The organism is uncultured Dysosmobacter sp. (genome assembly GCF_947631165.1).
Taxonomy (GTDB): domain Bacteria; phylum Bacillota; class Clostridia; order Oscillospirales; family Oscillospiraceae; genus Oscillibacter.
The window spans coordinates 1-49,374 of record NZ_CANRKH010000021.1 but is presented as its reverse complement, the minus strand read 5'-3'; the positions used below and the strand labels follow the sequence as shown (position 1 = coordinate 49,374).

Annotated in this window: 49 protein-coding genes; 27 read left to right on the top strand and 22 right to left on the bottom strand. The window is 59.6% G+C overall.

Annotated elements, in window-relative coordinates; all coding sequences use genetic code 11:
* Nucleotides 1-1,138, top strand: a 1,138-nt coding sequence (gdhA, locus tag Q0Z69_RS11060) for an NADP-specific glutamate dehydrogenase (RefSeq protein ID WP_298033357.1), incomplete at its 5' end; no start/stop codon positions are given.
* Between the two features lie 375 nt (nt 1,139-1,513).
* On the opposite strand, the gene Q0Z69_RS11055 is transcribed toward gdhA, so the two are convergent.
* From Q0Z69_RS11055 to Q0Z69_RS11015, 9 genes are all read right to left on the bottom strand, one after another.
* The gene (locus tag Q0Z69_RS11055; RefSeq protein ID WP_298033355.1) at nt 1,514-2,305 is read right to left on the bottom strand and encodes a metallophosphoesterase; all 792 of its coding nucleotides are present in this window, start codon (nt 2,303-2,305) and stop codon (nt 1,514-1,516) included.
* 344 nt (nt 2,306-2,649) lie between these two features.
* Complete coding sequence (locus Q0Z69_RS11050; RefSeq protein ID WP_298033353.1) at nt 2,650-3,930, bottom strand: TRAP transporter large permease; 1,281 nt, start codon at nt 3,928-3,930, stop codon at nt 2,650-2,652.
* Entirely contained in the window at nt 3,930-4,424 is a 495-nt protein-coding gene (locus Q0Z69_RS11045) for a TRAP transporter small permease (RefSeq protein WP_298033351.1), read from the bottom strand. Before Q0Z69_RS11045 ends, Q0Z69_RS11050 begins: the two co-directional genes overlap by 1 nt.
* Before the next feature lie 82 nt (nt 4,425-4,506).
* Nucleotides 4,507-5,568, bottom strand: a complete 1,062-nt coding sequence (locus Q0Z69_RS11040; protein WP_298033348.1) for a TRAP transporter substrate-binding protein — start codon at nt 5,566-5,568, stop codon at nt 4,507-4,509.
* Between the two features lie 256 nt (nt 5,569-5,824).
* The gene (locus tag Q0Z69_RS11035; protein WP_298033346.1) at nt 5,825-6,712 is read right to left on the bottom strand and encodes a helix-turn-helix domain-containing protein; all 888 of its coding nucleotides are present in this window, start codon (nt 6,710-6,712) and stop codon (nt 5,825-5,827) included.
* Between the two features lie 8 nt (nt 6,713-6,720).
* Nucleotides 6,721-7,929, bottom strand: coding sequence for a M20 family metallopeptidase (locus Q0Z69_RS11030; RefSeq protein ID WP_298033344.1), 1,209 nt, complete (start codon nt 7,927-7,929; stop codon nt 6,721-6,723).
* A gap of 624 nt (nt 7,930-8,553) precedes the next feature.
* Nucleotides 8,554-9,078 carry a hypothetical protein gene (locus tag Q0Z69_RS11025; RefSeq protein ID WP_298033342.1) on the bottom strand — a complete coding sequence of 175 codons (525 nt, stop codon included), beginning with the start codon at nt 9,076-9,078 and terminating at the stop codon, nt 8,554-8,556.
* Nucleotides 9,079-9,089: 11 nt separating this feature from the next.
* A complete protein-coding gene (locus Q0Z69_RS11020) occupies nt 9,090-9,653 on the bottom strand; it encodes a chromate transporter (RefSeq protein ID WP_298033341.1) in 564 nt (187 codons plus the stop codon).
* Nucleotides 9,650-10,222, bottom strand: a complete 573-nt coding sequence (locus Q0Z69_RS11015; protein WP_367272304.1) for a chromate transporter — start codon at nt 10,220-10,222, stop codon at nt 9,650-9,652. The genes Q0Z69_RS11020 and Q0Z69_RS11015 overlap by 4 nt, the downstream gene beginning before the upstream one ends.
* A 190-nt stretch (nt 10,223-10,412) precedes the next feature.
* On the opposite strand from Q0Z69_RS11015, the gene Q0Z69_RS11010 reads away from it, so the two are divergent.
* The 5 genes from Q0Z69_RS11010 (at nt 10,413) to rd (ending at nt 16,003) form a co-directional block, all read left to right on the top strand.
* Complete coding sequence (locus tag Q0Z69_RS11010) at nt 10,413-11,327, top strand: LysR family transcriptional regulator (RefSeq protein ID WP_298033337.1); 915 nt, start codon at nt 10,413-10,415, stop codon at nt 11,325-11,327.
* Nucleotides 11,328-11,544: 217 nt separating this feature from the next.
* On the top strand, nt 11,545-12,534 hold the full coding sequence (locus Q0Z69_RS11005) for an XdhC family protein (protein ID WP_298033335.1): 990 nt from the start codon (nt 11,545-11,547) through the stop codon (nt 12,532-12,534).
* 214 nt (nt 12,535-12,748) lie between these two features.
* On the top strand, nt 12,749-13,255 hold the full coding sequence (locus tag Q0Z69_RS11000) for a deaminase (protein ID WP_298033332.1): 507 nt from the start codon (nt 12,749-12,751) through the stop codon (nt 13,253-13,255).
* A gap of 181 nt (nt 13,256-13,436) precedes the next feature.
* Complete coding sequence (locus tag Q0Z69_RS10995; protein WP_298033331.1) at nt 13,437-15,764, top strand: polysaccharide pyruvyl transferase family protein; 2,328 nt, start codon at nt 13,437-13,439, stop codon at nt 15,762-15,764.
* An 80-nt stretch (nt 15,765-15,844) separates the two neighbouring features.
* Nucleotides 15,845-16,003 carry a rubredoxin gene (rd, locus tag Q0Z69_RS10990; RefSeq protein WP_298033329.1) on the top strand — a complete coding sequence of 53 codons (159 nt, stop codon included), beginning with the start codon at nt 15,845-15,847 and terminating at the stop codon, nt 16,001-16,003.
* 106 nt (nt 16,004-16,109) lie between these two features.
* On the opposite strand, the gene Q0Z69_RS10985 is transcribed toward rd, so the two are convergent.
* A complete protein-coding gene (locus tag Q0Z69_RS10985; RefSeq protein ID WP_298033328.1) occupies nt 16,110-16,619 on the bottom strand; it encodes a QueT transporter family protein in 510 nt (169 codons plus the stop codon).
* Between the two features lie 155 nt (nt 16,620-16,774).
* Here Q0Z69_RS10985 and Q0Z69_RS10980 point away from each other — a divergent pair, with 155 nt between their 5' ends.
* The 6 genes from Q0Z69_RS10980 to Q0Z69_RS10955 all read left to right on the top strand — a co-directional run bounded on the left by Q0Z69_RS10980 (nt 16,775) and on the right by Q0Z69_RS10955 (nt 19,540).
* Nucleotides 16,775-17,074, top strand: coding sequence for a hypothetical protein (locus tag Q0Z69_RS10980; RefSeq protein ID WP_298033326.1), 300 nt, complete (start codon nt 16,775-16,777; stop codon nt 17,072-17,074).
* 70 nt (nt 17,075-17,144) lie between these two features.
* Nucleotides 17,145-17,660, top strand: coding sequence for an RNA polymerase sigma factor (locus tag Q0Z69_RS10975; RefSeq protein WP_298033362.1), 516 nt, complete (start codon nt 17,145-17,147; stop codon nt 17,658-17,660).
* Nucleotides 17,644-18,108 carry a hypothetical protein gene (locus tag Q0Z69_RS10970; protein WP_298033323.1) on the top strand — a complete coding sequence of 155 codons (465 nt, stop codon included), beginning with the start codon at nt 17,644-17,646 and terminating at the stop codon, nt 18,106-18,108. Before Q0Z69_RS10975 ends, Q0Z69_RS10970 begins: the two co-directional genes overlap by 17 nt.
* Complete coding sequence (locus Q0Z69_RS10965) at nt 18,105-18,734, top strand: hypothetical protein (RefSeq protein WP_298033321.1); 630 nt, start codon at nt 18,105-18,107, stop codon at nt 18,732-18,734. Before Q0Z69_RS10970 ends, Q0Z69_RS10965 begins: the two co-directional genes overlap by 4 nt.
* Nucleotides 18,721-19,386, top strand: coding sequence for a hypothetical protein (locus Q0Z69_RS10960; RefSeq protein ID WP_298033318.1), 666 nt, complete (start codon nt 18,721-18,723; stop codon nt 19,384-19,386). Before Q0Z69_RS10965 ends, Q0Z69_RS10960 begins: the two co-directional genes overlap by 14 nt.
* Entirely contained in the window at nt 19,367-19,540 is a 174-nt protein-coding gene (locus tag Q0Z69_RS10955; RefSeq protein WP_298033314.1) for a hypothetical protein, read from the top strand. The genes Q0Z69_RS10960 and Q0Z69_RS10955 overlap by 20 nt, the downstream gene beginning before the upstream one ends.
* A 139-nt stretch (nt 19,541-19,679) precedes the next feature.
* Here the strand turns inward: Q0Z69_RS10955 and Q0Z69_RS10950 are convergent, their stop codons facing one another.
* The 3 genes from Q0Z69_RS10950 to Q0Z69_RS10940 form a co-directional block, all read right to left on the bottom strand.
* Nucleotides 19,680-19,952 carry a hypothetical protein gene (locus Q0Z69_RS10950; RefSeq protein ID WP_298033311.1) on the bottom strand — a complete coding sequence of 91 codons (273 nt, stop codon included), beginning with the start codon at nt 19,950-19,952 and terminating at the stop codon, nt 19,680-19,682.
* Nucleotides 19,953-20,016: 64 nt separating this feature from the next.
* Nucleotides 20,017-22,050 carry a SpoIIE family protein phosphatase gene (locus Q0Z69_RS10945; protein ID WP_298033308.1) on the bottom strand — a complete coding sequence of 678 codons (2,034 nt, stop codon included), beginning with the start codon at nt 22,048-22,050 and terminating at the stop codon, nt 20,017-20,019.
* A gap of 236 nt (nt 22,051-22,286) precedes the next feature.
* Complete coding sequence (locus Q0Z69_RS10940; RefSeq protein ID WP_298033306.1) at nt 22,287-22,550, bottom strand: TfoX/Sxy family DNA transformation protein; 264 nt, start codon at nt 22,548-22,550, stop codon at nt 22,287-22,289.
* Nucleotides 22,551-22,732: 182 nt separating this feature from the next.
* On the opposite strand from Q0Z69_RS10940, the gene dusB reads away from it, so the two are divergent.
* From dusB to Q0Z69_RS10925, 3 genes are read left to right on the top strand one after another with little or no spacing between them, the layout of a single operon-like run.
* Nucleotides 22,733-23,704, top strand: coding sequence for a tRNA dihydrouridine synthase DusB (gene dusB, locus Q0Z69_RS10935; RefSeq protein WP_298033303.1), 972 nt, complete (start codon nt 22,733-22,735; stop codon nt 23,702-23,704).
* Entirely contained in the window at nt 23,701-24,312 is a 612-nt protein-coding gene (locus Q0Z69_RS10930; protein WP_298033300.1) for an RNA polymerase sigma factor, read from the top strand. Before dusB ends, Q0Z69_RS10930 begins: the two co-directional genes overlap by 4 nt.
* Nucleotides 24,309-25,232, top strand: a complete 924-nt coding sequence (locus Q0Z69_RS10925) for an anti-sigma factor (protein WP_298033298.1) — start codon at nt 24,309-24,311, stop codon at nt 25,230-25,232. The genes Q0Z69_RS10930 and Q0Z69_RS10925 overlap by 4 nt, the downstream gene beginning before the upstream one ends.
* 65 nt (nt 25,233-25,297) lie before the next feature.
* On the opposite strand, the gene Q0Z69_RS10920 is transcribed toward Q0Z69_RS10925, so the two are convergent.
* The 3 genes from Q0Z69_RS10920 to Q0Z69_RS10910 form a co-directional block, all read right to left on the bottom strand.
* Entirely contained in the window at nt 25,298-27,457 is a 2,160-nt protein-coding gene (locus Q0Z69_RS10920; RefSeq protein WP_298033295.1) for a Tex family protein, read from the bottom strand.
* Between the two features lie 344 nt (nt 27,458-27,801).
* Nucleotides 27,802-28,827: a type I glyceraldehyde-3-phosphate dehydrogenase gene (gene gap / locus Q0Z69_RS10915; protein WP_298033291.1), complete on the bottom strand. Its 1,026-nt coding sequence runs from the start codon at nt 28,825-28,827 to the stop codon at nt 27,802-27,804.
* Between the two features lie 197 nt (nt 28,828-29,024).
* Nucleotides 29,025-30,509 carry a DUF1846 domain-containing protein gene (locus Q0Z69_RS10910; RefSeq protein WP_298033288.1) on the bottom strand — a complete coding sequence of 495 codons (1,485 nt, stop codon included), beginning with the start codon at nt 30,507-30,509 and terminating at the stop codon, nt 29,025-29,027.
* Between the two features lie 422 nt (nt 30,510-30,931).
* Between Q0Z69_RS10910 and Q0Z69_RS10905 the strand changes: the two genes are divergently transcribed.
* Together Q0Z69_RS10905 and purB are read left to right on the top strand one after the other, a co-directional pair.
* On the top strand, nt 30,932-32,206 hold the full coding sequence (locus tag Q0Z69_RS10905) for an adenylosuccinate synthase (protein WP_298033285.1): 1,275 nt from the start codon (nt 30,932-30,934) through the stop codon (nt 32,204-32,206).
* 123 nt (nt 32,207-32,329) lie between these two features.
* Entirely contained in the window at nt 32,330-33,748 is a 1,419-nt protein-coding gene (gene purB / locus Q0Z69_RS10900; protein ID WP_298033283.1) for an adenylosuccinate lyase, read from the top strand.
* A gap of 82 nt (nt 33,749-33,830) precedes the next feature.
* Here purB and Q0Z69_RS10895 read toward each other — a convergent pair whose 3' ends face one another.
* Complete coding sequence (locus Q0Z69_RS10895) at nt 33,831-34,841, bottom strand: C45 family autoproteolytic acyltransferase/hydolase (protein WP_298033280.1); 1,011 nt, start codon at nt 34,839-34,841, stop codon at nt 33,831-33,833.
* A gap of 166 nt (nt 34,842-35,007) precedes the next feature.
* Here Q0Z69_RS10895 and Q0Z69_RS10890 point away from each other — a divergent pair, with 166 nt between their 5' ends.
* The 4 genes from Q0Z69_RS10890 (at nt 35,008) to Q0Z69_RS10875 (ending at nt 39,538) form a co-directional block, all read left to right on the top strand.
* Nucleotides 35,008-36,351: a sodium:alanine symporter family protein gene (locus Q0Z69_RS10890; RefSeq protein WP_298033276.1), complete on the top strand. Its 1,344-nt coding sequence runs from the start codon at nt 35,008-35,010 to the stop codon at nt 36,349-36,351.
* Nucleotides 36,352-36,493: 142 nt separating this feature from the next.
* On the top strand, nt 36,494-37,291 hold the full coding sequence (locus tag Q0Z69_RS10885; protein ID WP_367272305.1) for a glycerophosphodiester phosphodiesterase: 798 nt from the start codon (nt 36,494-36,496) through the stop codon (nt 37,289-37,291).
* A gap of 119 nt (nt 37,292-37,410) precedes the next feature.
* Nucleotides 37,411-38,580 (top strand): CobW family GTP-binding protein, encoded by a 1,170-nt coding sequence (locus Q0Z69_RS10880; RefSeq protein WP_298033270.1) that lies wholly within the window; start codon nt 37,411-37,413, stop codon nt 38,578-38,580.
* Nucleotides 38,581-38,605: 25 nt separating this feature from the next.
* A complete protein-coding gene (locus tag Q0Z69_RS10875; protein WP_298033267.1) occupies nt 38,606-39,538 on the top strand; it encodes a GTP-binding protein in 933 nt (310 codons plus the stop codon).
* Between the two features lie 125 nt (nt 39,539-39,663).
* On the opposite strand, the gene Q0Z69_RS10870 is transcribed toward Q0Z69_RS10875, so the two are convergent.
* Nucleotides 39,664-40,533, bottom strand: coding sequence for a helix-turn-helix domain-containing protein (locus Q0Z69_RS10870; RefSeq protein ID WP_298033360.1), 870 nt, complete (start codon nt 40,531-40,533; stop codon nt 39,664-39,666).
* 326 nt (nt 40,534-40,859) lie between these two features.
* Here Q0Z69_RS10870 and Q0Z69_RS10865 point away from each other — a divergent pair, with 326 nt between their 5' ends.
* Complete coding sequence (locus tag Q0Z69_RS10865) at nt 40,860-42,821, top strand: LTA synthase family protein (RefSeq protein ID WP_298033265.1); 1,962 nt, start codon at nt 40,860-40,862, stop codon at nt 42,819-42,821.
* The gene (locus Q0Z69_RS10860; protein ID WP_298033263.1) at nt 42,821-43,336 is read left to right on the top strand and encodes a hypothetical protein; all 516 of its coding nucleotides are present in this window, start codon (nt 42,821-42,823) and stop codon (nt 43,334-43,336) included. The genes Q0Z69_RS10865 and Q0Z69_RS10860 overlap by 1 nt, the downstream gene beginning before the upstream one ends.
* Before the next feature lie 271 nt (nt 43,337-43,607).
* Here the strand turns inward: Q0Z69_RS10860 and Q0Z69_RS10855 are convergent, their stop codons facing one another.
* Both Q0Z69_RS10855 and Q0Z69_RS10850 read right to left on the bottom strand, forming a co-directional pair.
* Nucleotides 43,608-43,754 carry a hypothetical protein gene (locus Q0Z69_RS10855; RefSeq protein ID WP_298033260.1) on the bottom strand — a complete coding sequence of 49 codons (147 nt, stop codon included), beginning with the start codon at nt 43,752-43,754 and terminating at the stop codon, nt 43,608-43,610.
* A 1-nt stretch (nt 43,755) separates the two neighbouring features.
* A complete protein-coding gene (locus tag Q0Z69_RS10850; RefSeq protein ID WP_298033257.1) occupies nt 43,756-43,911 on the bottom strand; it encodes a hypothetical protein in 156 nt (51 codons plus the stop codon).
* Nucleotides 43,912-44,096: 185 nt separating this feature from the next.
* Here Q0Z69_RS10850 and Q0Z69_RS10845 point away from each other — a divergent pair, with 185 nt between their 5' ends.
* Nucleotides 44,097-44,648, top strand: a complete 552-nt coding sequence (locus Q0Z69_RS10845; RefSeq protein WP_298033254.1) for a TetR/AcrR family transcriptional regulator — start codon at nt 44,097-44,099, stop codon at nt 44,646-44,648.
* A gap of 329 nt (nt 44,649-44,977) precedes the next feature.
* On the opposite strand, the gene uvrC is transcribed toward Q0Z69_RS10845, so the two are convergent.
* Nucleotides 44,978-46,807 (bottom strand): excinuclease ABC subunit UvrC, encoded by a 1,830-nt coding sequence (uvrC, locus tag Q0Z69_RS10840; protein ID WP_298033251.1) that lies wholly within the window; start codon nt 46,805-46,807, stop codon nt 44,978-44,980.
* 146 nt (nt 46,808-46,953) lie between these two features.
* Nucleotides 46,954-47,217 (bottom strand): HPr family phosphocarrier protein, encoded by a 264-nt coding sequence (locus tag Q0Z69_RS10835; RefSeq protein ID WP_298033247.1) that lies wholly within the window; start codon nt 47,215-47,217, stop codon nt 46,954-46,956.
* Between the two features lie 324 nt (nt 47,218-47,541).
* On the opposite strand from Q0Z69_RS10835, the gene Q0Z69_RS10830 reads away from it, so the two are divergent.
* The 3 genes from Q0Z69_RS10830 (at nt 47,542) to Q0Z69_RS10820 (ending at nt 49,256) form a co-directional block, all read left to right on the top strand.
* Nucleotides 47,542-47,901 (top strand): hypothetical protein, encoded by a 360-nt coding sequence (locus Q0Z69_RS10830; protein ID WP_298033244.1) that lies wholly within the window; start codon nt 47,542-47,544, stop codon nt 47,899-47,901.
* A gap of 122 nt (nt 47,902-48,023) precedes the next feature.
* The gene (gene tsaA / locus Q0Z69_RS10825) at nt 48,024-48,719 is read left to right on the top strand and encodes a tRNA (N6-threonylcarbamoyladenosine(37)-N6)-methyltransferase TrmO (RefSeq protein WP_298033241.1); all 696 of its coding nucleotides are present in this window, start codon (nt 48,024-48,026) and stop codon (nt 48,717-48,719) included.
* 279 nt (nt 48,720-48,998) lie between these two features.
* Nucleotides 48,999-49,256 carry a helix-turn-helix domain-containing protein gene (locus Q0Z69_RS10820; RefSeq protein WP_367272302.1) on the top strand — a complete coding sequence of 86 codons (258 nt, stop codon included), beginning with the start codon at nt 48,999-49,001 and terminating at the stop codon, nt 49,254-49,256.
* Nucleotides 49,257-49,374: the final 118 nt, after the last annotated feature.

Genomic DNA, 49,374 nt, shown 5'->3' with positions numbered 1-49,374 from the left:
CTGGCACACCAACACCGGCTGGCGCTGCCAGTTCAACGGTGCCATCGGCCCCTATAAGGGCGGCCTGCGCTTCCAGCCCAACGTCTACGAGGGCATCATCAAGTTTTTGGGCTTTGAGCAGATCTTCAAAAACAGCCTCACCGGCCTGCCCATCGGCGGCGGCAAGGGCGGCAGCGACTTTGATCCCGCCGGCAAGTCTGATTCCGAGATCATGCGCTTCTGCCAGAGTTTCATGCAGGCGCTGTACCGCTACATCGGGCCGGATGTAGACGTGCCTGCCGGCGACATGGGCGTGGGTGCCCGGGAGATCGGCTATCTGTACGGCGAGTACCGCCGCCTGAAGGGCGCGTTTGAAAACGGCGTTCTCACCGGCAAGGGCTTCTCCTACGGCGGCTCCCTGATCCGTCCCGAGGCCACCGGCTTTGGTGCGGTGTATTATCTGGAGAACGTGCTGAAGCACGAGGGCGAGAGCATCGAGGGCAAGACCATCGGCTGCGCCGGCTTCGGCAATGTGACCTGGGGCATCTGCAAGAAGGCTGCCCAGCTGGGCGCCAAGGTGGTCACCCTGTCCGGCCCCGACGGCTACATCTACGATCCCGACGGCGTTACCACCGACGAGAAGATCGACTATCTGGTGGAGATGCGGGCCTCCGGCCGGAACAAGGTGAAGGATTACGCGGACAAGTTCGGCGTGGAGTTCCATCCTGGCGAGAAGCCCTGGGGTGTGAAGGTAGACGTGGTGATGCCCTCCGCCATGCAGAACGACGTACATATGGAGCAGGCCAAGCAGATCGCCGCCAACGGCGTGAAGTATTACATCGAGGTGGCCAACATGCCCACCACCAACGATGCGCTGAAGTTCCTGATGGACCAGCCCGGCATGATCGTGGCGCCCAGCAAGGCGGTCAACGCCGGCGGCGTAGCCACCTCCGCTCTGGAGATGGCCCAGAACAGCGAGCGGCTGGTGTGGACCGAGGAAGAGGTGGATAAGCAGCTCCACCAGATCATGAACACCATTTACACCATGAGCGTGGAGGCCGCTGAAAAGTACGGTCTTGGCTACAATCTGGTGGCGGGCGCCAATATCGCCGGCTTCCAGCGGGTCGCCGACGCCATGATGGCCCAGGGCATCTTCTGATCCACAAATCCCGCATATAGGGCCGCAGGCGTATCATCCCCTTTTGCATATTTCATACCTCATATCTCGTGCCTCGGCTGAAGATATCAGGACGCCTCCTGCAAGAGGAAGCGTCCTGATATCTTTTTGTTCATCACTTTTAAAATTTGCCTGCAATGACCGTACCTGATCTCCTGGTGCATAAAAATATCTCTGGCTCAGCATATACTGCTGAGCCAGAGACGGCTGCTTTGACGGTATCCTGCATTTCTGGTTTGCATCAGAGCTGTTCAGTCCAAGCCTTGTCTGCTTGACTCAGGGCGGGAGCGCCTCTGCGCACCGACGTCTGTCCAAGAAATATACTTTTCCTTCCAAACAGTTCCCAGGCAGTCCCAGTTAAATGGAAAATGTGTACGGTCCTTTGCGGATCTCTCCCGTAGGAACAGTGGCAAAATGGGTTATGACCTGCGCGCCTTCCACAACATGCAGCATGAACTGTGGTTCAGATGTATAGAACATGTCCCCGCCCTGCGGCGTCAAATCAAATTCCATCGCCATGCAGATCGGGGGACAGGTATTCACACTGATCTGCTGCATCTTTGTAACAATGGGGGCGTGGATATGGCCGCAGCACATGTACAGATTTTGCCGCCCGGAAAGAAGCTTCATTAGTTTTTCTACCTGTTCGAACGGTTCATCCATTGCCGTATACCCTGTGCGAAAAGGCACATGGTGCATAAACAGGAACGTAGGCCTGCCATCATCCTCGGAAAGGGCGCTTTTCAAAAGCTCCAGCGTTTCGTCGCTTACACCGCCGCGAGATTGTCCTCTCCGCACAGAATCCAGCAAAATAATCACAGCTTCAGGAAATTCTATCCTGCGGCAGGCTGCCTGACGCCAGTCCTCCGGAAGCAGCTGCATTTTTTGCATGGCGGCGGGGTTGTCATGATTTCCGGGTATATAGTATACCGGCCAAGGCAATCGGGCCAACTCCTTTTTTGCAGTCTGATAGGCTCCGATGCTGCCATCAGTGGAAACATCACCGCTGACAACGACAACATCTGCCTGAATCGAAGAATGCAGAAAATAATCAACCGTTCTGTGCAGGGCGAGAGCTGAATCTGCCCGCAGAAATGCATACTTGTTGTTCTCACACAGATGAAGGTCTGATATTTGAATAATATTCATTTCATTAGAATGTTCCCTTCCATAGGCAAATAGTCCACGGGGCTTTCTGCAATATAGTCAATGAACTTGAAAAATAGCAAAGCTATTTTTCAGGCGGGCGATGCCCGCCGTGCGCAAAGCGCACAGCCATTGGCTATGAAATCCAAATCAAGGCCGCGACAGCGGCCTGTCACAGCGCATGTGCGCTGCGACACTTGGAAAGTGGTTTTATCACTTTCCAAGTTATTTGATTATAGAAAACAGAAGAGTTGCCATACGCAAAAGGGAAAGCTCTCACATATAGCAACTCTTCAGCTATAGGTCAAGTGACTCCATAAGTCAAATGCTTTGACTCTTTCATCGCCTCAGCTGCCAAAAATCAGGCTTGGCAGGAAAGTGGCAAATGGTTCCCAGAATAAGGTAAGCAGCATAAACACTACATCCACCGCCACCATTAAGTACATCCATGGGATGATCTTCGTGACCCGTTCCTTGACGACCGACGCTGAGACGAACAGATAGCAGCCGACAGGAGGCGTCAGCCCGCCGATAATCGTGCACATACAGAACATCACGCCAAACTGCACCATATTGCATCCCATGCTTTGAAGCAGGGGATATACGATAGGCAGGATGATCGGCATAACGCCTGTGCATTCCATAAAGCAGCCGATGACCAGCATCAACGCAGCAACAATTAGCATAATAACAGTATAGTTGCTGGAAATTCCGCTCAGAAAATCCCGCAGTCTGCCGCTGACATTCTCCATGGCAAAGATATAGCCATACAGGCTGGAGGCAGCGATCAGCGTCATGATCTGGCCGTTGACAATGACTGCCTGCTTGAATACTCTGAACAGTCCCTGTACCGTCAGTTCTTTGTACACAAACTTGCCGACGATCAAGCCATATACGCAGGCGACCGCGCCGGCCTCAGTAGCCGTACAAAAGCCGATGGAAACACCGCCGATGATCATGACAGGCATGGCCAATGCCCAAATGGCCTGTATAAAAGTTTTCCACACGCGGGAAAACTCAAATTTTCCGCCATAGTCGATATCGTGCTTTTTCGCATACAGCATGCATATGATCATCAGAACGATACCGATGCTGATGCCGGGAACCAGTCCGCCAATGAAGATCTTTGCAACGGAGAGACCGGTGATGGATGCAAATACGATCATATCGCAGCTTGGCGGGATGATCGGAGCCGTGGATCCAGCACCGGCGATCAAAGCTCCAGTAAAGCCCTTATCATAGCCGGTTTTGATCATCGCAGGCGCGGTAATGCTGCCGATGGCGCTGACGGCCGCGGTTCCAGAACCGGAAATGCCGCCAAAGACCATGTTGGAGGCCACGCAGATACAGCCCAGGCCGCCGCGCACCCAGGAAAACAGAGACGCGCAAAAGTCCACGATCCTCCGGGAGATGCCGCTCTCGTTCATGATCGCGCCGCCAGCGATAAACAGGGGGATGGCCATCAGGGAAAAGGAGTTGATGCCGGCAATGAAGCGTTCAATAATGACATACTCGGAAAATCCACCAGTGACCAGCACTGCCAAAAGGCCGGAGCCCAGCAATGCAAAGGTAATGGGAACACCGAGAAGCAATAATGCGAACAGTGTGATCGCAGCAATTTGTAGCACTATTCCTTCTCTCCTCTCAAAATCATTCTTGTGTACTCAGGAACAGTCCGGATATAAGCGATGATCATGCAGACACTGCCCAGCGGAAACGACAGATACAAGACCCACATGGGCAATCTGGTGCTGGATGCGATGGAGCGCCCCAGCGTCTGCATTGCCGCGATACCGGCGGGAAACAGTCCTATGAGGATCAGCACGACGATCGCCCGCGTTAAAACAAAGAGGGCGACCTTAGCCTTACGATTTTTGATCAGGCCCTGCAGAATATCCAGTGCCGTGTGCCCATCCACCCGGACCGTTGCCGCAGCACCGACAATGGCCAGCCACACAGACATATAGCGGGTCAGCTCTTCGGACCAAATAATAGGGCTATTAAACAAATAACGCATAAAAGTATTGGCAAAGCACAAAATGATAATTGCAGCCAGCAGCGCGATGCAAAAATACTCTACAGCTTTTTCAATAACCATATCAATTTTTTTTAGCAACTGCATCGTATTATCTCCTAACCCATATTTAGAAGGAAAAGGTTCAGTATTCACCACCGAACCTTTTCGCTTTCACTGGTATAGACGCTCAATCCTCGACAGCAATCATCTCGGCAATCAGGTCGCCCAAATCATACTCCTCGGCAAACTCATCCAGCAAAGGCTGAGCGTTGGCGCGCAGCTTGTCCAGTTCTTCATCGGGGAAATCGATGATCTCGATGCCGCTCTTCTGCATTTCTTCCAGATAGGCGGCATTTTCAGCGGCGCAGTCATCGAACTGCTTGGAGCAGCCCTCAATAATGGTGTCGCGCAGAATCGTCTGATATTCTTCCGGCAGAGATTCGAACACAGAGCGATTCACGCAGATGATGTTGAAGGAAGCCAGATGGTTCGTAGGGGTGTAGTACTTCAGAACTTCCTGCATATTCATGGACATAATGGTGCCGGGGTCATTCTCAATGCCATCCACAACGCCCTGCGTCAGAGAAGTATACGCCTCAGACAGCGGGATCGGAGTAGGCGTGCAGCCCAGCGCTTCTACGGCAGAGAGGTACAGAGCGGCGGGAGCAGTGCGGATCTTCTGACCCACCAGGTCCTCTGCGACGCGGACGGGTTTGGAAGCAGTGAATACGCCGCGGATGCCCTGGGAGATCGGCGCAAAGGCAATGATGTCGGTGCAATCCGCATCTTCCAGCATCTGATTGAAGCTGTCGGGCAGAATGTTCATGCCGATGTCCTTCATGCCTTCATAAGTAGTGCACAGATAGGGCAGGCCATATACGCCCAGCTGCTGCGCTCCGAAAGCGTCGGCCCACGCAGAGCCCTCGTGCATTCCCATAGAGAATTCGCCGCTGATGATCTTGGGAATAACTTCGGGTTCATCGCCCAGCTGACTGTCAGCATAAGTACGGATAATCAGGCCGCCGTCGGTGCGCTCCTTCACGGTGTCCGCGATCCAGTTGGCCCACTTAGCCTGGTTGCTGGTGGAACTGAACACATGCGGGAAGGTCAGCTCGATGGGAGCAGAACTCTCTGCCGGATCAGTCTCCGCAGGACTGTTGGACTCGGTCTTTTTGCCGCCGCATGCGGTCAGTGCGGCCGCCAAGATTAGTGCCAATCCAAGAGATAACCATTTCTTTACTTTTTTCATCTTCGTCACCCTTTCTTTTGATTTGTCTGAACGTATCTTCCTCCTCTTTCCATTTCCTGTTCTGAGCGCCCGGGAGTCTATAGCCTCTCAGGAAAAAAGAACGGAAACTAAAACGAGAAAAAAGCCGGATCATAGGGTCTCGGTGAAGCCAGCTCGCTTCCTAAATCCTGCGCCCTAAAAAAATTTTATTACAATTATTTTTGAAATCACAGTGCAATTATCGTATTTTTTGTTGCATTTTTCTTGTTTTCCTTCTTTAATTTTCTGATTTTTGCATATTATCACGAAAGGAAGATGGTGACACCCCAATATACTTAATAAAATTCCGATAAAATGTGGATGTGTCGTGGTAGCCGCACATGAGGGCGATTTTATGGAACGGCAGCGTTTGGTCGGCGCACAGGGCCACTGCGGAACTGATCCGCTTGCGGTTCAGATATTGCTTGAAGGGAATGCCTGCTACTTTTGGGAACATGACGCTGAAGGTGGACGGGGACACGGCGAAATGCTTGGACATATGAGAAATGGTCAGGGGCTTCATATAGTTTTCGTCGATATAGCGTACACAGTCCAGCATGATAGAACTGTACTCATTGATGCGGTCCAGCTTCTGTTCCATAGCGGGGTTGTCAAAATAGTTTCGGGCGATTATGCTGATTATGGCGGCGATCAGGATGGCGGCATTGCTCTCCTGCTCTGAAATAGACTCCTGTTCATAGATCAGGCAGTCAAACAGCTTTTGCAGGCTTTCTCGTTCCATTTGCGGCAGGCTGAGCTTCATCTTGATATCTTCAGCACGGTTATCGGCCTCCATGTCAATGGTGCCAAACAGCCTGTACAGGTTTTTGTGCTGATAGCCTGGAAAAATCAGTGATTCCTGAAAAGACAGCCAAAAGCATACTGTGTTGTCATGCAGTTCTTTTATGCTGTGGAGGAAGCCGGGAGGCACAATAAAGCAGTCCCCCTCCTCCAGGGTCACGCAATCATGGCAGTTTTGGTGGCATAGCTGCCCTTTCAGGACAAAGCATACCTCATGGTAGTCGATTTGATGCTGGATCTGATCAGCCGGATCCAATTTCCCGCAAAAGACGTGATAGTAATTTGAGCAATTTTCAAAATAAACTGTGGATGCCAGCTTTTCCATACTTTATATCATTCCTTCGAATCATCGCTGGTAGGAAATCGCTCCATATTGTCCAGAACGAAGTTGAATAGTATCTCGATCCCATCCAGCAGCGCATCCTCATCTACATCGAACCTGCTGCTGTATTCCATAGCAGTGATCCCCTTGTCCGTATTTCTGGTTCCGATCAGGAAAAAAGTCCCGGGCTTTTGTTCCAAAAAATAAGAGAAATCCTCTCCGCTCATTTTTTGAGGCAGATCAAACACCGCTTCTTGTCCCACCACCTTCACCGCAGCGGCCCGCATGCGCTCGTTGACCGCATGGTTGCAGATCATCGGGAGGGCCTTCAGCTGTCCGTCTATCTCCACACTGCCTCCTGAGAGGTCTGCATTTTTGTGGGCGATCTCACAAACGCGCTTGAAAATATAAGCATCCGTATCCAGATTGAATGCACGGATCGACAATTTCATCTCCGCATAAGCGGAAATGATATTGTTCGTACATCCGGAATTCAAAGCGTTGACTGAGCAGTAAAAGCGATCCATGGGATCCAATTCTCTGGCAAGCATCATCTGGATATCGTTATAGGTGTTGACAGCCATAGCAAGGGCGTCGATCCCCTCCCGAGGAGAACCGTCAAAAGCCTCCCGTCCAAAAAAGCGGATCAGCGTTGGGCGGCTGGCCGCCAAAGACAGGCCCTCATAAAATCCCACGCTTCCGGAATCCAGGGCGCTCTCCACATGCGCGGCCACGATGACATCGATCTCATCCATGATGCCGTCCTGCACCATGTATCTGGCGCCGCTGTCGAAGCTCTCCTCATTTGGCTGAAACAGGAGCAGCACCCGGCATTTCAAAACATCCTGGATGCTGTTCAATCCTCTTGCCACAGCAAGCAGCATAGCGGTATGGGCGTCGTGCCCACAGGCATGGGACTGCCCCGGGATCTGGGAATGATACGAAACATTTTTTCTGTCTTGGATGGGCAGGGCGTCCATATCCGCCCGGATACCGATGGTGAAATCAGCGTCCGGATTCCCCAGCATGGCTACCACGCTGCTCTTTCCATATTTTTCTGAATAGGGAATCCCAATACGATCCAGCTCAGCTTTTACCAAAGATATGGTGAACGGCAGATTAAAACCTATTTCCGGGTGCATATGCAGCTGACGTCTCTGAAGGATCATTCTGGAAAAATCAGCATTTTCAAGTGCTTTCGCTACATATTCTTCTACCATGTCAGTGTCCCTCCCAGTGTTGCGGAGAAATAAAGTCTCCTGCATTTTTTTAATGTGAATGTGTCAAAATTTAATTAAAATATATCAGATGGATCACACATTTCACATTGCATTTCCTTTAATTCTATTGTGCAAAATATGCAAAACAATTTCTTTGCTCTCAGTGAACAAAGTACAGGAACATTCAAGAATACTTTGCGGCAAAAGCGCATAACTATAGATCTTCTAAATTGCAGAGAAGATTCTGCCGAAAACACTTTCCGGCATAGCAGATGCTTTTTTGACAGGAAAAACACAAAACAGATGGCTGCGGAATCCTCTGAATAGGAATTCCGCAGCCATCTGTCTGTATTAGTGTTAACTGACAAAATATAGAAGTTTTATGGGGCAAGCGCTTTATTGATCGTGTAAAATTGCCATATTTTCTTATCTCTTATGGTGTATAGTTCCAAATCCAATCCTATGTAAATCTAGAACAGCAGACAATTTCTTTTCTTCCCGGCTGCCGTGCCGTTCCACATGCAAACGGCGCGGCAGTCATTTTTGTCGGCACGCAGGAGCCGCGGAGCCGTTTTGCTGAAAATCTCCCGCCGAGCTGCTTCGTGCGGCCCGTGCGATCCTCTTTCACACCACCAGAAACTCGTTTTCCTGTTCGATATATCTGCAAAGCACGAAAATGCCGCAGATGATCGCTGGCCTGAGATCATCATCCGCCTCAACGTCCCAGCCGCCCGCCAGTCCCCGGTGAAGCAGCTTCATGACCGCCTCCCCAAATCGCTTTTCCAGCAGATAATTCTGGCTGTTTTTCATGGTCAGGCAATATTCGCTTCCGCTCATAGATACCTGCGCATGGTCCACCCTGGGCATCCGGCAGACGGGCCACCCAAAAACCGAAGGGTCTTCATCCTCGGCATACTCCGGTCTCGCGCAGGCGACCTCCTCCCCCTCCGCATCCAGCAGCAGGTATTGGCGGAAGCGAACGTCGCCCGTCTTTTCCTGCGGCGCGTCCGATGTGCGGATGGCCGTCTGTAAAAGCAGCTGTCCATCCGGAGAATAAATGTGTCTCTCCGGGCCGGTAAAAACACCTTTTATCTGCATGACCATCTTTTCGTGCAGATAGAGCGCTCCGCCCCTCGCTGTGTATTTCATAAGCAGCCTCCTCACATCACGGAATACAAAAGAACACCCAACACACCGGCGCCCGCCATGACATATATGGGATCGACTTTCCACTTCCGCAGGATCAGCAGACCGGCGCAGAATATCCATACAGAAATGCCATTGATACCGCTCAGATCATCCGGGAGGGAGCGCTGCCCCCAAAAAGACAGGATGACAAGGGAAAGTCCCGCCGACGCGATCATGGCGGCCACCGCCGGGCGGAGGCCCGCCAGGATCCCCTGCACCATTGACAATCCCCGGAACCGATAGTAAATATACGCCAGCAGCATGACGATCACGCAGGACGGCAGGACACATCCAGCCGTAGCGACTACCGCGCCGGGCAGGCCTGCAACCCGGATCCCCACAAAGGTGGCGGAATTGATAGCGATGGGACCGGGCGTCATTTCCGCGATGGTCATGATATCTGCAAATTGCGTCATCGTCAGCCATGGGTGCATATCAACGACCTGGTGCTGGATCAGCGGCATGGCGGCATATCCGCCGCCGATGCTGAACAGGCCGATCTGAAAGAAGCTCCACAACAATTCCAGATAGATCATGCCGTCTCCCTTCCAGCCCGTCTGCGGCAAAAGGTGTCCGCCGCTCCGATGGCTCCGCAGGCGAAGATGATCAAAATAATATTGACGCCCAGATATCGGACAGCCGCAAAAGCGGAAAACAGTATCAAAACAGGCAGCAGCCGCTTCTGTCTGAAAATGCCCGCTGCCATGGTGATCACAACGTCACAGATCACAGCCGCCACGCCTGCCAGCATCCCCGTCATCGCCATGTCGATGACGGCGTTGTCACGAAACGCGGTGTAAAAAAATGATACGGCCGAAATGATGATGAGCGGCGGCAGGACCGTTCCCAGCACGGTGGTCAGCGCTCCCAGCACGCCCGCCACATGATATCCCACCAGAATGGACGCGTTTACCGCAATGGCCCCCGGCGAGGACTGGGCAATGGCTGTCAGGTCCATCATTTCCTGCTCGTCGATCCAGTGCAGGTCCTCCACAAACTTTTTCCGCATCAGCGGAACGATGACGAAGCCGCCGCCGAATGTACACGCGCTGAGTTGAAATGTCGATAAAAACAGCTTCCCGCATTTTCGCCTTTTTTCGTCCAAATCCATATCCCCCCTGTCTGTGCCCTCAGTGGACAAAGGGCAGCACGCCTGCCGCTCAAAATGCCCCGAAAACCGCTCTGTCTTTTGTTTACTGAGGGTATATCTGAAATATAGCACTTGAAATATAATATGAAAAATAATATAATTTAATTGTTTCTATACGTATTTTAATATGAATAAGGAGGGTGCCATGACCATCCGGCATCTCAAACTTTTTTTGGCGGTCTGTGACCACGATTTCAACACCACCAAGGCCTCCGAGGAGATCCATACGACACAGCCGGCGGTCAGCCTTGCCATCCGGGAATTGGAGCAATACTACGGCGTGATCCTGTTTGACCGGATCGGCAGGCGGCTGCGGATCACGGAGGCGGGGCGAAAATTTCAGGAGTACGCCCGCCATATCATCGCTCTGTTTGACGAGATGGAAAAGGGAATGCGGAACTGGGACGCTTTCGGCATCCTGCGGGTCGGGGCCAGCGTCACCATCGGCTCCCAATTTCTGCCCAACTATGTAAAAGCGTTCTACAACCGCTATCCAGGCACAGAGGTCAGGGCTGTCATTGGGCCGTCGGAGCAGCTTGAGCAGAAGCTCTTGGACAACGAGCTGGACTTTGCGCTGATCGAAGGCGTTTCCCATGTTCCGTCTTTCACGTCGGAAGAGTATATGGAGGATCATCTGTCCGTCATCTGTCCGGCGGAGGGCTGCTTCAGCCAGGGCCAGGAGATCTCCATAGATGAATTCCGCCGGCAGCGCTTCCTTCTGCGGGAGAAGGGCAGCGGGACCCGTGAGACCTTCGAGCATGTCATTGAGCAGGCGGGCTTCTCGGTCTCCCCGATCTGGGAGGCCATGAGCACCACCGCTCTGGTGAACGCCGTGATCAACGGCCTGGGCATCACTGTGCTTCCGCAGCGCATGGTAGTGGGGCCTTTGGCCCACGGTCTGGTGGTGGCCGTCCGTGTAAAGGGCTTGGATTTCAGCAGAATGTTCCACATCGTGTATCACAGAGAAAAGTTTCTCACCTCCTCCGCAAAGGCTTTCATCGACCTGTGCCGCAATTATGAGATGGACTATCCGCTGCCCCATTATCAGGGCCTGTATTAGACCGCACAAAACCGAACAGCAAAGCGCCGCCAGCGTGTGGATTGCTTTGCCGGCGCTTCTTTTTCAATGACCGCAGGTGCCGCGCCATCACTTCCGCCGCTCCGGGCCGCCCCGCCGGGGCGGCCTTTTTTTCGGCGGGAGCCTGCCCCATCCCCGGTCTTTCCAATCCTCCGCGTCTGTGCTATAATGAAGAAAACGCAGCAAAGGAGGCGCCCCTATGCGGGAACTCATCAAAACCATTCTTCACGCCCTGGAGGGCGGCCAAAGCATCCAGCTGGTCAGCGTCCTGGCCGCTAGCGGCTCCACGCCCCGAGGAGCAGGCGCGCTGCTGGCGGTGCTGCCGGAGACCGCCGCCGGCACCATTGGCGGCGGCAATGCGGAGTATGAGGCCACGCTCCTGGCCCGAACTCTGCTGGAGACCGGAGAAAACGCCGTCCGGGACTTCCGTTTTGTCCAGGGGGATGCCGCCAGCCTGGGCATGGTCTGCGGCGGGGCGGTGACGCTCCATTTCCAGCATCTCCCTGCCGGAGACGCAGCGGTCATCGCCCTGTTCCGGCGGCTGCTGGAGGCCACCGGCCAAAACGCCGACACCTGGCTGGTGCGGCGGCTGGAGGGGGAACGGGTCTCCGCCATGGGTCTGGCGGGCCGCGCCGGCTCCCGGGACCTGCCGGAGCTCCCGCCGGGGCTTCTGCAAAACAGGGCGGTGTTCCAAGACGGCTGGTTCGCCGTGCCGGCGGTGAAGGCGGGACGGGTGTATATCTTCGGCGGGGGCCACGTATCCCAAGCCCTGGTACCGGCCATCGCGGCAGTGGGCTTCCGGCCGGTGGTGTACGACGACCGCCCGGAGTTCGCGGATCTGGCTCTATTCCCCCAGGCGGAGGCCGCCTTCTGCGGCTCTTTCGAGGAGCTGGACAAGCACCTGACCATCACGCCGGATGACTATGTGGTCATCATGACCCGGGGCCATCAGGCGGATCATGAGGTGCTGGCTCAGACCCTTCGCAGCGGTGCCCGATACTTAGGCTGCATCGGCTCGAAAAAGAAACTGGCCCTGTGCCGGGACAGGCTGCTGGCGGAGGGCTTCACGGCGGAGGAATATGCCCAGGTCCACGCTCCCATCGGCCTGGCCATCGGGGCGGAGACCCCAGCGGAGATCGCCGTGTCCGTGGCGGCGGAGCTGATCGCCGTCCGAGCGGGACGGCTCTGATTTCCTGGCTTTCTGGCAAAACTGCCGGATACCCCCTCTTGCGAGGTTTGGCCTCTCATGCTATAATTAAATAACTTAATAAGTGGTATAACCCCTTTTCAAGTGTCACAGCGCACAAGTGCTGGGACAGGCCGCGGTCCGCGGCCAAGATTTGGATCTCATAGCCGGTCAAATCAGAAATTTGACCACAATAAATGTACATGGAGGGCTGCCTATGGACCGCATCAGCAAGGAGAATTATTACCTGGATATCGCCGAGACCGTTTTGGAACGGGCCACCTGCCTGCGCCGGATCTACGGCGCCATCATCGTGAAGAACGATGAGATCATTTCCACAGGCTACAACGGCGCGCCCCGGGGCCGGGCCAACTGCGTGGACATGGGCTACTGCTCCCGAGAGGCCATGAAGGTCCCCCGAGGCGAGCGGTATGAGCTGTGCCGCAGCGTCCACGCCGAGGCCAACGCCATCATCTCCGCCTCCCGGCGGGACATGGTGGGCGGCACCATCTATCTGGTGGGCCGGGACGCCCGCACCGGCAAGCTGCTGAGTGATGCCACCTCCTGCCTGATGTGCCGCCGGATGGTCATCAACGCCGGGCTGGAAAAGGTAGTCATCCGCCGCACCGAGACGGAGTTCGAGGTGGTCCCCGTGGCCGACTGGGTGGCGGAGGACGACCTGCTGACCCCGGTGAACCAGATCCCGCAGATGGATTTGAAATAAGAGCCCGTATTCACAAGCGCTGAACGCCGTCTGTGCGGGCCTTTTCCCGCCATACTGCGTTGCTTTTCCTTGAAATACACAAACTTCCTGCGTCAAAGCGCCTTGCCTGCCGGGAAGATTCCTCGCCCATCCGGCATTTTTCACTTATGAATACGGGTTCTTGCAGAAAGGAAGTTTCCTCTTGAAGACAGGACTTGTTACTTTTTATCACATCCACCACTATGGGGCGCTGCTGCAGGCGGCGGCCACGGAGCGGGCGGTGGAGTCCCTGGGCCACGAGTGCGAGATCATCGACTACTTCGTGAATCAGGACAACAGCCTGTTCCGCCGCCCCACCGGCCTGGGCAGCGCCGCCGCGGACGCTCATACCGCCCTGCACTACCCGGCGCTCCAGGCCCGCTACCAGCGGTTCGAGAAATTTTCCCAGGACCATCTGCGCATCTCCCCCCGCCGCTATGAGAGCCTGGAGGAGCTGCGGACGACGAACCCGCCCTACGACGCCATCCTCGCCGGCAGCGACCAGATCTGGAATCCCCTGATCTTCCCCGACGGCCGGTTCGACCCGGTGTTTTTCGGGGCCTTTTCTGAAAAGCGGAAGATCGCCTACGCCCCCTCCTTCGGCACGCCTGTCATCCCCGAGGGCATGGAGGAGGAGCTGCGGAAATATCTCAGCCAGTTCTCCCACCTGTCCGTCCGAGAGAAGCAGGGGCAAAAGATCACAGCGGAGATCACCGGAAGAGAGGCGCCGGTGGTGCTGGACCCCACCCTGCTGCTGACGGCGGACCAGTGGCGGGCGGCGATCCATACCCCGGGGGGGTATTTGAATGTCAAAAAATATACCCCCGGGGGGTATATTCTCTGCTACTGCATCAGCAAGCCCGGGGCGCTGGCTCCTTACATCCGCACCTTCGCGGAGCGGAGCGGCATGCCCATCGTGCAGCTGTGCGGCGTCCGGCAGAAGGTCCATCCCAAGGCCCGCTGCGTGCTGGACGCCGGCCCGGCAGAATTTCTGGAGCTGTTTGCCAACGCCGCCTTCGTGTTTACCAATTCCTTCCACGGAACGGTGTTCTCCGTCCAGTTCCATGTCCCCTTCTTCACCGCGGTGTCCCCCAGGGAGCTGGCGGACCCGGAGACCTCCCGGACCTTCAGCATCCTGAGCCGCCTGGGCCTGACGGACCGGATCATCGGCGGCGGCAGCACCGCCGGTCTGGAGGACCAGATCGACTGGCAGGCCGTGGACGGTCGTTTGGCGGCGGAGCGGGCCGGGTCCCTGGACTATCTCCGCGCCGCCCTGGAAAATGCGCCCTATGAAAGCGCCCCGGCGGAGACCCGGGACGCGAAACAGGACGGGCCCCGGCTGGCGGACCACAGCCGCTGCACCGGCTGCACCGCCTGCGCCAGCGTCTGCCCCAAGGACGCTATCGCCATGGTTCGGGATCAGGAGGGCTTCTCCTATCCGGCGGCGGACCTGGACAAGTGCGTCCGCTGCGGCCGCTGCACCGCCGCTTGTCCGGCTCTGAAACAGCGGCCCCGGGCGCCCCTGCCCGCCGCCTTCGCCGCCTGGAACCGCAATGACGAGATCCGGCGGGACTCCACCTCCGGCGGCGTATTCACCGCCCTGGCGGACTACGTGCTGGAATCCGGCGGCGTGGTGTTCGGCGCCGCCATGGACGGCAAACAGCGCCTGCGGCACGTGGCCTGCTTCCGCAAAGAGGATCTGTGGCGGCTGCGGGGGGCCAAATACGTCCAGAGCGACCTGGGCGAGACCTTCCGGGAGGTGCGGGCCGCCCTGAACATGGGCCGGGACGTGCTGTTTTCCGGGACCCCCTGCCAGGTGGACGGCCTTTACAGCTTTTTGGGCTGCCGCCCGGAAAAGCTGACCACCTGCGACCTGGTGTGCCATGGCGTTCCCTCCCCCGGCGTGTGGGAGGACATGGCCCGGTCCATCGAGGCCCAAAAGGGGAAGGGATTGCAGGCGGTGCGGTTCCGCAACAAGGTGACCGGCTGGAAGGACAGCCACTTCACCACCATCTATGACGACGGCACCGTGGACACCGCGCCCCTGTTTTCCACAGAGTATGGCCGGGCCTTCGGCCGGTCCCTGTTCCTGCGGCCCAGCTGCCACCGGTGCGCCTATACCAACCTGAACCGCCCCGGCGACTTCACCCTGGGGGACTTCTGGGGTCTGAAGCCGGAGGAACTGCCGGAGCAGCAGCAAAAGGGCGTGAGCCTGCTGCTGGTGAACACCGCCCACGGCAGCCACATCTTCGACCAGCTCCCCCTGAGCCGCCAGGCCTTTCCCGTGGAACGGGCTGTGGCGGGCAATCCCCGGCTGGCCAGCCCCATCGCCCCGGCACCAGACCGGACGGCCTTTTTCGCCGCCTATGCGCTGGAGCCTTTCGGACAGGTGCGGAAGCGGTTCTTCCGGCTGCCGCCCCTACCGGTACGGGCGGCGGGCAAGGTGCTCTCCCCGGAGATCAAGGCCAAGATACGGGCAAAATTGCGGTAAATCTGTTGCAAGAGCAACTGTTTTCTGGCTGAAATTCCGGTATCATGGGATCATCTTCAAAAAGAATGTGAGGTTGCAGCATGAAACAGTACGAATGCAAGCCCTGCGGCTATATTTATGACGAGGCTGCCGGCGATCCCGACAACGGCATCGCTCCCGGCACCAAGTGGGAGGATCTGCCTGAGGATTGGGTCTGCCCCATCTGCGGCATGGGCAAGGACGAGTTCGAGCCGGTCTGAGTCAGCGAAAAAGCATAACAAAACAGCGGGACGGCGATGCCGTCCCGCTGTTTTGTTATGTTTGTAAAAAGTACCCGCCCGGCGGAGCCGGACGGGTGCGGAGAAGTCAGGGACGGGAGACGCGGTTTTTCAGAGCGGGGATGTTATCCAGCACACGCAGCAGCAGAATGCCCAGGATGAAACAGACCAGGGCCTCCCCCAGGCCCACGGTGAAAGCGTTCAGGGCGTAGGCAGGCCAGAACGCGCCGCCGTCCTGCGTCACGAACCAGGCGATCTCTGCCCCCACGATAACAGCATTGCAGACCACCGGCGGCACCGCCGCCAGCCACTTGTTAGGCATCCGGCGGGTCCAGAGGGCCGCCAGCAGGGTCGCCAGCGTACCGAAGATCCAGTCCAGCACGATGGGGGACCCCAGGAAATTGGCCAGGAAGCAGCCCACCACCAGGCCGGGGATGGCCTCCGGGAACAGGAAGGGCAGCAGAGTCATGGCCTCAGCCACGCGGAACTGAACGCCCAGGTACTGGGGGATGGGCAGCAGCAGGGTCAAAGCGGCGTAAACGGCGGCGATGACGGCGGCGGTGGTGAGCTGGTGGACGGTGAATTTGGATCTGGACATGAGAAAAGACCTCCTTTTGATGATGTGGAGGTCTTTTTTGCAAAACAGCAAAAACGCGCAGGATAAGGCCCGCGCAGCCTCCATTTTTTTGTTTAGAGAACGATGCCCCATCTGGTGCATCGAACGAACGCCGTTTCCGGCGCTTGGACAGGGAGATGGCACCTGTCGAGACCAACTATACCACAGAATCCCGGCAAACGCAAGAGGGAAATGGGGCTGTCCGGAGCCTTTTCCCGGTCTTTCGGCACTTGGATAAAAAGCGGAAATTTTACGGTTTTTTGAAGAATATCTTCGTCCGGCACCGTATAATAGGTGTCATCCTGTTTCCTGATAAAAAACTTAGAAAAATTTTTTATTGCGGCGCATTGCGCCGCCGCGCCTACGCCGCGCAGGAAAAGTATGGACTTTCATCACAGGCGGCTTCGCCGCCGGGGCCGCTTATGCGGCCCCAATAAAACAAGAAAATTGTTTTATGAGTGATTCGTATCAGGCAACGAAAGGAGGTGGCGGCAGACCGTGGCAAGCATGACGAAAGAAGCCTTTTCGCTCCTGGTGGAGCAATATGAGCATCTGGTGTACACCATCTGCTTTCAACTGGTCCGGGACGCCGCTGCCGCCGAGGATCTGACCCAGGAGACCTTTCTCTCCGCCTACCTCCACCGGGACGCCATTCCCACGGGCTATGAGCGGCAATGGCTGGGGCGCATCGCCGCCAACAAGGCCAAGGACCACCTGCAAAGCGCCTGGAGCCGCCGGGCGGTGCTGCCGGGAGACGAAGCGCTGGCGGCGGGGCTGTCGCCCCCTGCCGAGGAGCTGGCTCTGTCCGGCTTGGGCGAGGCGGATATCCGGGCGGCCATCGAAGCGCTGCGGGAGCCGTACCGACCGGTCTGCCGCTTGTGCCTGCTGGAGGAGCGGTCGCCGGAGGAGGCGGCCCTGGCCCTGGGCAGACCGGTGAAAACGATACACACCCAGCTGGCCCGCGGAAAGCGGCTGCTGCGGGAACGATTGGAAGGGAGGGAACAGCATGGAGATCTTCCGTGAGGACGGACATTTGACAGAAGAAGCTCTGGCGGCCCTGGCGCAGGGAGCCGCCTTGGAAGAAACGGCCCGTCTGGAGCTGGCGGAGCATCTGGCCTTCTGCGACCGGTGTCTCCAGCGGTACACGGAGCTGCTGGCAGAAACGCCGCTGCTAACGCCAGGGCGGTCCTGCAGGGAGAGCCTGTGGGCCAGGGTCCGGGCCAGGACTTTGCGGCTCGTCACCAACCGGTACGCCGCGGCGGCCGCCGCCGTGGCGCTGGCCCTGACCATGGTGTGGGGCAGCCGGGGCATAGAGCTGCCCCAGCGGATCGTACTCCCCCGGCCCTCCATCTCTCAGGAGCTGCGGACCTGGCCTGCGAAATGGAACGATTCCCTGGACGGTGCCGTGTCCGGATTGAATGATTTTTTGAATGGGCGGGAAACGCCAGTACAAGGAGGAATGGACTCATGAAACGTAAAGGTGGACTTTCGCTGTTCATCACATCCTGCATCCCCGGGTGCGGACAGATGCATCAGGGCTATATGAAGCGGGGCGTATCCCTGCTGACCGCTTTCTGCGGCGTGTTTTTCCTGGCGGTATTCCTGGAGGTCGGCGCGCTGTCGGTGCTGTGCCTGCCGCTGTGGCTGTATTCCTTTTTCGACAGCTACAACCTGCGGGGCCAGACCGACGCGGAGGCCGCCGCCAACCCCGACGCATACCTCTTCGGCCTCTCCGACATGGATGCGGAAAAGGCGGACCAACTGCTGCGGAAGCGCCACAGCCTCATTGGCTGGGGACTGGTGCTGCTGGGGATCTTCATGCTGTGGCAGCGGCTGGCCAACTGGTTGGCGGCCCTCTTCACTGAGATCTTCGGCTGGGACGGGAGTGTTTACTACTTCTTCCGCTACAACATTCCCCGGCTGGCGGTGACTGTCGGCATCATCGCCCTGGGCGTCTGGTTCATCCGGGGGCCCCAAAAAGTCAAGGGCGAGGACATCCCCAACTTCGTGCCGCCGGAGGAAACAGCGAACGGCGCGGCCCACGCAGCCAAGGAGCAGGCCGAAGCGAAACAGGAGGAAGCCCATGGGAACGACTGAATACGCCGCGCCGGAGGCGGCAGTCCGGCAGCGCCGGGTCGGGACCTTCACCCTGGGCGTGACGCTGGTGGCCGGCGGAGTGCTGATGGCCGTCAGCCTGCTGTGGCCCCGGCTGGACCTGAGTTGGGCGCTGAAGCTGTCCCCCGTCATCCTGATCCTGCTGGGCGCGGAGACCCTGCTGGCCGCCCGGAACGGCAGCCGCATCAAGTATGACTGGGCCGGGATGCTGCTGTGCTTCCTCCTCACCGGGGCGGCGCTGTGTATGTACGTTGGAACATGGTGCGTGACCAACTGGCTGGATCTTCAGCGCTATGACGATCCTTCTGAAAGCTTTTGGATCGAGGGCGGCGTCTATGAGGGCAGCCGCAGCGGCGATGAGAACGGCCTTTTGCTGGATTACACGAATTTCAATGGCAGAGTGTGCCATATCCTGGAGCTGGAGGCTGGAGACACGGTCCAGTGGGAGGCCGTCAATCAGCAGGGCAGTGTGGACCTGGATATCATCGGTGCGGCAGAGCGGGAGGTCCTCTATACCGGCCGGAATATGCCGGACGGGACCTATTCCGCAGCTGCTCCCAGGGATGGACAATATGAGGTGTGGGTCACCGGCCACCATGCGGCGGGCAGCGTCCATGTCCAAAAAGCGGAATAACATCAAGGCCACCCCTTTCAGGGGTGGCCTTGATGTTATTGATTTTGCTGCGGAGGCGCTGGGCCGGCGGCGATGTCGGGCCATTCCGCCTTACACCAATGCCGCCAGCATCCAGACCAATCCGATCCCCGCCGCGGCCCCGCCGGATCACTGATCCGGCGAGGACCCCGTGTTTGGACTCAAATGGGCAGGCAAAGCCCACCCATTTCAAGGTTTTGCCCGCCGGGCAAAACGCTTGACGCCGCTTCCGCGGCGAAGGGCGCTGGGCCGGCGGCGATACCGGCCATTCCGCCTTACACCAATGCCGCCAGCATCCAGACCAATCCGATCCCCGCCGCGCCCATGAGGGTGTACACCGCCGGGGACAGCTCCCGCCACATGCGGCTGAAGCGGCCGTGGTCTCCGCCCGCGTAGTTCCGGGCGACCCGGCGGGCCTCCTCCACCAGTTCCTTAGCTGTAACGCCCTCTCCGGCGGCGTCGTTCCGCACAATAAAGATCGCCTGCTCAAAAAACCGCTGGTCCGGGGAATCCACCACCACGACCCGCCTGGAAATACCTTTCACCATTGTCGGTCTCCTCCTGTTGTTGATGGTCTCATTGTGCCGCGGGAGAAGGATTTTTATACCGCCGTCACACCTTTTTTATCCCCTCCGCCGGGCGGTAGAGCACCTGGATGCCGCAGTCGTCCTGAAGGCGCTCCCGGCGGACGCTCTCCGCCAGGAGCAGCCCCGCCAGGGCCTGAGGGTCCTCCCCCTCCCAGCCCGCCAGCAGGTCCTGGAGCCACTCGTCCCGCCCCGGGTCCGCCACGCCGTCGCTGATCATCACCACAAAGCCGCCGGGGGCCAGCTCCACCTTGGTCACGTCCGGCGAGGCCGGCGCGCCCCGCAGGCCCACCGGCAGGCTGCCGCCGGTGATCCGCCGGACGGCGCCCCCCTTTTTCAGGTAGCTGGGGGCCGCGCCGTACTTATAAAACACCGTCTCCCCGGTGGCGGGGTCCAGCACGCACAGATCCACGGTGGTGAAGCTGCCGGTCTCCGCCCCTCGGAGGGCCATGGCGGCGTTGAGGGTCTTCAAAGCCGCCTCCGGCTCGATGCCCGCCTCCAGAAACTGGCGCAGCAAGCGGCAGGTGAGGGCGGATTCCCGCCGGGCCGGTTCGCCGCTGCCCATACCGTCGGCCAACAGCAGGCACCAACGGCCCGTCTCCGTCTGAAAGGACATCACCGTATCTCCGCAGACCGTCTCCCCTTCCCGGGGCCGCAGGGCGGCGCCCACTTGGCAGGCGAAGTCCGCCTCTCCCGCCGTGGCCGCCGCCTCTCCCAGGCCCGCGGCGGTGGCAGTCAACAGCTCGCTGAGCTGGGCGTACTGTCCCCGGGCGCTGCGGCGGGTCTCCTCCAGCTGGCGGCGGTACTGCCGCCGCAGCAGATAGGCGGACAGCTCGCCGTTCACCGCCGTCAGAAGATCCGGCAGATGGACGCAGCGGTCCGTGAAGTAAGCGGGGAAATCCTTGGGCAGCGCTCGGCCCCGTTCCAGCAGATAAGGAGTCGCGTCGTTGAAGGCGTTGAAGGTGCCTGTGTACTCCCGCTGCCAGCACAGGCCGCACAGCGCGCAGCCCCGACACACCCGTTCCGCCGCCCGATCGAAGATGATGGCGGGGTTCTCATCTGTGGAGGGCGTGCGGCCCATGCTGTCGTACAGGTCCCGCAGCGCACGGGCCGCACGGTTCAGCCGTGCCTTCAGCTGGGCGCTGACGGCGGACTCTGGCAGCGGCTCCTGCTTCTTGATGCGCTTGCCGCCGAACAGCCGCCCCGGCAGCAGCAGGAATACCGCCATCCCTGCCGCGGATTCCAGCAGCAGCGGCTGAGCCAAAGGCTCCCGGGCAGGCAGCAGCGCCGCCAGAGACGCCAGCAGGAAAGCTCCCGCCGCCCGGCTCCGGCGGCGTCCCGCCTGACTGCCGGCCAGCAGGCCTGCCAGCCCCAGTCCGGCAGTGAAAATACCGCCGCCCGTTCCAGCGCAGAGGTCCGCCGTCAGGCCGATCCCCAGGCCCGCCGCCGCGCCTGTCACGGCCCCTCGCTCATAGGCGGTATAGGCCAGCAGGACGCACAGCAGCATCCGTCCCAGGGAGAGGCCCAACAGCTCCAGGTCCGCCAGAGCCAGCAGCAGCGCCGCCGCCAGGAACAGCAGGCTGTCCGCCGGAAGGGGGCCGTCTTCCTCCGGCCGCAGCAGAGGCTGAAAGAACCAGGCGGCGGCCCCGGTAAGGCCTGCCGCCGCCAGGCAGGGGGTCAGCCGCTCCAGCGGGGCCAGGGATTCCACTACGTAAATGATATCCACCGCCAGGAACAGCCCCACCGCCGTACAGGCCAGCACCTTGGGCCGGGCCAGAGCGGGGCTGCCCCGAAAGGCAGTGGAGGCGGTGAGGAGCAGCACGCCCACCGCCGCCGCGGGCAGCGCCTCCGCGAAGTCCAAAAACAGCAGGGCTCCCAAGCCCAGGCCCGCCAAGGCGGCGGCTCCTTCAGCGCCCGGCCCCGCCGCCGCCACGAAGCCCAGGGCAAAGGGAACGTATCCCCCTGCCGTCCGGCTGGCCGTCAGCGCCGCCGCCAGAAAAAAGCGGATGCCAGCCGCCATCCACCAGGCGGAGCGCTTCCATGTGATCTGACCGTGTTCCACAGCCTGTCCCTCCCAAAGGTGTGATTTTACACCATTTTACAGGCTGTGACGGAAAAATCCCGTCGGGAAAAGAAACCGCGTCTTTTCCCGCGTCTTTCAACATGGAAACCGCCGCCGTCCCAAGCTGAGACGGCGGCGGTTCAGCGCTGCGATGTCCGGTATGTCCCGTCAGACCGGCAGTTCCATCCTCTCTCCCGGTCCCATGTCCATCCTCCGATCTGCCCAAAAGGCGTCCTCTAGGATCGCTCCCGCAGGCTGTCGCTGAAGCGTTTCAGCTCTTCTTCGATCGTTTCCGGCAGGCAATTGTACGCAGTCTGGTCGATAGCGCCCTGCAGCGCGTATAGATGCACCAGACAGACATTGGGATACCGGATTTTCAGCCGCAAAAACGCCTCCATGCTCCCTGTCCGGGTCAATTCCTCCGCTGAGCGGATGCCGACCGACTCAAGCTTTCGGGCAAGCTCTTTTCCAACGTTGCACATGGAAGTCAGCTCCGCCATGATACCACGCCCTTTCCGTATCCTCAGTGAACAAAGGGTACTGTCTTTTGTGTTCAAACCGATTTTATCATATCGGCCCCGCCGCCGCAAGGCCCGGCGGCAAAGTCAGCCGCTTCCTGTGGACTTCCCAGAGATTTTATGATATGATAAATTGTATTTTTATGAGCAAAGGACGGTGTCCCATGCGGATCGGAACAGTCGAGATCAACTCCAAGCTGGCGCTGGCCCCCATGGCGGGGGTCACGGACGCGGCCTTCCGGCAGATCTGCGCCGAATTGGGCGCGGGATACACCGTTACGGAGCTGATCTCCTCCAAGGCGCTGTGCTACCACGACAAAAAGACTTTTTCCCTGCTGAAGCAGTTTCCCGGGGAGCATCCCGCCGCCGTGCAGATCTTCGGCAGCGACCCATCCTGCATGGCGGAGGCGGCCCAGATCGCCCTGGAGGCCTCCGGGGCGGACATTCTGGACATCAACATGGGCTGTCCCATGGGCAAGATCGTCAACAACGGCGACGGCGCGGCGCTGATGAAGGACCCGGAAAAGGCCGCCCGCATCGTGGAGGCGGTGGTGAAGGCCGTGGGGCCTGTGCCAGTGACCGCCAAATTTCGCCGGGGGTGGGACATGGGCAGTTGCAACTGCGTGGAATTCGCCCAGGCGCTGGAAGCGGCGGGGATCGCCGCCGTGGCGGTCCACGGCCGGACCCGCGCCCAAGTCTACGGCGGACAGGCGGACTGGAACTGCATCCGTCAGGTGAAGGAGGCGGTGTCTGTGCCGGTCATCGCCAACGGCGACATCTGGAAGCCGGAGGACGCCGCCCGCATCCTGCAGCACACTCAGGCGGACATGGCCATGATCGGCCGGGGCTGTTTCGGCAATCCCTGGCTGTTCCAGCAGGCCCAAGCAGCGCTGGAGGGGCGCCCCATCCCCCCTCTTCCCTGTCTGGCGGAGCGGTGCGACACCGCCGTGCGGCAGTTTGAGCTGGCGGCGGAGGCCAAGGGCGAGCGGGTCGCCGTCCTGGAGGCCCGGCGGCACTACTGCTGGTATCTCAAGGGTGTGCCCCATGCCGGCTTTTACAAGGAACAGATCGTGCGAATGAATACCCTGGAGGACGTATACCGGGTCACGAAGGGGATCAAGAGGGATTTGACATGAGCGACGAGCAGAAGTGGATCGACGCGGCCCGCCAGGGAGACCAGGACGCCTTCGGGGAGCTGGTGCGCTTATATGAGAAGCGGGTCCTGGCGCTGACGGCCCGGATGTGCGGGAATCCGGAGGACGGCGCCGAGGCCGCCCAAGAGGCATTCCTGGCCGCCTGGCAGGGACTGCCCTTTTTCCGGGGCGAGGCCAGTTTTTCCACCTGGCTGTACCGTCTGGCCTCCAACGCCGCCGTGGACCTGCTGCGGCGGGAGGGACGGCACCGGAACGCCGCCGCCCTCTCCCTCAATGATGAGAACATGAATCCGGACATCCCGGACCACTCCGCCCCCTCCCCCCAGGAGGCAGCGGAGCGGGCGGAGCTGCGCCGGCAGGTGGAGGAGGGCCTGGCGGCCCTGCCGCCGGAGTACCGGCAGGCGCTGGTGCTGCGGGAGCTGCACCAGCGGACCTATGACGAGATCGCCGCCATCCTGGACCTGGAGCTGGGGACGGTGAAGTCCCGCATCAGCCGGGGGCGGAAGCTGCTGCGAAAAATTTTGCTGGAAAGCGGGAACTTTTTTTCCGCCCCTGCGTCCAAAGAAAGTGAAAAGGAGGGCTGCATATGAAATATTGTGACGAATACGCGGCCCTGCTGGACCTGTACGTGGACGGCGAACTGGAAGCCGCGGACATGGCCCGCGTCCGGGATCACCTGGATATCTGCCCCGGCTGCCAGGCCTATGTGGACGACGCGCTGGCCCTGCGGGCCGCCTTTCCCACCGCGGAGGAGACGGAGGTGCCGGATGGCTTCGCGGACAATGTGATGGCCGCAGTGCGGGCCGCTGAAAAAGTGCCCCGGAAACGGCGCTGGAGGCAGCTTGCGGTCTCTCTTGCCGCCTGCTGCGCCATCGTGGCGCTGGTCCGGGGCGTGGGCTTCCAGGGCGGCTGGAAGGCGGAATCCGCCTCCCCGGCTATGGAGGCTGCCTGTACAGAAGCCCCTGCCAGCACGGAAGCCGCCGACACTGCCAGCGACAGCACCGGCGTCCAGAGCCTGTACGGGGCCTCTTACGACAACGCCATGGAAATCGTGGAGGCTGACAGAGAGCCGGAGGTGCCGGAGCCTGCCATGCGGTTCACCGGGCAGAACGCCCCCGCCGAGGATGCTCAGCAGAAAGCCGCACCGGAGGAGCCAGCGGCTGCGCCCCAGGTTACCGCGGCGGATGAACCGGCAGCCGCGCCGGAAGAGCTGGACGCCGCGCTGGAATCGCCGGAAGAGGCGGCGGCTTGGGCCGAATACGAGAATGTGGTGTTTGCCGCCACCGCCCGCCTCACCGCGGAGCAGGCAGGCAACTCTCTGGACGGCTTTGCCGGCAAGCCCTATTCCAACGCCCTCCAGCCGGAGATCACCGGCACCGGCTACGCCATGGAACAGGCGGACTTCCAGCGGCTCCTTCAGGAGCTGGGCTGCGCCCAGGAGCCGTCCCCCAGCCAGGAGGCCACTACGGAGCTTTGCTGCATCGTGGTCATCGATCCCGCCGCAGGCTAGGCAGCCAAATAAACGGCAATTGAAGAAGAGGGTCCCGGGCCGATGGCCCGGGACCCTGTTTTCGTTTACTTCGCCTGGCGCATGGACAGGCTGATGCGCTTCTTTTTCTCGTCCACATCCAGGACCAGGACCTTCACCACATCCCCTACGGAGACCACCTCTGAGGGATGCTTGATAAACTTGTCCGCCACCTGGGAGATATGCACCAGACCGTCCTGGTGGACGCCAATGTCCACGAACACGCCGAAGTCGATGACATTGCGGACGGTGCCGGTCAGCACCATGCCGGGTTTCAGATCCTTTATCTCCAGCACGTCGGTGCGGAGGATGGGCTGGGGCAGGTCCTCCCGGATATCCCGGCCGGGCTTCAGCAGCTCGCTCACCACGTCCCGCAGGGTGGGAACGCCCACGCCGATGGCCTGGGCGGCCTTTTCCTCGCCGTAAGCCTTTACCTGGGCGGGCAGGTCCTGGAGCTTCCCCGCCTTCACATCCGCCAGGGCGTGGCCCGTCAGCTCCAGAAGCTGCCTGGCCGCGTCATAGCTCTCCGGGTGGACGGCGGTGTTGTCCAGCGCGCTTTTGCTCTCCGGGACCCGCAGGAAACCCGCGCACTGCTGAAAGGCCTTGGGGCCTAATTTCGGCACCTTTTTCAGCTGGCTCCGGGAGGTGAAGGGACCGTTTTCCTCCCGGTAAGCCACGATGTTTTTGGCGGTGGCTGCCGTCAGTCCAGAGACCCTTTGCAGCAGAGAGGGCGAGGCGGTGTTCACATCCACGCCCACGGCGTTCACGCAGTCCTCCACCACGCCGCCCAGGGCCTCGTCCAGCCGCTTTGGGGGCATGTCGTGCTGGTACTGGCCCACGCCGATGGCCTTGGGGTCGATCTTCACCAGCTCCGCCAGAGGGTCCTGGAGGCGGCGGGCGATGGACACGGCGGAGCGGAGGTTCACGTCGTACTGAGGAAATTCCTCCGCCGCCAGCGGGCTTGCGGAGTAGACGGAGGCCCCAGCCTCGGAGACGATCATGTAGCTGACCTGGTATCCGGCGGCGGAGACCTGACGGATCAGCTCCACAGCCATCTGCTCCGTCTCCCGGCTGGCTGTGCCATTGCCGATGGCGATGTGCTCCACGCCGTGCTTTTTGACGAGCCTGGACAACGCGGCGATGGCCTCGTTTTTCTGGCGCTCGCCGTAGGTGGGATAGACCACGGCGGTGTCCAGGACCTTGCCGGTGCCGTCCACCACAGCCACTTTACAGCCCATACGGTAGCCGGGGTCCAGGCCCATGGTGACCTTGCCCTTGACAGGGGGCTGCATCAGCAGGGGCCGCAGGTTCAGGGCGAATTGGCCGATGGCCCCCTCGCTGGCGGTCTCTGTCAAGGCGGAGCGGGCCTCCCGCTCCAGGGAGGGGAACAGCAGGCGGTCGTAGGCGTCCTCCGCCGCGGCCTTGATGAACTCCATAGCGGCGCTGCCGGGCACCACCACATGGCGGCGGACGGTGCGCAGGGCCAGATCCCGGTCCAGCTGGATGGAGACCTTTAATTTCTCCTCCTTCTCTCCCCGGTTGACGGCCAGGATCTGGTGGCCCTGGAGCCGGGAGAGGGGCTGGGAGAAATCGTAGTACAGGCGATAGACGGTGTCCTCTTCTGTGGCGGCGGCGCTGACCAGGCGGCCGTTTTTCATCAGCAGCTCCCGCAGCTTCTTCCGCAGGTCCGCGTCGTCGCTGATCTGTTCGGCAATGATGTCGGAGGCCCCCGCCAGAGCGTCCTCCGCCGTCTCTACGCCTTTTTCTCCGTCGATATAGTTGGCCGCTTCCGTCAGCGGGTCCGGGCAATCCGGCCCCTGGGCGAAGAGGACCGCCGCCAGCGGCTCCAGGCCCTTTTCCCGGGCCACGGTGGCCCGGGTGCGGCGCTTTTGCTTATAGGGGCGGTACAGGTCCTCCACCTCTGCCAAGGTCTTCGCGCCGTCGATGGCTTGTGAAAGCTCCTCCGTCAGCTTGCCCTGCTCCTCAATGGCCTTTTTCACAGCCTCCCGGCGGTCCTGGAGGCCCCGGAGGTAGGCCAGCCGCTCCTCCAGGGTCCGGAGAGACGTGTCGTCCATGGCCCCATGCAGCTCCTTGCGGTAGCGGGCAATGAAGGGGATGGTGTTGCCCTCGTCCAGCAGCCGGACCACATTTTCCACGTGCTGGACGGGTTTTTGAAGTTCCTGTGCCAGTTGTTCGATGATATCCATAGTGCTTCCTTTCTGATGAGGTGGTAAGGGGATACAGAGAACACGGAAGAGGCAGGCGATGCCAAAGGCCCCTGCTCACGCTTGTTTTTTCCGCCGTCTCGCCGGCTTCGCCGAACAGGCGGCGGCTTTTCCGGCGGAAAGTCCTTTTTCCACATTTACAGGCCCTTCCGGCCCCGGCAAACCATTCGTTCCTGTTCAAAGAAACAGCAAGTTATTATACCATATTTCTCCGGGGCCATAAAGTCCGAATTTACCTTTTCGGTGAAAAGAGCGCGGCGCCCACTATGGGGACGCCGCGCTCTTTATATATGCTTATTCAGGATCCGTACGCCGGCAATATGCGCTCAGTCCTGATGATCCACGCTGTACATGTAGGCCATCAGATCCAGCAGTTTGTTGCTGTAGCCCCACTCGTTGTCGTACCAGGCGATGAGCTTGACAAAGTCATCATCCAGCATGATGCCCGCTGTCTCGTCAAAGATACAAGTCTCGGAAAAACCGGTGAGGTCGGAGGAGACCACCTGGTCATTGGTGCAGGTAATGATGCCTTTCATGCTGTTCCGGGCCGCGTTCTCCATGGCAACGCACACGTCGTGATAGCTGGCGGGACTGACCAGCCGGGCGGTCAGGTCCACCACGGACACGTCGTTGGTAGGGACCCGGAAGCTCATGCCGGTCATGCGGCCCTTCAGCTCGGGGATGACCTGGCCCACCGCCTTGGCCGCGCCGGTGGAGGAGGGGATGATATTGCCCATCACGCTGCGGCCCGTCCGCCAGTCCCGGCCAGCCCGGGAGTCCACCGCCTTCTGCTTGGCGGTAGCGGCGTGGATCGTGCTCATCAGCGCCTGCTTGATGCCGAAGGTGTCGTGGATGACCTTGGTCATGGGCGCCAGACAGTTGGTGGTGCAGGATGCGTTGGAGACCACGTTCATATCCGGCGTGTACAGTTTGTGATTCACTCCCATGACAAAGGTGGGCATCACATCGTCCTTGGAGGGTGCGGAGAGGATGACCTTCTTCGCGCCGCCGTTCAGATGGACGCTGGCTTTCTCCATGGTGTTGTAGGCGCCGGTGGACTCGATGATGTACTCCGCGCCGCAGTCGTCCCAGGGGATCTGAGAGGCGTCGCTCTCGCTGTAGACCCGGATCTTCTTGCCGTTGATGATCAGGTGCCGCTCGTCATGTTCCACGCTGCCGGTAAAGGTGCGGAACACGGAGTCGTATTTCACCTGATAGACCATATAATCCAGATCCGCGCTGCGCAGATTGATGCCGCAGATCTGATAGCTGCTGGAGCCGCGCTCCACCATGATGCGCAGGGCAACCCGCCCGATACGGCCGAAGCCGTTGATACCTACCTTGATCGCCATGTATGTACCCCTTCCTGTTCTTCCGTCGGAGCGTCCGGCGGATCCTCTGTCCATTATAACAGCTTTCAGGAAAAGTTAAATTGCTGTTGCGTAAAATTACGCATTACTTTTTCACGTTTTCTTGGCATTTTTGCACAGGCAAAAAAACAGGGCGGCCAAAGGCCGCCCTGCCCGGGTCCGCATCCAGATCGCGCGTATCACTTGTGATACAGCTTCTTCGTCTCATACCGCGGCTCGCAGCTGACGTTGACGCCCAGCCGCTTCAGCAGCCTGTCGTCCACATCGCTGAGGACCACGGAGAAATGGGCGTCGCAGCCCCGCAGCTTGGGAAGCTGCTGCTGGGCCATCTCCGCCAGAGGATTGGTCAGAGCGGAGATGGTGAGGGCCATCAGCACCTCGTCGGTGTGGAGACGGGGATTGCGGTGGCCCAGATAGCGGGTCTTGAGATCGCACACCGGCTCCAGCACCTGGGCGGAGATCAGCTCGAAGTGGTCATCGATGCCGCCCACCGCCTTCAATGCGTTGAGCAGCAGGGCCGAGGCGGCGCCCAGGGTCTCCGACGTGCGGCCGGTGACGACCCGTCCGTCCGGCAGGACCATGGCCGCGGCGGGCGCGCCGGTGGTCTCTGCCTTGGTAAGGGCGGCGGACACCGCCGGGCAGATATCCGGGGTCACGCCTCCCTGCTGCATCACCAGCTCCAGCTTCCGCACCGGCTCGTCCCCCGCCTTGCCCTGAAGGCGCTCCACACAGGCGTTGTAGTAGCGGCGCAGGATCTCCTGGCGGGAAGCGGCACAGCAGACTGCGTCGTCCACGATGCAGTTCCCAGCCATATTGACCCCCATATCGGTAGGGGAACGATAGGGGGACGTTCCCTGGATCTTTTCGAAGATGGCGTTCAGTACCGGGAATATCTCCACGTCCCGGTTGTAGTTCACGGCGGTCTTTCCGTATGCCTCCAGGTGGAAGGGATCGATCATGTTCACGTCGTTCAGGTCCGCCGTGGCGGCCTCGTAGGCCAGGTTCACCGGATGCTTCAGGGGCAGGTTCCAGATGGGGAAGGTCTCGAACTTGGCGTAGCCCGCCCGGATGCCCCGCTTGTAGTCGTGGTACAGCTGACTGAGGCAGGTGGCCATTTTGCCGCTGCCGGGGCCGGGGGCCGTCACCACGATCAGGGAGCGGGTCGTCTCGATATAGTCGTTTTTCCCCAAGCCCTCGTCGCTGACGATGTGGGGAACGTCGGAGGGATAGCCCGCGATGGGATAGTGGCGGAAGCAGCGGATGCCCAGGACCTTCAGGCGCTTCAAAAAAGCGTCGGCGGCGGCCTGGCCGCTGTACCGGGTCAGCACCACGCTGCCCACATACAGGTCCATGCCCCGAAAAATGTCGATGAGGCGCAGCACATCGTCGTCATAGGTGATGCCCAGATCCCCCCGGACCTTGTTCTTTTCGATGTCCGCAGCGTTGATGGCGATGACGATCTCCACATCGTCCTTCAGCTGCTGGAGCATCCGGATCTTGCTGTCCGGCTCAAAGCCAGGCAGGACCCGGGAGGCGTGGTAATCGTCAAACAGCTTGCCGCCGAATTCCAGATACAGCTTGCCGCCGAACTGGGCGATGCGGCGCTTGATCTGCTCTGATTGCGTGGTGAGATATTTTTGATTGTCGAAGCCAATAGCTGCCATATGTACTCCCCTTTTCTCTGTTCTCTCAAATCCCGAGATAGTATATCACAAGCCGTCGAATTTTGGAAGCGGGTTTTGACAGTTTTGCCGCGAATGCCGCCGGGTCGGCGGGAGGAATAGGCCGACCTATTAGAGGCGTTTATTGCCGGTATAACAAGTTTGCTCTTTACTTATGGGAAAAGTGCCGGTATAATATGATAGGTTGGGCCTTGCGGTCCATCCTGTTTGTGCAAAACCAGGACCTGTACCGATAGGCGAGGGATGCCGGATGGGCGAGGGATTTTCCCGCCGGTCAAGGCGTTTCGACGCGGGAATACTTCGTGTATTTCAAGGAGAAACAACGCAGAGCGGTGGGAAAAGGCCCGTCCGGACGGTGTGCAGCGCCCATCGGTACAGGTTCCCAAACCGGGAGGTTTTTTGAAATGTCAAATTGCGCCATTGTAGGCATCAACTGGGGCGACGAGGGCAAGGGCCGCATGGTGGACCTGCTGACCAGCGATTACGACGTGGTCGTCCGCTATCAGGGCGGCGGCAACGCCGGACACACCGTCGTCAACGAGCGGGGCAAGTTCGCCCTTCACCTGCTGCCCTCCGGTATTTTCCGTCCAGACGTGGTGAACGTTCTAGGCAACGGCGTGGCCCTGGACTGTGAAAATCTGTGGACGGAAATCCAGGACGTAGCTGCCAAGGGGGTGGCCATCACACCGGAGAATCTGAAGATCAGCGACCGGGCATCCCTGCTGCTGCCCTGGCACCGGGAGCTGGACGGCCTGGAGGAGGCCCGCCTGGCGGATAAGAAGTACGGCTCCACCAAGCAGGGCATCGCCCCCTTCTACTCCGATAAATTCCAGAAAAAGACCGTCATGGCCGGCGAGCTGCTGTATCCGGACAAGCTGTGGGAGCATCTGGAGGGCATTCTGGAGTGGAAGAACCTGACGCTGGAGAAGGTCTACGGCGCCAAGCCCTACACCATGGAGGACCTGAAGCAGTGGGCCGCGGACTTCGGTGAGAAGATCAAGCCCTTCATCTGCGATACCGGCGCTTTCCTGCGGAAGGCCCAGCGGGAGGGCAAATCCATCCTGTTCGAGGCCCAGCTGGGTTCCCTGCGGGACCTGGACTACGGCATCTATCCCTACACCACCTCCTCCAATCCTATCGCCGCCTACGCCCCCGTGGGCTCCGGCTTCCCCGAGGCCAAGCTGGACAAGATCGTGGGCGTGGTGAAGGCCTATTCCTCCTGCGTAGGCGAGGGGCCCTTCACCTGCGAGTGGTTCGGCGAGCGGGCGGACAAGCTGCGCGAGGCGGGCTTTGAGTACGGCGCCAAGACGGGACGGCCCCGCAGGGTTGGTCCCATCGACATCGTGGCGACCCGCTACGGCATCCAGTGCCAGGGAGCGACCGACATCGCCCTGACCAAGCTGGACGTGCTGAGCTACATGGACAAGATCCCCGTCTGCGCCCACTATGAGCTGAACGGGGAGCAGATCGACGAGTTCCCCTTCCCCGCCATCCTGCCTGACGCGAAGCCGGTGGAGGAATATCTGGACGGCTGGCAGTGCGACATTTCCGGCGTGCGGAAATGGGAGGATCTGCCCGAAGCCGCTCGAAAGTACGTGGAATACGTGGAAAGAGAGATCGGCTGCCGGATCACCTACGTATCCGTGGGGCCGGAGCGGGACGCCATCATTCTCCGATAAGCGTAACGCAGTAGCCCACAAATTGCGCTTGCCGGTTTATGCGGTACCGCATAAAGAGAGGAGCTTCTCCTCTATCTTCACTCTGCGCTTTTTCATCTCGAACTATTGGAAAGGGTCGTTCTTATGTCTAAAGACCGTTACGAATCCCCCCTGGCGTCCCGGTACGCCTCTCCCTTCATGCTGCACCTGTTCTCCGCCGATATGCGCATCCAGACCTGGCGGCGGCTGTGGGTAGCCCTGGCCCGGGCGGAGCACGAGCTGGGCCTGCCTGTCACCAGCGAGCAGGTGGCGGAGCTGGAGGCCCACCTCACCGACATCGACTATGAAATGGCCGCCCAGCGGGAGAAGGAAGTCCGCCATGACGTGATGGCCCATGTCTACACCTACGGCAAGGCGGCTCCTTCCGCCGCGGGCATCATCCACCTGGGGGCCACCAGCTGCTATGTCACCGACAACGCGGACCTCATCATCTACCGGGAGGGCCTGCGGTATCTCCGGGGCCAGCTGATCGCCGTGCTGGCGAACCTCTCCAAGTTCGCGGCGCAATACAAGGCCACTCCTACCCTGGGATACACCCACTACCAGCCCGCCCAACTGGTGACGGTGGGCAAGCGGGCCACGCTGTGGATGCAGGACCTGCTGGCGGACCTGGAGGAGCTGGATTTCGTGCTGGCGAATATGAAGTTCCTGGGCTGCCGGGGCACCACCGGCACCGAGGCCAGCTTTATGGACCTGTTCGAAGGCGACGGCGGAAAGATCGACGAGATGAATCGAAAAATCAGCTCCGAGTTCGGCTTTGACAAGTGCTTCCCCGTCTGCGGCCAGACCTATCCCCGAAAGGTGGACAGCCGCATCTTGAATTGTCTCAGCTCCATCGCCCAGAGCTGCTACCGGATGGCAAACGACATCCGCCTGCTCCAGCACGACCGGCAGGTGGAGGAGCCATTCGAGAAGAACCAGATCGGGTCCTCCGCCATGGCCTACAAGCGCAATCCCATGCGGTCCGAGCGCATCTGCGCCCTCAGCCGCTATTTGATGGCCGACGCCATAAACGCCCCTATGACTGCCTCCGTCCAGTGGCTGGAGCGGACGCTGGACGACTCCGCCAACCGACGGCTGTCCATGCCGGAGGGTTTTCTCTGCGCCGACGCCATTTTGCGCCTGGCCCAAAATGTCACCGACGGTCTCCACGTCAACGAGAAGGTGGTGGACGCCGCGGTGCGGGAGTATCTGCCCTTCATCGCCACGGAGAACCTGATGATGGAGGCCGTGAAGCGGGGCGGCGACCGCCAGGAGCTTCACGAGATCATCCGCACCTGCTCCATGGCCGCCACGGCCAAAATGAAAGAGGGCGAGAAGTGCGACCTGCTGCGCCGCCTGGCGGCGGAGCCTGCTTTCGGCATGACCGAGGCGGAGATGGAGGCCGTGCTGGCCCCCAGCGCCTACATCGGCCGCTGCCCAGAACAGGTGGAAGCGTTCCTGGCCCAGGTGGAGCCGCTGCTGGCGGACGCCGCTGCGGAAAAGCCAGAGATCAATCTGTAAATACTGCCCGATCCAAAGGGGCGGGGCCATACGGCCCCGCCCCTTTGATGTTCGTTTTTCACCGGGCCAGCGGGCATCGCCGTCACAAGATACGGAATCGGCTATCCTGCTGGAACGCGTGCCGGGAAGGATTTCCTCCCACGCGGAATATGACCTTTTTCTTCAGATCGTAAATGACCGACCACACCGTATCTCTTCCCGCCTTTCGATCATACTGGCACAAAAAGCCATGCCTGCCCGATAGGATGTCCGCCGCGTTTCCAACCGTCATTTCTCCGGCAAACCGGTCCAGCGCCTTCACCAGGGTCTCATAGCGTGCTCCCGCCTGCCAATCGTCGATGCCCGGACTGCGGAATGGCTCCATGGCCGCCGCATGGTATTGATTGACCGCGCAGACATACGGCTGCCGGTCAGAGGGCCGCAGGAACGCCGCCCCGTCCGAACAGCATTCCACTACCACGATCTCCCCCGCCGCGTCCGCTATCGTGAATGTCTGGGCGGAGCTGATGGGGATATTCTGTATGCGCTCAAGGACCTCCCTCGTGGTCTTACACGTCTCAAGGAAGAAACGAAGCAGCAACCCCGCGTTCATCCCGGGCCGGATGGAGACCGGCTGGACCGACGTCAGGCCCACCGCCAATCCGTGCTCGTTGACACCGTCCTCCATTTGAACGAAAGCGGTGGTATTTCCGGTGAAGGAATAGCCGCTTGACGTGAATCCATAGATCACATTCATGTTGCTCGTTTCAAGCTCCGTCAGAAAATCGCTGTTTCGCCCAAAGAGGATCTGTCTGCCGTTGGAAACAGCCAGGCAAGAGCAGTGACATGCCGGCGGCATGGCATACATACTGAAGAGAAACGCCTGAAGGGCCTTTATATCACAGCCCTGTCCATCCGAGATCCCCCGGATCTCTTCCAGTATTTCAGGGAAGTACGCCTGATAGACGGGAATACAGGAATCTGAAAATGCCGCTCGTTCAGGTGTGATCGGGAAACCGATGTGATCCAAAATAAAATTGCCGCGTTCAGCCAACAGGGCGCCCCATCGAAATCCGATCTCATAGTGCGTCCCGTGAAAGTATTCATGATACATGGATTTGCTCTCCTTTATCGTCATTTGGAGAGCTGCCGGCAACTCTTTTACCAGCGTAATGGAATAAAAAATTCTTGTCAAGTGAAAAATGAACACTCTGCGTCCGGCATGTCTTTCCCCAGCCGCGCATACCCTTCCTCAGAATGACTTGAGGAGAGAAAATCTGATGCTGAACACCATTTATGCGCTTCTTTGGGGACCCGGGACCCTGGCGCTGCTGCTGGGGACCGGCGTGTTTTTGACGGTGCGGATGAGCTTTCTGCCCTGGCGGCGGCTGGGCTTCGCCCTGCGGTCCGCCCTGGGACGGGAGGCCCGCAAAGCTGGGACAAGCGGCGTCTCCCCCTTCTCCGCCCTGATGACGGCCCTGGCCGCCACCATCGGCACTGGGAATATCGTGGGCGTGGCTACGGCGCTGGTAGCCGGAGGGCCGGGGGCGCTGGTGTGGATGGAGATCTCGGCCCTGTTCGGCATGGCCACCATCTTCGCAGAGAGCATGCTGGCGGTGAAGTACCGGCGGCGTGATGAGCGGGGCCAGTGGACGGGCGGCCCCATGTATCTGATGGAAACGGCCTTTGGGCGGCGGGCCGGCGGGGTCCTGGGAAGCGTGTTCGCCCTGTTCGCCGTGGGAGCCTCCCTGGGCATCGGCAGCATGACCCAGGCCAACGCCGTCACGGAGGCGCTGTCATCCACCTTCGGCCTGCCGGTGGGGCCGGTGGGGCTGGCGGCGGCGGGGCTGGCGCTGGCGGGCATCCTGGGCGGCATCCGCAGCATTTCCAAGATCACCTCCGTGCTGGTGCCGGTGATGGCGGCGCTGTATCTGGCGGCAGGGCTGGCGGTGATCCTGGGGAACCTGGGAAACCTCCCCGCCGGGCTGGTTCTCATCCTTCGCTCCGCCTTTTCCCCCCGGGCGGCGGCGGGAGGGATGGCCGGGCTGTGGGCCGCCGTCCGGTGGGGCGTGGCCCGGGGGGTGTTTTCCAATGAGGCGGGCCTCGGCTCCGCCGGGATCGCCGCCGCTGCCGCCGAGACAGACGATCCGGCACGGCAGGGCTTCATCAGCATGACCGGGGCTTTTTTCGACACCATCGTCATCTGCACGGTCACCGGCCTTGCCATCTGCTGCTCCGGGGTCCTGGGAACGACGGACGCCTCCGGTGAGGCGGTGGACGGCGGGGCGCTGACCATTCTGGCCTTTCGGACGGTGCTGGGGGACCTGGGGGCCAAGTGCATCGCCGTGTCCATCGTGCTGTTCGCCTTTTCCACCATTTTGGGGTGGGAATACCAGGGGGAGACAGCCTTCGCCTATCTTTCCCAAGGCCGGTGGAGGCCGGCCTACCGGCTGGCATACATTTTGGCGGCGCTGTGGGGCGGCGGCATGGAGCTGGAGGCGGTATACCGCTTCTCCGACATCTGCAACGCGCTGATGTGCATTCCCAACCTGGTGTGCCTGCTGGCCCTCTCCGGCACCGCCTGCCGGGAGATCCGGGCATACCGCATTCCCCGGAAGCCGTAAATTTTTGCGGGGAAATGATACTTGCTATCTATAAAAAGATAGCGTATACTCATGTGGTGTTGAGGAAAAGGGATGCACATGATGGGGAATTCCCTGTCATGTGCTTTTTATCAGTGTATCTTTACTGAACAATTACTGCACCATGGACGGGCAGACTTGTTTTGGAGAGGAGATCTGTTGCATGAAGAGGCCTTTATTGCTTGCGCACCGCGGATTTTCTGGAAAATACCCGGAAAACAGCCCCCTGGCGTTTCAAATGGCGGTCGAACAAACCCGTGTCGATGGCTTCGAAAGCGATGTCCACATTGCAAAAGACGGCACTCTGGTCGTGTTCCATGACGCGAAAGTAGACCGCGCCTCCAACGGAAAAGGATACATCAAAGATCACACCTATGAGGATCTGATGCGGCTGGATATCGGCGCCTGGAAAGCTCCGGAATTTGCCGGGCAGCATATTTGGACGCTGGAGCAGCTCCTGGATTTTTGCAGGGAGACGCACATGCTGTTGGATCTTGAACTGAAAAATTACGAGATTTTTTATGCGGGCTTGGAACAGCGGGTCATCGACGCTGTATGCTCACGCCGCATGCAGGATCAGGTGTTCGTCTCTTCCTTCAACCATCTGTCCATGCAGGAATTCAAGCGGCTCTGTCCGGAGATGAAAACCGGACTGCTGTATGATAAGCCTATGCTGAATATGGACCATTATTTGGAGGAATCCAATGCGGACAATATCCATCCGCGGTATCTGCTGCTTCAAAATCAGCCGGAGCTTCTGCCGGTCTTTCGCCGGCGGGGCATGGGCGTCCATACCTGGACCGTCAACGAAGAGACCGATATGCGGGAAATGATCCGGTTGGGCGTGGACGGGATCATATCCAATCATCCGGATGTGCTTTGCCGCGTGGCACAGGAGCTGCGCGGCCGGCCGGACCCTTGACCTGCTCACGGCGGCTTTTGGCAAACAGCCTGCTTTTTGTGAAATTTTGAAAAAATGTTGCATTTTCTTTTTTTAATGGTATGATATTTTTGAAATTTTTTGATAAAGGACTTGATAGCATGACAAAGATCGACATCGTTTCCGGCTTTTTGGGCGCGGGCAAGACGACCCTCATCAAAAAGCTGCTGGCGGAGGCCTTCCCCGGTGAGAAGCTGGTGCTCATCGAAAATGAGTTCGGCGAGATCAGCATCGACGGCGGCTTTTTGAAGGAGTCCGGCGTGGAGATCAGCGAGATGTCCGCCGGGTGCATCTGCTGCTCCCTGGTGGGCGACTTCAACCAGGCCCTGAAGGATGTGCAGGCCCAGTTCCAGCCGGACCGCATCCTCATCGAGCCGTCCGGCGTGGGCAAGCTCAGCGACGTGATCGTAGCAGTGGAGAACACCGCCGCCGAGACCAGCAGCATGCAGCTCAACAGCTTCGTCACCGTGGCCGACGCCACCAAGGTGAAGGTCTATATGAAGAACTTCGGCGAGTTCTACAACAACCAGATCGAATCCGCCGGCACCATCATCCTCTCCCGGACCCAGAAGCTGAGCCAGGAGAAGCTGGAGGCCGCCGTGGCCCTGCTGCGGGAGAAGAACCCCGACGCCGCCATTCTGACCACCCCCTGGGACCAGCTGGACGGCAAGGTGATCCTCTCCGCCATCGAAAAGGTGTCCCTTGCGGACGAGCTGCTGGCGAAGATGCGGGCGGAGCATGAGGCCGAGGAGGCGGAGCACGCCCACCATCATCATGACCATGACCACGAGCATCACCATCATGACCACGAGGATGATGAGGAGCACGAGCATCACCATCACGGCCATGAGGAAGAGGCCCATGAGCACCATCATGAGCATGACGAGGATGCGCACCATCACGATCACGAGCACGAGCATGAACATCACCATGAGCACGAGCATGACCATGAGTGCGACGATCCCAACTGCTCCTGCCACCATCACCACCATCACGCCGACGAGGTGTTCACCTCCTGGGGCAAGGAGACCCCCAAGGTCTTTTCTCAGGCGGAGATCAGCCGTATCCTGACGGTGCTGGACTCCGGCGAGTACGGCAAGATCCTGCGGGCCAAGGGCATCGTCAACGGCGAGGGCAGCGCATGGATCGAATTCGACTACGTGCCTGAAGAGCAGGAGGTCCGGGCGGGCCATCCCGACTACACCGGCCGCCTGTGCGTCATCGGCGCGGAGCTGAAGGAAGAAAAGCTGGCGGAGCTGTTTGGTCTCTGAGCCTGGAAAGGAAACGGACTTTACAATGGCTGATATTCCTGTATATCTGATCGCCGGATTTCTGGATTCCGGCAAGACCGATTTCATCAATGGCATCCTGGAGGACGGCTTTGCCCGGCAGGACAGGACCCTGCTCATCTGCTGTGAGGAGGGCGAGCTGGAATACGAGAAAAACGCTCTGGACAATGTGACCGTGGTCACCGTGGAGGACGAGGAGGACTTGAAGTGCTCCCAGCTCAAGGAGTGGGAGAAGCAGTACCGGCCCAAGCAGGTCCTCATCGAGTATAACGGCATGTGGCAGATGGAGCGCCTTTACAGAGAGGTGCTGCCCGCCAACTGGGTCCTTTACCAGATCATGACCTTCGTCAAGGCAGACACCTTTGAGGTCTACGCCAAGAACATGGGCCAGATGATGATGGAGAAGATCACCAACGCGGACATGCTGGTGTTCAACCGCTGCACGCCGGAGCTGCGGGACGCCCTGCGGAAGCGGAACCTGCGGATGGTGAACCGCCGGGCGGACATCTATCTGGAGATGACCGACGGCTCCAGCGAGGACTACAACAACGGCGACACCTGCCCCTTCGACCTGAGCCAGGAGATCATCGACATCCCCGACGACGATTTCGGCGTGTGGTATGTGGACGTGATGGACCATCCGGAGCGGTACGCCGGGAAAATGGTCCACATGAAGCTCATCATGTGCCACTCCAAAAAGTACCCCGGCATCCACTGCCCCGGCCGCTTCGCCATGGTATGCTGTGAGAACGACGTGCAGTTCCTGGGCCTTATCGCCAAGGGCGTGGGGCTGAACCAGTATAACAACCGGGACTGGATCGAGGTCACCGCCCGGATGGCTGTGGAGAACCACAAGGCCTACAAGGGCAAGGGCCCGGTGATGCACGTCATCTCCATCGGTCCCTGTGAAAAGCCCGCCCAGGAGGTCGTCACCTTCTGACAGCAGGCCACTTGACTAATACTTTTTGTAGAATTTTATCGAAAAACTCCCCTCCGTTGTCGAACGGAGGGGAGTTTTTGACGCGTGGGGCCGATCCACGGGGGCCACGCCCGCCGGGTTCTTTGTCAGTCCGCCGGGACCGCGGCGCTTTCGCTGAAGCGCTCCATAGGCAGAACATCTCCGTTTTCATCCAGCAGGTGCTCCGGATAAGAGCTGATATCCGCTGTGTCCGGCAGCAAAAACACATCCAGTACCCTCCCCTCCTCAATGGGGCAGGTATAGGTGACGCCGCTGTTCTGGAAGGTATAGTACGCCGCCTCCGCCGGCAGGTCCCCGCCGCAGAAGATGATGACCGCCTCCTGGGGATCGCCGAAATTCCAGCTGCCCAGCTTTCCGGCGCTCAGCTGCGGCTTTCCTCCGCCGGACCGCCAGCGGTCCGGGAACAGCTCCTCCCGGTCATAGACGCACATAGCCCAGTGTCCGGCGCCGTCGGTGCAGAGGGCCGCGAGATAATCCCCCCTCCGCTCTGTCTCCACGATCCGCAGATCCTCATACTGGAAATCCACCGTGAAGCCCCTCCGGGGTTTTCCCAAATAGTCCGCCGCCAGCTGCTCCAGTCCCACAAGATCCTCCTCCGGCACAGAGCGGAAATAAAAATATCCAAAATACACGCCGCAGGCCAGGGCTATCGCCAGCGCCGCCGCCAGAACGCCCCTCCAAGCCATTCTCCACTCCCGGCGCAGGCTCTCCACGATCTGTTCCCCCGCCTTCTTGGGCAGCTCCTCCGCCGTCAGCACCCGGCCGCTCAAAAGCTCGCTGACGGACAGTCCCAGCGCCTCCGCCAGCTGCTCCAGGCTGTCCACGGCGGGCATGCCCCGGCCCGTCTCCCAGCGGCTGACGGCTTTGTCCGTCACATGGAGCCGCTCCGCCAGCTCCGCCTGGCTGAGGCCCAGGGCCTTCCGGCGGGCGGCGATGAGCTGCCCGATAGCTCTCACGTCCAAAAGATCATCTCCTTTACATACCCTCAGTGGACAATGAACTTGAAAAATCGCAGACGATCTTTCAAGCGGACTGCGCCCGCCGCATGCAAAAGCGTACGGTGACTGCCTGCGAGATCCAAAGCAAGGCCGCAGCCCGCAGCCGGCTGCAGCGCACATGCGCTGCAGCACTTAAAAAGCGTCTTTCCCTTTTTTCGAGTGATCTGATGATACCACACTGCGGGGAAAAATGCACTCTATGGGCCGTAGAGCGGCTTGCTTTTTGGCAGAAAATCCATATAATAGAGATATTCCTGTAAACCGACTGTGAAAGGACTATCTCTGTGAAGCTTCGTGAACGGTTCCCCAAATACCGCCTCTCCCTGCCCCTGGCCCTGCTGGCGGCGGTGCTGCTGGCCGGATGCATCACGCTGCTGGCGCTGTGGTGCCAGCCCAACGCCCTGCGGAGCGTGCTGGCCGGCTTCAAGGCCCAGCCCCTGCTGATCGTGCTGAACGCTCTGCCCGCGGGACTGCTGCTGCTGGCCTTTGCCTGTCTGTTCCGCAATGTATTTTTCGGCGCGGCCCTGGTGAATTTCGCTGTGTGCGGCCTGTCCATCGCCAACCGGGTCAAGATCGAGGTGCGGGACGAGCCGGTGTTCCCCCGGGATTTTGCCCTGCTGAAGGAAGTGGGCAGCGCCATGGGGACCTACGACATCCACCTCCCCGTTAAGATCATCGCCGCGGTGGCGCTGGCCTCCCTGGCGCTGGTGGTCCTGGGCGTTTTCATTGGCTGTAAGCCCCTTTCCCTTGCCGCTCTCAGGGCCCGGCGGAAGCCAGGGGCCTTTGGTGCGACTGTGTCATCCAGCCGTCTGCGGAGCTGGCTCGGCCGCCTGCTGGGCTGCGCCGCCAGCATCGGCGTTCTGGCGGCGCTGATCTTCACCGTGTACGCCTCCAACGATCTGTACAGCTCCTTCCGGGTGTCCAACGCCTACTATATCCCCGGCGTGTTCAACGAGCTGGGCTTCCCCTACTGTTTCTGCCGCCAGTTCACCGTCTGGCCTATCGACAGGCCGGAGGGATTCAGCAAAGCGGAGGCGGAAACCTGGGAGACTGGAGAGCAGTCTGGGCTGGGAAGGAACGTCAATGTCATTATGGTGATGAACGAGGCTTTTTCCGACATCACGGACAGCGACGCCTTCGCCTTTGACACATCCAACGACCCCCTGCCCAACCTCCATGCCCTGCAAAACGACCCGCGCGCCATTTCCGGCAGCGTCGTGGTCCCCGGCTTTGCCGGCGGCACCGCCAACACGGAGTTCGACGTGCTGACAGGGATGCAGACCAACGCCCTGTCCGCCGCCACCACGTCCTCCTTCCGTGTCGTGAACCGGAACCTGGACAGCCTGTTCCGGGTTTTCGGCGGCGATGGCTACCACACCTCTTTCTTCCACCCCGGCGACGACTGGTTCTACAACCGGGAAAACGTCTACCGCTGGTTCGGCGCGGCGGAGACGGTGTTTGTCGATGAGATGGAGGACCTGGACTGCAAGGGCCGCTGGGTCACAGACGACTATATGGCGGGCTTCATTGAGGACAAGTTCGAGGAGGCCATGGCCCAGGGCCAGCCTCTGTTCAACTACACCACCACCATCCAGAACCATATGTCCTACACGCCGGACAAATACGGCGAGGGATACAGCTTCCCAGACGTGCCGCTGACAGTCCAGGTGTCGGAGCAGGTGGAAACGCTGCTGAAGGTCTACACGGAGGGCGTCCGGGACGCCGACGCCATGCTGGGCCGCCTGCGGGACTACTTTGCCGCCCGGCGGGAACCGGTGGTGCTGGTGTATTTCGGCGACCACCTGCCCTACCTGGGGGATAACCAGCTGGGCTACCGGGAGTTGGGGATGACGGCGGACGGCGTGGTCTGGGATGCCATGACCTCCTACGAGACCCCCTATGTGATCTGGGCCAACGACGCGGCGGCGGAAGAACTGGATTGGGAAAACGCCGTGGAAGCCCTGGAGCTGCCTCAAGGCGCTGAGATCTCCGCCGCCTTTCTGGGGGCGGCGGTGCTGGAGCTGACGGGCCGGGCTGGGGAGAGTCCCTGGTTCGACTTTCTGAATGAACTGCGGCGGATGGCCCCTGTGGTGCAGAAGGACGCCTATCTGCTCTCCGGGGACACCCTTCTCTTCCAGACGGACCTGGACGGGGACGGCAGCAAGGCCGGACAGGCCCTGCGGGACAGCCTGTCCCAGTGGCGGAAATGGAGCTATTATAAGCTGCGGTATAAGGATGTGGATTGATGAAGAGCCGTCAAATGGCCCTGTGCGGCCTGCTGACCGCCCTGGCGGCAGTGGTGCTGCTGCTGGGCGGCGCCATCGGGATCGGCACCTTCGCCGCGCCGGTGCTGGCCATGGCAGCGCTGCTTCCGGTGCTGGAGGAATACGGCCCCAAGGCCGCCGGGACGGCCTATGCGGCGGCATCGCTGCTGGCGTTGCTGCTGGTGCCGGACCGGGAGCTTGCGCTGGTATACGCGGGCTTTGGGTGGTATCCCCTCCTGCGGCCATGGATCGCCCGTATTCCCTCTCGAATTTTGCGGCTGGTATGCAAGCTGGTGGTATGCAATGCCGTGATCCTGATGCTGTACGGCCTGCTTCTGCGGCTCATGGGGCTGACGGCGGATCTGACGGGGACCTCCCTCCTGATGAACGCAGTCCTGTTGGCGATGGGAAATCTGGTGTTTTTGCTGCTGGATCTGGTGCTGGGCAGGCTGACGGATCTTTGGTGCCGGAAGCTGCGAAAGCGGTTCTTTTCGTGAAATGCTGCCGCGTTCTATTAAGGAAACAAAAAGCCTGCTTTTGGGAGGGACTTCGTAAGGAAGTTCCTCCCAAAACTTTTTGTAAAATCAACTGATTGTGATTGGATTGCAAGGAAAGCCGATATATCAGAGGACTGCGGCGCCCGACGGTGAAAGCGGGTTTGTCCCACTTCCAGGCAAAAAGCGACAAAAATCGCCCGGTGGGCCGTAGGCCTACCGGGCGACAGATGTCTGCGTTATTTCCTTTTGCCGCATTGTATGATCTATTCTTCTATTCCCCCACGGGCATATGCGCCTGCTTCTCTTCGGCCTCTTTCGGGAATTGATCGGGAGCAAACTTTTTGATGGCCTTGATCATGCCGATGGTACCGCCTGCGGCGCAAGCCATGATCACCGGGACCAAAAGGAGCTTCAGCATATTACGCATCTCCTTTCTTTAGAAACGCTTCGATCTTCTTGGTGATGGGGTCGTGGGGAACGCCGTTGGGGAAGATTTTTTGGAGCAGCTTGAGGATACCGGCGGTGCCCACCAGGGCGCAGACCATGATAATGGGAACCAGCAGGAATTTCGACATACAGAAGTCTCCTTTCAAAGCAGAATGTGGTATTAGTTATTCTCCGAAAGTTATTCAACGGAGCGTTGCTTATCTTTCGTGATTGTAGTATAGTATTGTCATTGGAAATGTTCAATCAGCAATGTTTTTGTTTTCGTTAGCTGTGAAACATTTTCTTCATATGTGTTGAAAAGGGGAAATTTTTTATGGCGTCTGATGCACGCGTCCGATACACGAAGATGATCATTAAACAGCAATTCGCAGAACTGCTGAAGGAAATGCCGTTAAAGCGGGTAACGGTGAAGGCGATCTGTGACCGGGCCGAAATTAACCGGGCCACTTTTTACCGCTATTACAATGATCCCTACGACTTGATGGATCAGATCGAGGAAGAATTTCTGACCGACCTGATGGAAAAATTGGGACAGTCCTCCACCAAGGGGATCAAAGAGAATTTCCTTGTCATTATGGAGAAGATGAAGGGAAACATTGCTTTATATCAAGCCCTGTTTTCCGAGAATGGCGACCGTCGGTTTTTAGAGCGGCTGATCATACTCTGTTATCAGGGATCTGCCGTTGCTTTACATCAGAAATTTGAACATCTGTCTTTGCAAGAGCAGGAATATCTTTACTATTTTTTGGCCCATGGATGCAGCGGCATTTTGACACAGTGGGTAAGCGGAGGAATGGAAACGCCCATTGACCAAGTGGCGGATTTTACAGAGCGATTGTACGAAAATGCTATCCGAGGGATGTAAAGCGATATAAGGAGCCACGGATATTCCTGTACCGGTTTCTTTTTACGCTTTTTGGGATAGCCCTACTTCACCCGCAGTCCTCAATCTCCTGTCTCATAATGCAGCGAGCATAGCTTTTGTGCTGCCGCGGGCACCCCAAAAGCGGGCGGCACCGTGCGCCGAGAAGGGTTCCCCTATCACCCCAACTAAAAAACAGCGGAAAGGGCGGCACTTCCTTATGAAGTGCCGCCCTTCAGCGGGCTTTTTTCTATTTGGCCAAGTCCGTCCGGGTAACCTGTAGAGGCTGATGCCCACATCGGCCCATTAAGACGATCTCCGCCACACCGAAATCACGTCTCCCGCGGATGAAAATGCTCCCACACCGCCTCCGCCGCGCTTCGGGGCACCACGGCGGACAGAGCCTCCACGTCCGCCTCACGGATGGCCCTGATGGTCCCGAACCGCTTCCGCAGGTCCGCCTGCCGCTTGGGTCCCACGCCGGGGATGCCGTCCAGGGCGGACTTCATGGCGCTCCTGGTGTGGCTCTCATGGTGGTAGGTGATGGCGAAGCGGTGGGTCTCCTCCTGGATCTGACCGATGAGGGAGAACACCGCCGGATTGTTCACGATGCCGATCTCCCGACCGTCCGGTGTCACCAGAGCCCGGGTGCGGTGGCGGTCGTCCTTCACCATGCCGAAGATGGGAACGGCGCAGCTGAACTCCCGCGCCACCGCCAGAGCGGCGTTGGCATGGGTCACGCCGCCGTCGATCAAAAACACGTCCGGCAGGGGCAGGAACTTCTCGTCCCCGCCGGCGGCCCGCTGGAGACGGCGGCGCAGCACCTCCTGCATGGAGGCGTAGTCGTCGGGATGGCCTGCCAGGGACTGGATGCGGAACCGCCGGTAGGCACTCTTCAGGGGCCGGGTCCCGCTGTACACCACCATGGAGGCCACGATGTCGCTCTTGCCGGTGTTGGAGATATCGAAGGACTCCATCCGCTTGGGCGGCGCAGACAGGTCCAGCATTTTTCCCAGCAGCTCCAGGGTGTGGGCGGTGCGCTCCTCAGCGGTGGTGGCCCTCTCCGCTTCCTCGGCTGCGTTGCGGCAGGCCATATCTCGAAGGTCCGCCTTCTCCCCCCGCTGGGGGACGTGGACCCAAACCTTATGGCCCGCCCGCTTCGTTAGGACCTCTGAGAGGTTCTCACAGTAGCCCTCGGTCTCTGTGGGCAGCAGGATCTCGTGGGGCAGGATCGCCCGGGGCAGATAATACTGGGCCGTCAGGGCGGAGAGCATCTCCGCCTCCGTCTCCTCGATGGGAGCGGTGAACAGCTCCGTCTCCCGGCCTGTCAGGTTCCCCTCCTCCATGTGGAGGATGGCGTAGCAGCACTTGCCCGCGCCCTTGCAGACGCCCCAGATGTCCGTGTCGGCGCAGAGGCCGGCAATGACCGTCTGCTTTTTCGCCAGGGCGCTGATGGCGTTGATGCGGTCCCGCAGCAGCGCCGCCTGTTCGAACCGCAGAGCCTCCGCCTCCGCCTCCATCTCGGCGGTCATGTCCCGCAGGAGCTGCTTGCTCTTTCCCTCCAGCATCTGGCAGGCCTGACGGATGCGGCGGTCGTACTCCTCCGCCGTCATGTCCGGGCGGCAGAAGCCGTCGCACCGGCCCATGTGGAAGTTCAGGCAGGGCCGCTCCGCCCCGATGTCCCGGGGGAATTTCCGATTGCAGGTGGGCAGCCGCAGGGCGGAAAACACCGCGTCCAGGGCCTGGCGGGTCTCGAACCGGCCGCCGAAGGGGCCAAAATACCTCGCCCCGTCTCCGGCGCACCTATTGACCATGGTGAAGCGGGGGTATGGTCCCCGGGAGAGGCGGACGAAGGGATAGCCCTTGTCGTCCTTCAGCAGGATGTTGTACTTAGGGCTGTGGCGCTTGATGAGGGAGTTCTCCAGCACCAGGGCCTCAAACTCGCTGGAGACGAAGATGGTGTCGAAGTGGTCCACCTGGCTCACCATCTGCCGGGTCTTAGCGGTGTGGGAGGCGCTGTCCTGAAAATACTGGCTGACCCGGTTTTTCAGTTTTTTCGCCTTGCCAACATAGATGACCTTTCCGGTTTTGTCCATCATCAGATAGACCCCCGGCAGCAGCGGCAGATCGTTGGCCTTTTCCTTCAATTCCTCACGGGTCACGGAGCTTTCCTCCCTTCAAAACGGTATGGCGGTCCGGCGTTTCGCCAGGGCACCTTAAATTTTTCCCAGTATAGCACAGGCGCGGCCTCCGCGCAACAGAAAAAGGCGGTCCCAAGCGGAACCGCCCCTCAGAACGCCTTTTTTACTTATTCGCCGAAATTATCGTTCACCAGCTCCGTCAGAGCGGCGACAGCTTCCTTCTCATCGCTCCCGTCAGCGATCAGGGTGATCGCGGTGCCCTTCACGATGCCCAGGGACAGAACGCCCAGCAGGCTCTTGGCATTCACACGGCGGTCTTCCTTCTCGACCCAGATGCCGCTCTTGAACTCGTTGGCCTTCTGGATGAAAAATGTGGCGGGGCGGGCATGCAGACCTACTTCGTTATTGATGGTGATCTCCTGTGTATACATGATACAACGCTCCTTTTCTACACAATATCGAAAGTCAAATCAAATAGACAGCAACTTACAATACTGATACTATCATACCGGGTTTTCCCCATCCCGTCAACGGCGAATTTCACAAACATTTTATAAATTTATTTGGAAGGGTATCCCCTTTTTGGCAGTTTATACCACTCTGCGCTAAAAATATGCCCGCTCTGGTCGATTTTGGCGTTTTTCAGGGCATTTTCCCCACCTGGAAGAAAGTTCCGCGGCTGACGTTTCTCCAACCGGAGACAATAGGAACTGGGTATCGCGCACTTTCCATCCCCGCAAAAGGAGGAAAACAACGTGAAGAGAAGTCTGACGCTCTTGCTGACCGCTTTGCTGCTGGTGTTTTCGCTGACAGCCTGCGGCGGCGACAAGCAGCAGGGCAGCAGCCAGTCCGGCGAAAACAGCAGCCAGAGCAGCGGCCAGACTGGTGAGAACAATGGCCAGCTTGGCGAAAACAACGGCCAGACCGGCGAGAACAACAGCCAGAACAACGGCCAGCTCGGCGAAAACAACGGCCAGACCGGTGAAAACGGCGGCTCCGCAATTGGCGACGCGATCACCGACGGCGTCGAGGACGCCAAGGACGCCATCGACGACGCCGGCGACGCCCTGACCGGCGACAATACCGCTCGCCAGCGGTCTGGCAGCATGTTTTAAGTGCTTTCTTAAAACGGGACTCCGGCAGCCGCTGGGGTCCCGCGGTTTTTGTGCGTTGGGGGTTTCTTTTCGTGCCGTTTTCTGTATAATGGAAGAAAACGAGAGGAAATGAGGCTTGACATATGGCGGAGGCGTTTTCCATGCGGGTCATCGCCCGGATGCACAGTGATTTTGCCACCAAATTCGGCGTGCCCCGGCAGAGCGGGCTGGTGGACGCCCTGGAGGCCACGGTGATTTTTGAGCCGGAATACCGGAATCCCGACGCCCTGCGGGGATTGGAGGACTTTTCCCACCTGTGGCTGGTGTGGGTCTTTGACCAAGCGGCGCGGGAGACCTGGTCCCCCACCGTGCGGCCGCCCCGGCTGGGCGGCAACCGGCGGATGGGAGTATTCGCGACCCGCTCCCCCTTCCGGCCCAATCCCATCGCCCTGTCCTCCGTCAGGCTGGCGGGCGTGGAGCAGACATCGGAATACGGGCCGGTGCTGCGGGTCCGGGGAGCGGACCTGATGGACGGCACGCCGATCCTGGACATCAAGCCCTACCTCCCCTATGCCGACTGCCACCCAGAGGCGGCGGGCGGCTTTGCCGCCGTCCCCGCCGGAGAGACGCTGGAGGTGGTCATTCCCCGGAACCTGCTCTCCCGCGTCCCGGCGGAGCGGGCGGAGGCCCTGCGGGGCGTGCTGGCCCAGGACCCCCGGCCCCGCTATCAGGATGACCCGGAACGGGTCTATGGATTCATCTTCGCCGGGCTGGAAGTGAAATTTTCTGTGGATGGGAACCGGCTGACCGTGAAATCCATTGAGAGAAAAAACGACTGACTATGCGTCAGCCGTTTTCTCGTATTCATTTAAGAAGCCGCTCCAAAAGCCCATCCTTTCTCGCACAATCACATGCCGGAATTTTCCGCATCCCTTGCACAGGTCTAGTTCCTTCGACAGTATGTAATCCTTTTCTGTTTTTTGGAGATGGTTGATCCGATTCCAACAGTCCACACAAAACTCTGTCATATTTCTCTCCGCCTTTAGTCATCTTTCAAATAATATTACAGCAACTCATATGATAACGTCAAGCTGTAAATACTCATCTTTAGACTAAAAATGGGTTGCGTTATGAAGCTGTATGACTATCACGGAAAATATAATTGTTCAGGGCCTCGCATCCTTGCTCGGAGAAAAGAGCTTAGACTCTCCCAGGAGCAGTTGGCCGCCAAGCTCCAGCTGCAAGGTCTGGAGATCACACAGCGGGCCATCAGCCGCATTGAGACAGGCGCGCGGGTCGTGCCGGATTTTGAGATCCACTTTTTTGCAAAGGCACTGGATGTCTCGCCTCTCTGGCTGCTGGAAGATGACGATTAAAAAACTCCCGAAGGACATATCCTTCGGGAGTTTTTGCTTGTTTCTTACTTCGCGGCCTTGGCAGCCTTGATGGCCTCGATCAGCAGCGGGGTGACCTTGAACAGGTCGCCGCAGATGC

What these genes read in the sequence shown, in the direction of transcription:
- purB (WP_298033283.1), top strand. Translation starts at nt 32,330, where the DNA reads ATGTCTAAAGACCGTTACGAATCCCCCCTGGCGTCCCGGTACGCCTCT.
- Q0Z69_RS10845 (WP_298033254.1), top strand. Translation starts at nt 44,097, where the DNA reads ATGGCGTCTGATGCACGCGTCCGATACACGAAGATGATCATTAAACAG.
- Q0Z69_RS11045 (WP_298033351.1), bottom strand. Translation starts at nt 4,424, where the DNA reads ATGCAGTTGCTAAAAAAAATTGATATGGTTATTGAAAAAGCTGTAGAG.
- Q0Z69_RS10895 (WP_298033280.1), bottom strand. Translation starts at nt 34,841, where the DNA reads ATGTATCATGAATACTTTCACGGGACGCACTATGAGATCGGATTTCGA.
- Q0Z69_RS11030 (WP_298033344.1), bottom strand. Translation starts at nt 7,929, where the DNA reads ATGGTAGAAGAATATGTAGCGAAAGCACTTGAAAATGCTGATTTTTCC.
- gap (WP_298033291.1), bottom strand. Translation starts at nt 28,827, where the DNA reads ATGGCGATCAAGGTAGGTATCAACGGCTTCGGCCGTATCGGGCGGGTT.
- Q0Z69_RS10880 (WP_298033270.1), top strand. Translation starts at nt 37,411, where the DNA reads ATGACAAAGATCGACATCGTTTCCGGCTTTTTGGGCGCGGGCAAGACG.
- Q0Z69_RS10980 (WP_298033326.1), top strand. Translation starts at nt 16,775, where the DNA reads ATGGCACCTGTCGAGACCAACTATACCACAGAATCCCGGCAAACGCAA.
- Q0Z69_RS10970 (WP_298033323.1), top strand. Translation starts at nt 17,644, where the DNA reads ATGGAGATCTTCCGTGAGGACGGACATTTGACAGAAGAAGCTCTGGCG.
- Q0Z69_RS10960 (WP_298033318.1), top strand. Translation starts at nt 18,721, where the DNA reads ATGGGAACGACTGAATACGCCGCGCCGGAGGCGGCAGTCCGGCAGCGC.
- Q0Z69_RS10855 (WP_298033260.1), bottom strand. Translation starts at nt 43,754, where the DNA reads ATGCTGAAGCTCCTTTTGGTCCCGGTGATCATGGCTTGCGCCGCAGGC.
- Q0Z69_RS10975 (WP_298033362.1), top strand. Translation starts at nt 17,145, where the DNA reads ATGACGAAAGAAGCCTTTTCGCTCCTGGTGGAGCAATATGAGCATCTG.
- Q0Z69_RS10835 (WP_298033247.1), bottom strand. Translation starts at nt 47,217, where the DNA reads ATGTATACACAGGAGATCACCATCAATAACGAAGTAGGTCTGCATGCC.
- Q0Z69_RS11020 (WP_298033341.1), bottom strand. Translation starts at nt 9,653, where the DNA reads ATGATCTATCTGGAATTGTTGTGGAGCTTCTTTCAGATCGGCCTGTTC.
- Q0Z69_RS11035 (WP_298033346.1), bottom strand. Translation starts at nt 6,712, where the DNA reads ATGGAAAAGCTGGCATCCACAGTTTATTTTGAAAATTGCTCAAATTAC.
- Q0Z69_RS10930 (WP_298033300.1), top strand. Translation starts at nt 23,701, where the DNA reads ATGAGCGACGAGCAGAAGTGGATCGACGCGGCCCGCCAGGGAGACCAG.
- Q0Z69_RS10850 (WP_298033257.1), bottom strand. Translation starts at nt 43,911, where the DNA reads ATGTCGAAATTCCTGCTGGTTCCCATTATCATGGTCTGCGCCCTGGTG.
- Q0Z69_RS10985 (WP_298033328.1), bottom strand. Translation starts at nt 16,619, where the DNA reads ATGTCCAGATCCAAATTCACCGTCCACCAGCTCACCACCGCCGCCGTC.
- Q0Z69_RS10965 (WP_298033321.1), top strand. Translation starts at nt 18,105, where the DNA reads ATGAAACGTAAAGGTGGACTTTCGCTGTTCATCACATCCTGCATCCCC.
- Q0Z69_RS11000 (WP_298033332.1), top strand. Translation starts at nt 12,749, where the DNA reads ATGGACCGCATCAGCAAGGAGAATTATTACCTGGATATCGCCGAGACC.
- Q0Z69_RS10925 (WP_298033298.1), top strand. Translation starts at nt 24,309, where the DNA reads ATGAAATATTGTGACGAATACGCGGCCCTGCTGGACCTGTACGTGGAC.
- Q0Z69_RS10910 (WP_298033288.1), bottom strand. Translation starts at nt 30,509, where the DNA reads ATGGCAGCTATTGGCTTCGACAATCAAAAATATCTCACCACGCAATCA.
- Q0Z69_RS10890 (WP_298033276.1), top strand. Translation starts at nt 35,008, where the DNA reads ATGCTGAACACCATTTATGCGCTTCTTTGGGGACCCGGGACCCTGGCG.
- rd (WP_298033329.1), top strand. Translation starts at nt 15,845, where the DNA reads ATGAAACAGTACGAATGCAAGCCCTGCGGCTATATTTATGACGAGGCT.
- Q0Z69_RS10920 (WP_298033295.1), bottom strand. Translation starts at nt 27,457, where the DNA reads ATGGATATCATCGAACAACTGGCACAGGAACTTCAAAAACCCGTCCAG.
- Q0Z69_RS10860 (WP_298033263.1), top strand. Translation starts at nt 42,821, where the DNA reads ATGAAGAGCCGTCAAATGGCCCTGTGCGGCCTGCTGACCGCCCTGGCG.
- Q0Z69_RS10885 (WP_367272305.1), top strand. Translation starts at nt 36,494, where the DNA reads ATGGACGGGCAGACTTGTTTTGGAGAGGAGATCTGTTGCATGAAGAGG.
- Q0Z69_RS10955 (WP_298033314.1), top strand. Translation starts at nt 19,367, where the DNA reads ATGTCCAAAAAGCGGAATAACATCAAGGCCACCCCTTTCAGGGGTGGC.
- tsaA (WP_298033241.1), top strand. Translation starts at nt 48,024, where the DNA reads ATGGCGGAGGCGTTTTCCATGCGGGTCATCGCCCGGATGCACAGTGAT.
- Q0Z69_RS11055 (WP_298033355.1), bottom strand. Translation starts at nt 2,305, where the DNA reads ATGAATATTATTCAAATATCAGACCTTCATCTGTGTGAGAACAACAAG.
- Q0Z69_RS11010 (WP_298033337.1), top strand. Translation starts at nt 10,413, where the DNA reads ATGACCATCCGGCATCTCAAACTTTTTTTGGCGGTCTGTGACCACGAT.
- Q0Z69_RS10940 (WP_298033306.1), bottom strand. Translation starts at nt 22,550, where the DNA reads ATGGCGGAGCTGACTTCCATGTGCAACGTTGGAAAAGAGCTTGCCCGA.
- Q0Z69_RS11040 (WP_298033348.1), bottom strand. Translation starts at nt 5,568, where the DNA reads ATGAAAAAAGTAAAGAAATGGTTATCTCTTGGATTGGCACTAATCTTG.
- Q0Z69_RS11025 (WP_298033342.1), bottom strand. Translation starts at nt 9,078, where the DNA reads ATGAAATACACAGCGAGGGGCGGAGCGCTCTATCTGCACGAAAAGATG.
- Q0Z69_RS10820 (WP_367272302.1), top strand. Translation starts at nt 48,999, where the DNA reads ATGGGTTGCGTTATGAAGCTGTATGACTATCACGGAAAATATAATTGT.
- dusB (WP_298033303.1), top strand. Translation starts at nt 22,733, where the DNA reads ATGCGGATCGGAACAGTCGAGATCAACTCCAAGCTGGCGCTGGCCCCC.
- Q0Z69_RS10905 (WP_298033285.1), top strand. Translation starts at nt 30,932, where the DNA reads ATGTCAAATTGCGCCATTGTAGGCATCAACTGGGGCGACGAGGGCAAG.
- Q0Z69_RS10950 (WP_298033311.1), bottom strand. Translation starts at nt 19,952, where the DNA reads ATGGTGAAAGGTATTTCCAGGCGGGTCGTGGTGGTGGATTCCCCGGAC.
- Q0Z69_RS10875 (WP_298033267.1), top strand. Translation starts at nt 38,606, where the DNA reads ATGGCTGATATTCCTGTATATCTGATCGCCGGATTTCTGGATTCCGGC.
- Q0Z69_RS11005 (WP_298033335.1), top strand. Translation starts at nt 11,545, where the DNA reads ATGCGGGAACTCATCAAAACCATTCTTCACGCCCTGGAGGGCGGCCAA.